Below are 57,194 nucleotides of genomic sequence, written 5' to 3'. Positions count from 1 at the left end.
GCGGACTGCGCAGCGCCCACGCCTTCATCCACGGCGACCTCGGCGCGGCGCTCGAAGCCAACGCGATCGCCACCGTCGGCTACTTCCTCTTCGCCGCGGTCTGGGGCCTCTGGCTGGTCCGGGCCTGGCGCGGACAGCCCCTGCGCATCGGTCTTGCGCCCGTCTGGTGGTGGGGCGTCGGCACCGTCCTGCTGATCTTCACCGTGGTCCGGAATCTGCCGTTCGGCTCGGCGCTCGCCCCCTGAACGACCGGGTCGGCCCACTGATTGACCAGGAAGTGGGACGCGACGTGGCCGGATGCGAGCCCCGGGGCATCCTGCGGATACCATCGGTATGGCTGATCCTGTTCACCGTCAACCGTTCGGAAGGGGGCCGCTCGCGTGAGTGTGCTCGACGAGATCATCGACGGCGTTCGCGCCGACCTCGCGGAGCGGCAGGCGCGCGTCAGCCTCGACGAGCTGAAGGAGCGCGCGGCCCGCGCTCCCCAGGCCAAGGACGGAGTCGCCGCCCTGCGCGGCGAGGGCGTGACCGTCATCTGCGAGGTCAAGCGCTCGTCCCCCTCCAAGGGGGCCCTTGCCGCCATCGCCGACCCGGCCGCGCTCGCCGCGGACTACGAGGCGGGCGGCGCGTCCGTCATCTCGGTCCTCACGGAGGAGCGCCGCTTCGGCGGATCGCTCGCCGACCTGGAGGCCGTCCGCGCCAAGGTCGACACCCCGATCCTGCGCAAGGACTTCATCGTCACCTCGTACCAGCTGTGGGAGGCCCGCGCCTACGGCGCCGACCTCGCCCTGCTGATCGTCGCCGCCCTCGACCAGGAGGCCCTGGTCTCCCTCATCGAGCGCGCCGAGTCGATCGGGCTCACCCCGCTCGTCGAGGCGCACGACGAGGAGGAGGCGGAGCGCGCCGTGGACGCCGGAGCCAAGATCATCGGCGTCAACGCGCGTAACCTGAAGGACCTCAAGGTCGACCGCTCCACCTTCGAGCGCGTCGCCCCCGAGATCCCCGACCACATCGTCAAGGTCGCCGAGTCCGGCGTCCGGGGCCCGCACGACCTGATCGCGTACGCCAACGCGGGCGCCGACGCCGTCCTGGTCGGCGAGTCGCTGGTCACCGGCCGCGACCCGCGTGCCGCCGTCGCCGACCTCGTCGCCGCGGGCGCCCACCCGGCGCTCCGCCACGGCCGCGGCTGACACGGGGCGAAGCGACCATGACCGGACGTCCCGCGCCCCGCACCCGGCCGGGCCTCGGCCCCGCCGGGGCTTCGGCCCGGGACCCGCACGCCCCGCTGGCGCGCGGCTGCCGCCCCCGCGGCTGCCGCGCCCCCGCCCGGCGTGTGCACGGTCGGCGCGTCCGGTATGTCATCGGCGACGAGCCCGGCCAGGTGAACGGCATGCGATGGCGCGCGGGGTCCGCGCTGTAGGCGAGCCCCGGCCGACGTACCGCACGACACACCGCTCTTCTCGTACGTACGACCGCACCGCCGTGACCGCATGCCGGTCGCGGCGGCGCTCGCCGCTCCGCGCATACGGTGCATCCATCCGTTGCCATGCCAAGGAGCACGTCGCATGTCGTCCGACTTCTTCATTCCGGACCCCGAGGGTCTGATCCCCAGCGCCGAGGGCTATTTCGGCGCGTACGGCGGCAAGTTCATCCCGGAGGCGCTCGTCGCCGCCGTGGACGAGGTCGCCGTCGAGTACGACAAGGCCAAGGCCGACCCCGCCTTCGCCGCCGAGCTCAACGAGCTCATGGTCGACTACACGGGGCGGCCCAGCGCCCTGACCGAGGTCCCGCGCTTCGCCGAGCACGCCGGCGGCGCCCGGATCTTCCTCAAGCGCGAGGACCTGAACCACACCGGCTCGCACAAGATCAACAACGTGCTGGGTCAGGCCCTCCTCACCAAGCGCATGGGCAAGACCCGCGTCATCGCCGAGACCGGAGCCGGCCAGCACGGTGTCGCCACCGCGACCGCCTGCGCCCTCTTCGGCCTCGAATGCACCATCTACATGGGCGAGATCGACACCGAGCGTCAGGCACTGAACGTGGCCCGGATGCGGATGCTCGGCGCCGAGGTCGTCGCCGTGAAGTCCGGCTCGCGGACGCTGAAGGACGCCATCAACGAGGCGTTCCGCGACTGGGTCGCCAACGTGGACCGCACGCACTACCTCTTCGGCACGGTCGCGGGCCCGCACCCCTTCCCGGCGATGGTCCGCGACTTCCACCGCGTCATCGGCGTCGAGGCCCGCCGCCAGATCCTGGAGCGCGCGGGACGCCTCCCGGACGCGGCGGTCGCCTGCGTCGGCGGCGGCTCCAACGCCATCGGCCTCTTCCACGCCTTCATCCCCGACGCCGACGTCCGCCTGGTGGGCTGCGAGCCCGCCGGGCACGGGGTGGAGACCGGCGAGCACGCGGCGACCCTCACCGCGGGGGAGCCCGGCATCCTGCACGGCTCGCGCTCCTACGTCCTCCAGGACGACGAGGGCCAGATCACCGAGCCGTACTCCATCTCGGCGGGACTGGACTACCCCGGCATCGGCCCGGAGCACGCGTACCTCAAGGACGTCGGGCGCGGCGAGTACCGCGCGGTCACCGATGACGCGGCCATGCAGGCCCTGCGCCTGCTGTCCCGCACGGAGGGGATCATCCCGGCGATCGAGAGCGCCCACGCGCTCGCCGGAGCCCTGGACCTCGGCAAGGAGCTCGGCAAGGACGGGCTGATCCTCATCAACCTGTCCGGCCGAGGCGACAAGGACATGGACACCGCCGCCCGCTACTTCGGGCTCTACGACACCGACGCCGCCGTCGAGGCGGACGCCGACAGCGACCGCGCCGAGATCGAGGGGGACGCCAAGTGAGCGGCAACATCGAGCTGTTGAACACCACCCTGGCCGCCACCAGGGCCGCGGACCGGGCGGCGCTCATCGCCTACCTCCCGGCGGGCTTCCCGACCGTCGACGGCGGCATCGAGGCGGTCAAGGCCGTCATCGCGGGCGGCGCGGACATCGTCGAGATCGGGCTCCCGCACAGCGACCCGGTCCTGGACGGGCCGGTCATCCAGACCGCCGACGACATCGCCCTGCGCGGCGGCGTCCGGATCGCCGACGTGATGCGCACGGTCCGCGAGGCGCACGAGGCCACCGGCGTCCCGATCCTGGTCATGACGTACTGGAACCCCATCGACCGCTACGGCGTCGAGCGCTTCACCGCCGAGCTGGCCGAGGCGGGCGGCGCCGGGTGCATCCTGCCCGACCTGCCGGTCCAGGAGTCCGCGCTGTGGCGCGAGCACGCCGACAAGCACGGCCTCGCCACCGTGTTCGTCGTCGCCCCCAGCAGCCAGGACGCCCGCCTCGCCACCATCACGGCGGCCGGGAGCGGCTTCGTCTACGCGGCGTCCCTGATGGGCGTCACCGGCACCCGCGCCTCCGTCGGCGCCCAGGCCCAGGACCTGGTGGGACGCACCCGCGCCACCACCGACCTGCCGGTCTGCGTCGGCCTCGGCGTCTCCAACGCGGCGCAGGCCGCCGAGGTCGCCGGGTTCGCGGACGGCGTGATCGTCGGTTCCGCCTTCGTCAAGGCCATGCTGGACGCCCCCGGCGAGGCCGCCGGCCTCGCCGCCGTCCGCTCCCTGGCGGGCGAACTGGCCGAGGGCGTTCGAAAGCGCTGAGCCCTTGAATCACCCGAATGGGTGGATTGTGGACCGGGGAGGCGCGGAGGCGCCTCCCCGGTTCGTTCCCCGGGTGTGAGCGACAAGATCCCTGAGGGAAACAGAAGCGCGCGTGAGCGCCTGGCCCAGCAGCGCGAGCGGGAGAAGGGGCGCGAGAAGCGCCGCCGGACGCTGATCGTCGCCTCGGCGGTGGTCGGGGTGCTCGCCCTGGCCGCCGTGGTCGGCCTGATCGCGGCCAACGCGGGCAAGGACGACGGCGGTGACACCGCCTCCGGCCCCGCGGTCGCCCCGTCCGGCGCGATCGGCGAGGACGCCCTGACGCTGCCGGTCGGCGCCGCCGACGCCCCGTCCACCCTCACGATCTGGGAGGACTTCCGCTGCCCCGTCTGCGCCCAGTTCGAGACCGCCTTCAAGGACACCATCACGGAGCTGGCGGACGACGGCCAGGTCAAGGTGGAGTACCACCTGGCCACGATCATCGACGGCAATCTCGGCGGCACCGGGTCGCTGCGCGCGGCCAACGCCGCCGCCTGCGCCCAGGACGCCGGCAAGTTCGCGGCGTACCACGACGTGCTCTTCGCCAACCAGCCGCCGGAGCCGGACGACGCCTACGGCAAGAACAGCCGGCTGATCGAGCTGGCCGGTGAGGTCGAGGGGCTCGACACACCGGGCTTCCGCAGCTGTGTGGAGGACGGCGAGCACGACAGCTGGGTGAAGAAGTCCGACACGGCGTTCCGCGAGGGCGGCTTCCAGGGCACGCCGACGGTGCTGCTCAACGGGGAGTCCGTCTTCCCGAGCAAGGGCGGCGAGCAGATCTCCCCGGAGAACCTGAAGAAGTGGGTCGCCGCGGCCAACAAGGGCAAGAAGCCGGGCACCGCCACCCCGTCCGCCCCGGCCGACGGGTCCTCCGCCCCGGCCGACCCGTCGTCGGCACCCGCCTCCTGACCGCCTCCCGGAGCCGCCCGTGACGCGGTCCTCGTTACCCAGACGTTGCCGGGTGGCTTGCCGTACCCACCGCCCGGCAAGGTAGCGTCGACCTCGCCATGAATCTTGCCTTCATTCCCAGCCCGTCGACCGGCGTGATCGAGCTCGGCCCGATCCCGCTCCGCGGCTACGCGTTCTGCATCATCATCGGTGTCTTCGTCGCCGTCTGGTTCGGCAACAAGCGCTGGGTAGCCCGGGGCGGCAAAGCCGGCACCGTGGCCGACGTCGCCGTCTGGGCCGTGCCCTTCGGCCTCGTCGGCGGCCGGCTCTACCACGTGATCACCGACTACCAGCTGTACTTCAGCGACGGTGAGAACTGGGTCGACGCCTTCAAGATCTGGGAGGGCGGCCTCGGCATCTGGGGCGCCATCGCGTTCGGCGCCGTCGGAGCCTGGATCGCCTGCCGCCGCCGGGGCATCCCGCTGCCCGCCTGGGCCGACGCACTCGCCCCGGGCATCGCCATCGCCCAGGCCATCGGCCGCTGGGGCAACTGGTTCAACCAGGAGCTGTACGGCAAGCCCACCGACCTTCCCTGGGCGCTGGAGATCAGCGAGGGCCCGAACCGGGTCGCCGGGACGTACCACCCGACCTTCCTGTACGAGTCGCTGTGGTGCATCGGCGTCGCGCTCCTGGTCATCTGGGCCGACCGCCGCTTCCGGCTCGGCCACGGACGGGCGTTCGCGCTGTACGTCGCCGCCTACTGCGCGGGTCGCGGCTGGATCGAGTACATGCGGGTCGACGAGGCCCACCACGTCCTCGGTCTCCGCCTGAACGTGTGGACCGCGATCATCGTCTTCGTCCTCGCCGTCGTCTACATCGTGATCTCCGCGAAGATCCGTCCGGGCCGCGAGGAGATCGTCGAGCCCGACCGGGACGCCGCCCCCGCGCAGAAGGACGGACCCGCCGACGAGAGCGGCTCCGACGAGAACAGCTCCGACGAGGACGGCTCCGCGAAGGCGGACGCCGCCGAGAAGGACCCGTTCACGAAGGACGAGCCGCGCGAGCCCGGCAAGGGCGCCACCGCCGAGAGCGCCGAAGCAGCCGAGAAGAGCTGACCGCCGCGCCCCCTCGGGGCACCCCCGCACTCCTCCCGCTCGCCGGGCGGGCCCGCAGTCTCAGGCCCGCCCGGCGAGCGCGATCGTCCGGCGGGCGGACGCCACCACCGCCGCGTCCACGAACCTCCCGTCCGGCAGGGCCAGCGCCCCCGCCTCCACCGCCGAGGCCGCGACGATCTCCTCGGCCGCCTCGATCTCCTCGGCCGTCGGCCGGAACGCCCGCTCGATCACCGGCAGCTGGCGCGGGTGGATCGCCGCCCGGCCCAGCATCCCGAGCGCCCGCCCCCGCCCGCACGACGTCCACAGCCCGTCCAGGTCCCGGACGTCCGGGAACACCGACTGGGCGGGCGGCGGAAGGGCCGCCGCCCTGGCCGCCACCACGACACGGCTGCGCGGCCAGTCGAGCCCGGCGTCCTCCCGTACGCCCAGGTCCGCCCGCAGGTCCGCCTCGCCCAGGGCGATGCCGCGTACGGCGTGATGGGCCGAGGCGATCGAGTACGCGTGCTCGATCGCGAGCGCCGACTCCAGCAGCGGATACAGCGCCACACCCGGGGCCACGGCCGCCACATGGTGCACCGAGACCGCATGGGTGATCTTCGGCAGCCGGAACGCGGTCAGACCCGGCAGATCCGCCAGCGCCCGGATGTCGTCCTCGCCGTGCACCCGGACATGGACCGGCACCGCGTCCGGGGCCGCCGTGACCTGGTCGCCGAGAAGTTCGGCGGTGGCGGAACGCGCGTACTCCTTACGGTCCTGGGCGACGGCGTCCTCCAGGTCGACGATCACCACGTCCGCCCCGCTGCCCAGCGCCTTGGCCACCACCTCCGGCCGGTCCCCGGGCACGTACAGCCAGGTCAGCGGCGGCCGGCCGACGGGCGGAGGCGGGCCCTCCGGCAGCGGCGGGGCCGGGATCGGGCGGCCGGTCACAGCGCCCCCTGGTCCCGCAGCGCCGCGATCCGCGTCTCCGAGAGGCCGAGCCCGGCCAGGATCTCCTCGGTGTCCGCGCCGTGCGGGCGGCCCGCCCACCGGATTCCGCCGGGGGTCTCCGAGAGCCGGAAGAGGACGTTCTGCATCCGCAGCGGTCCCAGCTCCGGGTCGTCGATCTCGGCGATGGCGCCCAGCGCCCGGTACTGCGGGTCCTCCATCACCTCCCGCACGTCGTGGATCGGCGCGACCGCCGCCTCCGCCTTCTCGAAGCCGTTGAGCACTTCCTCGCGGCTGTGGCGGGAGATCCAGTGGCCCACGGCCCCGTCCAGCTCCTCGGTGTGCTCGGCCCGGGTGGTGCCCGCGCCGAACCAGGGCTCGTCGATCAGCTCCGGGCGGCCGACCAGCCGCATCACCCGCTCGGCGACGGACTGGGCGGAGGTGGAGACCGCGACCCAGTGGCCGTCGGCGGTGCGGTAGGTGTTGCGCGGGGCGTTGTTGCGGGAGCGGTTGCCGGTGCGCGGCTGGACGTAGCCGAGCTGGTCGTACCAGAGCGGCTGCGGGCCCAGCACGGTGAGGATCGGCTCGATGATCGCCAGGTCCACCACCTGGCCCTCGCCGGTCTTCTCCCGTCCCGCGAGGGCGGCCATCACCGCGTACGCCGTGGCCAGCGCCGCGATGGAGTCGGCGAGCCCGAACGGCGGCAGCGTCGGCGGCCCGTCCGGCTCCCCGGTGATCGCCGCGAAGCCGCTCATCGCCTCGGCGAGCGTGCCGAAGCCGGGGCGGTGGGCGTACGGCCCGAACTGGCCGAAGCCGGTGACCCGGGCCAGCACCAGACGCGGGTTGACGGCGTGCAGTTCCTCGGGGCCCAGGCCCCAGCGCTCCAGGGTCCCGGGCCGGAAGTTCTCGATGATCACATCGGTCTCGGCGGCCAGCCGCAGCAGCACGTCCCGGCCGCCGGGCGCGGACAGGTCGAGGGTCAGGGTGCGCTTGTTGCGGCCGAGCAGCTTCCACCACAGGCCGACCCCGTCCTTGGCGGGTCCGTGCCCGCGTGAGGGGTCCGGCTTGCGGGGATGCTCGACCTTGATCACATCGGCGCCGAAGTCCCCGAGCATGGTGGCCGCGAGCGGTCCGGCGAAGAGGGTGGCCAGGTCGATGACCTTCAGCCCGGTCAGGGGTCCTGCTGCGGTGGTGCTCATGAGGCCTCGATCTCGCTGCGGTAGGGCATGGACGTGGAAGCGCCGGGCTTCTGGACGCAGAGCGCGGCGGCCGACGAGGCGAACGCCACGGCCTCGGCCACCGGCCGCCCCTCGCCGAGCGCCACGGCCAGCGACCCGACGAAGGTGTCCCCGGCGCCGGTGGTGTCGACGGCGTTCACCGAGGGGGCCTCGAAGAGCACCGGCTCACCGCCCCGGGCCGCGTACAGGCAGCCCTTCGCGCCGAGCGTGATGACGACCTCGGGCACCCGGCGCAGCAGGATCTGCGCGGCGGCGTGCGGCTCGGCCTGCCCGGACAGCTCGGCGGCCTCGTGCTCGTTGGGCACCAACAGGTCGATGTGATCGAGGAGTTCGTCGGGCAGGGGCTGGGCGGGGGAGGGGGTGAGGATGGTCCGTACGCCCTGGCTCCGGGCCGCCCGGGCCCCCTCGACGACGGTGGACAGGGGGAGTTCGAGCTGCATCAGCAGCAGATCGGCGGCGGCGATCGCCGCGATCTCCCCGGGGCCGAGCGCGGTGACGACGCCGTTCGCGCCGGGGATCACCACGATCGCGTTGGCCCCGGTGTCGTCCACCACGATGTGCGCGGTGCCGCTGGGGCCCTCGGCGGTGTGCAGGAGGTCGGTGTCGACCCCCGCGTGTTCGAGGCCGTCGCGCAGCAGGGTGCCGTAGGCGTCGTCGCCGACCGCGCCGATCATCGCCACCTCCCCGCCCGCGCGGGCGGCGGCGACGGCCTGGTTGGCGCCCTTGCCGCCGGGGACCGTCCGGAACTCCCGGCCGGTGACGGTCTCGCCGCGGCCGGGGGCGCGGGCCGTGTAGGCGACGAGGTCCATATTGGTGCTGCCGAGCACCGCGATGCGGGTCATGGGCGCAGAGCCTCCTGATGGGTCAGTGCGGCGAGGGTGTCGAACCCGGCCCGGTCGAAGCCGGGTACGGAGGTGGCGAGCCGGTTCTTCAGCGGAGCCGTCCAGTGCTCGGGCAGGGCGCCCGGCCCACCCGCGAGAAGACCGGCCAGCGATCCGGCGGTCGCCCCGTTGGAGTCGGTGTCCCAGCCGCCGGAGACCGCGAGGCCGATCGACCGGGTGAAGTCGCCGTCGGCGTGGGTGAGCGCGGCGGCCAGCAGCGCGGCGTTGGGCAGCACGTGCACCCAGTGGTGGGTGTCCCCGTAGACGGCGTGCAGCCGGTCCACGACGGCGTCGAACTCCCCTTCCGTACGGGCCGTTTCGATGCCGAGGCGGACCGCGCGGGCGTACCGCGAGTGCGGCGGCACCACCCGCAGCCCGGCGGCCAGACAGCCGTGCACATCGCTCTCGCCGCCGGCCGCGACGGCGAGCGCCGCGGCGGTGAACATCGCTCCGTACACCCCGTTGCCGGTGTGGGTGAGGACCGCGTCGCGGTGGGCCTGGGCGGCGGCCCCGGCCGGGTCGCCGGGGTGCGTCCAGCCGTGCACGTCGGCCCGGATCTGCGCGCCGATCCACTCCCGGAACGGGTTGCGGCGGCGGGCGGTCTCCGGGGGCTCGACGCCCGCCAGGAGGTTGCCGTACGCGATGCGCTCGGCGGTGAACGTACGGCCCGCGGGGAGTTCGTCCAGCCACAGCCGGGCCAGGTCGTCGGTGGTGAAGCAGCGGCCGTGCCGCTGGAGCAACAGCAGGGTGAGAAGCGGGTAGTTGAGGTCGTCGTCCTCCGGCATGCCGTCGATGTTCTCGGCCAGGGAGGTGGCGGCCGAGCGGCGGTTCCAGGGGTGCGCGGCCAGCAGTCCGGCGGGTACCCCGCGTGCGGTGAACCAGGTGGTCGGGGGCCAGTCGCCGGTGGCGCGGGCCAGGGCGCGGATGCCTTCCAGCGGCAGCTTCTCGACCGGCTTGCCGAGCAGGCAGCCCGCCGCCCGGCCGAGCCACGCCGCGTGCAGCCGGTCCCGGCCCACCGCGCGGCCGGAGTCCGCAGGGCCCGGCCAGTGCGGGCAGGCGGCCACGATCTCGTCCAGCCCGGTCGGCTCATCGGCCGCCAACGGGGATTCCAGCAGGGCGAGTTCGTCGAGGAGGCGGCCGGCCAGTGCGCGCAGGCGCGGCGGTGCGGGCGGCTCGGAGGCGCCCGCCCGGTCCGGCGCGGGGGCGCCCCCGGCCGCGTACCACCGCTCCTCGATCTCCCGGGCGTCCCGGCCGTCCTGCGCGGCCTGCCGCAGCTCGTGGCCGATCAGATCCTCGGGCTGCGCCCAGGTGAGGCGGACGTTCACCGCTCACCGGCCAGCGCGCGGAACGCCTGCTCATGGGCCCGGCGGCGCTCCAGGTCCCGGGCGAAGACCTCCCGGGCCACCTGCGCCAGCACCCCCGCCGGGGCGTCCAGGTCCAGCCGGCTCGCCTCCGCGACCGCGGCGGCCCAGTCGGCGGGGGTCTCGCCTCCCAGGGCGCCCACGATCGCCCCGCTCATCGTCGCGATGGAGTCGCAGTCCCGCCCGTAGTTCACCGAACCGAGCACCGTATGCCGGTAGTCACCGCCCCCGACCAGCAACATCCCCAGGGCGATGGGCAGTTCCTCAATGGCGTGCAGCCGGGAGGGGCGGCGTGCGCCGAGCGAGGGGCTCCGGTAGTCGGGCCCCACCGTGTCGAAGGGCTCCACCGCCGCCCGCAGCGGGGCGAGCGCGGACTCGAAGTCGTCGTGCCGCACGGCGACTTCGCAGACCGCCTCGATCGCGGACCGGGTGCCGTCCTTCGCCAGGGCGAGGACGGCGTCGATCACCGTGCCGGGGGTGGCGGCCGGGCGGCAGGCGGCGGCGACGGCGGCCGCGAAGACCCCGGCGGCCTCCCGCCCGTAGGAGGACTGGTGGGGAGCCGCGACCTCCAGCGCCTCGGCGTACGCGGCCTCCGGGTGGCCGGCGTTGACCAGCCCGACCGGGGCCATGTACATCGCCGCCCCGCAGTTGACGATGTTGCCCGCACCGGCCTCGCGCGGGTCCATGTGCCCGTAGTGCAGCCGGGCCACGATCCACTTCTCCGCCAGGAAGATCCGCTGGAGGGGGAGGGCCTCCGCCTCCAGCTCCGGGATCCAGCGGGGCGACAGCAGGTCCGGGACGAGGTGGTCCGCGACGGCGTAGGCGTCGAGGTGGTCGCGGACCCGGTCGTAGACCCGGATCAGCGCATGGGTCATCAGGGTGTCGTCGGTGACGTGCCCGTCGCCCTTGTGGTACGGCGCGATGGGGCGCGCGGTGCGCCAGTCCTCGCCGTACCAGGGGCCGACGATCCCGGTCACCCGGCCGCCGTGGCGCTCGGCGATCTGCTCGGGGGTCCAGCCCTCGACCGGGCCGCCGAGGGCGTCGCCGACGGCGGCTCCGACGAGGGCCCGGGTGATGCGTTCATCGAGTCCGGGCGTGGTGGGGGAGGAGTGCGGGGCCGAGGGGGCGGCTTCCATGGCCGTTGTGGGCGTCATGCCGGAATTGTCCACCCGGGACGGCCGGTTCCGTGGCTGCCAGCAGCCCGGCGAGTTCGATCAGGTCCGTGCCCGCGAGTCGGGGCAGCGCACAGCCCGCCAGTGTCCGGCACGCCTCGCGCCAGCCCGCCGGCACGGCGGTGACCGAGCCGATCGCCCCGGTCAGCGCCCCGGCCAGGGCGGGCGCGGAGTCCGCGACCCGGGACAGACAGGCGGCGGCCGGGATCGCCTGGGCGATCTCGCCCCGGGCCGCGGTGGTGAGGGCCAGGGCGACCGGCACGGTCTCGGCCGCCGCGATCCCGTAGCTGTAGACGTGGTCCACGATCTGGTGCTCCAGCACCGGGACCAGGGCGAACGCCCCGGCCGGCTCGCCCGCGAACTCCCGGGCCAGGCGGACCGCGTGCGCGGCGTTGCGGGCGATCTCGGTGCCCTCGGGGAGCTGGGCGATGGCCGCGTTCACCACCGTGTCGACGTCCGCCCCGGCCAGCGCCACGGCGATCGCGGCGGCCACGGCCCGCGCCCCGTGCACCCCGTCGCCGTCCTGGGTGTAGCGGGCGTCGAACTCGGCGAGCGCGGCGGCCTCCTCCGGGTCGCCCGGGTGGACCACGGCGAGCACGGCGGCCCGCACGCAGGCGGCGTCGTCGAAGTAGTGCGGGTTGTCGTGCCCGGTGGCGGGCGGCCGCAGCCCGGCGGCCAGGTTGCCGAGCCCGGCCCGCACCGAGATACGGGCCCGCAGCGGGAGCACCGCCGCCTCGACCTCGGGGGCCCGGGCGCTGGCGGCGGCGACGGTGGCGGCCAGCGCGTTCCAGGCCCGGTCGACCGCGTCCCGCATCCGGCGGCCGGAGGAGAGGTCCGCCGCGTCGTCGGCCGCCGCCGCCAGCACCGTACGGGCGGCGAACGCGGCCCATTCGGCGTCGTCGGACGGGCCGAGCCGCAGCGGCTCGGGCGGCTGGTTGAGGGCGATGGGCACCGGGAGCGTGGTGGTTGCGTTCTGCTCGGCGAAGGTGTCCAGCTCCCGGGTGAGCCGCCGGGTCCACTCGGGCATCCGGGCCGCCCGGTGCCGGGCGGCGGGCCAGCCGGCGGCGTCGCCCGCCGCGAGCCCGAGCAGCAGCCCTTCGATCCGGGCCCGGCGGGAGGGGGCGGGGCCGCCGGGAGAGGCCGCCGCCCCGGCCGCGTCGCGTGCCGTCTCCGCCACCGGGCCCGCTCCTGCCGCGCCGCGGGGCGTGGTCATGCCCGGCACGCCCCCGGTCGCGTCCCCTGCCGTCGTCATCGCCGGTCCTCCCGTACGGGTGCGAAGGAGGCCGCCGCGGACGCCATGTCCCGTACGGGCTCGAAGGGAGCCGCCACCGACGCCATGTCCCGTACGGCCGACGGCTCGCGACCGCCGCCCCGCTCCGGTGGGGCCTCTGCCGGTCCGGCCCCGTCCGGGTCCTCCGGGGTCAGCAGCTCCGCGATGTCCAGCACGTGGTAGCCGCGCATCGAGGGCAGGCAGCTGCCCCGGACCGGACCGATCGCGCCCGCCCAGTCCGGCGGGATGGCGCTCTCCCCGTTCAGCGCCCCGGCCAGGGCGCCCGCCACCGCCGCCGTCGTGTCCGCGTCGCGGCCCATGTTGACGGCCGTGAGCACCGCCGTCCGGAAGTCCCCGCGCGCCGCCGTGAACGCCCCGAACGCCAGGCCCACCGCCTCCGGCGCGAGGTCGGTCCACGGGTAGCCCGCGATCACCACCGCCGAACGCACCGCCCGCTCCATCGTGAGCCGGTCGGGGTGGGGCCGCTGGGCCGCCGCCACCGCCCGGCGCAGGGACCGGGCCGTCCAGGAGTCCATCGGGACCACCGAGAGCGCGGCCGCGATCACCGAGGCGAGGCCCGAGCCGACCATGGCCGCCGCCACCCCGGCCGCCACCGCCTGGCCCCCGTAGATCCCCTCGCCCTCGTGGCTGACCCGGCCGTCCACCGCGACCAGCCGGGCCGCCTCGGCGGGGCGGCCCGCCGCGAAGACCCCGAAGGGCGCCGCCCGCATCGCGAGCCCGTCGCTCCAGGCGTGCCGGTGCTGGGCCGAGATCGGCGCGGCCAGGCCCCGGCGCAGGTTCTCCAGCGTGCCGCGCTCGCTGAACCCGGCCCCCCGGAACGGGCCCTCGTCCAGGTCGGCGATCCAGTGGTGCCACGCCCGCTCCACATGGGAGACGTCGAGCGCCGAGCCGTGCCGGGCCAGCAGCAGCCCGGAGAAGATGGCGTACTCCGTGTCGTCGGTGCCCGCCGGGTCATCGCTCACGAACCCCTCGATCCGCCCCCAGCGGCGGCGGATCTCGGAGGGCCGCAGGTTCTCCGCCGGGGCGCCGAGCGCGTCCCCGACCGCCAGTCCCAGCAGCGCACCCCTGGCCCGGTCATTGCCGACGGCCGTGTCCATCGCGTCGCCCTTCGCTCGTCCGGCGGTGGGAATCCCCATCCGAGTCCGAATCCGAATCCGAGTCCGAATCCGATTCCGTTTCCGGGCCCTGTCCGCATCTGTGCCACGCGGCGGGCGAGGAGAGGCGGAAAACAGCGGGAAAGGGGCCAGGCGGATGACGGCCCGGATAGCTAAGGCTGGCCTTTCTTCGCAGGTCAGAGGGGTGGTAAGCCAGGCCTGGCTTGCTGGCGGAGGTCGCCCGGACGGCGTAGTTTGGACTCTGTCGAAAGTTGTATTCAGTGGGGAACGGCGGGGTGACGGCCCGCCGGAGCAAAGGGGAGAAGCACGCCGTGGCCATCATCGAGACCGAAGCCGTCCTGCACGAGGCGCACCGGGACAACCACACCCACCGGGATGTGAACGGCGGCTGGCTGCGCCCCGCCGTCTTCGGCGCGATGGACGGTCTGGTCTCCAACCTCGCCCTGATGACCGGGGTCGCGGGCGGCGCGGTCTCCCAGCAGACCATCGTGATCACCGGCCTGGCGGGGCTCGCGGCCGGGGCCTTCTCCATGGCGGCGGGTGAATACACCTCCGTCGCCTCGCAGCGCGAGCTGGTCGAGGCCGAGCTCGACGTCGAGCGCCGCGAGCTCCGTAAGCACCCCAAGGACGAGATGGCCGAGCTGGCCGCCCTCTACGAGTCCCGGGGGGTGGACGCCCCGCTGGCCCACGAGGTCGCCCGGCAGCTGTCGCGCGACCCGGAGCAGGCGCTGGAGATCCACGCCCGCGAGGAGCTCGGCATCGACCCGGGCGACCTGCCCTCGCCGCTGGTGGCCGCCGTCTCGTCGTTCGGCGCGTTCGCGCTCGGCGCCCTGCTGCCGGTTCTGCCCTACCTCCTCGGCGCGAGCGCCCTGTGGCCCGCGGTGCTCCTCGCGCTGATCGGGCTCTTCGCCTGCGGTGCGGTGGTGGCCCGGGTGACCGCCCGCAGCTGGTGGTTCAGCGGACTGCGCCAGCTCGCCCTGGGTGGTGCGGCGGCGGCGATGACGTACGGACTCGGCACCCTGTTCGGCGTCGCCGTCGGATGACGCGGGTGACGCGGGCGCGTGGGCGGGCGGCGTAACCGGGCCGCCCGAACGGCGCAACGACGCGGCAACCCGTGTGACGTACGTCTTGGCGCCGCCCACTGGGCGGGACGGGTCCCGCGGCCGTAAAATGAGACTCTATGCAGGGCTACACATAAGTAGCCGTTACTCGGTGGTTTCGTTTCCGTCGCCACCGGGCATGAGCCGTAGGCACCGCAGGCAACGACGCCTGCTCTCTGCGACTCCCCGGGCGCCGATCTTTCCGACAGCGACCCACCCCCTGGTCGGTCCGGTCACCTCTGGTCACCCAGTCACTTCCGGTCACCACGGTGTCCGCATGTTGGAACACGCCTTCCGCTTCTTGAGAAGCGCCCCATCATGTAACCTGCACGAAATTTCGCAGAGGGCCAACGTCGTCCCTCGGCACCGCAAATGCCACGACGACGACGGGAGAGCCGATGCGTATCGACGCCTGGTCGCCCATGGACGGTCGCCCCGCCCAGCAGGGGATGTACGACCCCCGTAACGAACACGACGCCTGTGGTGTCGGGTTCGTGGCCACTCTGACCGGTGTGGCCAGCCATGAGCTGGTCGAGCAGGCGCTGACCGTACTGCGCAACCTCGAACACCGCGGCGCCACCGGCTCCGAGCCCGACTCCGGCGACGGCGCCGGCATTCTCTGCCAGGTCCCCGACGCCTTCCTCCGCGCCGAGACCCCTTTCGAACTCCCCGAGGCCGGCTCGTATGCCGTGGGCATCGCCTTCCTCCCCTCGGACGACTCCACCGAAGCCGTCCGGACGATCGAGGAGATCGCCGCCCAGGAGGGCCTGAAGGTCCTCGGCTGGCGCGACGTCCCGGTCACCCCCGCGCTTCTCGGCAACGGCGCCCGCGCCACCATGCCCGAATTCCGCCAGGTCTTCGTCGCCGACGGCGAGAGCACCGGCATCGTCCTGGACCGCAAGGCCTTCGTCCTGCGCAAGCGTGCCGAGCGTGAGGCCGGGGTGTACTTCCCCTCGCTCTCCGCCCGCACCATCGTCTACAAGGGCATGCTCACCACCGGGCAGCTGGAGCCGTTCTTCCCGGACCTCTCCGACCGCCGCTTCGCCTCCACGGTCGCGCTGGTCCACTCCCGCTTCTCCACCAACACCTTCCCCAGCTGGCCGCTGGCCCACCCGTACCGCTTCGTCGCGCACAACGGCGAGATCAACACGGTCAAGGGCAACCGCAACTGGATGAAGGCCCGCGAGTCCCAGCTCGCCTCCGAACTCTTCGGCCAGGCGCAGCTCGACCGGATCTTCCCCGTCTGCACCCCGGACGCCTCCGACTCGGCCTCCTTCGACGAGGTCCTGGAGCTGCTCCACCTCGGCGGGCGCTCGCTGCCGCACTCGGTGCTGATGATGGTCCCCGAGGCGTGGGAGAACCACGACTCGATGGACCCGGCCCGGCGCGCGTTCTACCAGTACCACGCCACGATGATGGAGCCCTGGGACGGCCCGGCCTGCGTCACCTTCACCGACGGCGTCCAGGTCGGCGCGGTCCTCGACCGCAACGGTCTGCGCCCCGGCCGCTACTGGGTCACCGACGACGGCCTCGTCGTGCTCTCCTCCGAGGTCGGCGTCCTGGACATCGACCCGGCGAAGGTCGTCCGCAAGGGCCGCCTCCAGCCCGGCAAGATGTTCCTCGTCGACACCGCCGAGCACCGCATCATCGAGGACGACGAGATCAAGGCGTCCCTCGCCGCCGAGCAGCCCTACCAGGAGTGGCTGGAGACCGGCGAGATCGAGCTGAGCGACCTGCCCGAGCGTGAGCACATCGTGCACACCCACGCCTCGGTCACCCGCCGCCAGCAGACCTTCGGCTACACCGAGGAAGAGCTCCGCGTCATCCTCGCGCCGATGGCCCGCACCGCCGGCGAACCGCTCGGCTCCATGGGCACCGACTCGCCGATCGCCGCGCTGTCCGAGCGCCCCCGGCTGCTCTTCGACTACTTCACCCAGCTCTTCGCCCAGGTCACCAACCCGCCGCTGGACGCCATCCGCGAGGAGCTCGTCACCTCGCTGCGCTCCTCGCTGGGCCCCCAGGGCAACATCCTGGAGCCGACCGCCGCCGCGTGCCGCAGCGTCACGCTGCCCTTCCCGGTGATCGACAACGACGAGCTCGCCAAGCTGATACACATCAACGCCGACGGCGACATGCCGGGCATGAAGGCCGCCACCCTCTCCGGTCTCTACCGGGTCGGAGGCGGCGGCGAGGCGCTGGCCGCGCGGATCGAGCAGATCTGCGCCGAGGTCGACGCCGCCATAGAGGACGGCGCCCGCCTGGTCGTCCTCTCCGACCGGCACTCCGACGCCGAGCACGCGCCGATCCCCTCCCTGCTGCTCACCTCCGCCGTCCACCACCACCTCATCCGCACCAAGCAGCGCACCCAGGTGGGCCTGCTGGTCGAGGCCGGGGACGTCCGCGAGGTCCACCACGTCGCGCTGCTCATCGGCTACGGCGCCGCCGCGGTCAACCCGTACCTCGCCATGGAGTCCGTCGAGGACCTGGTCCGCGCCGGCACCTTCATCGAGAACATCGAGGCCGAGCAGGCCATCCGGAACCTGATCTACGCGCTCGGCAAGGGCGTCCTGAAGGTCATGTCCAAGATGGGCATCTCCACCGTCGCCTCCTACCGGGGCGCGCAGGTCTTCGAGGCCGTCGGCCTCGACGAGGCCTTCGTCGCGACGTACTTCAACGGCACCGCCACCAAGATCGGCGGCGCCGGTCTGGACGTCGTCGCCAAGGAGGTCGCCGCCCGGCACACCAAGGCGTACCCCGCCTCCGGCATCGCGGCCTCGCACCGCGCGCTGGAGATCGGCGGCGAGTACCAGTGGCGGCGCGAGGGCGAACCGCACCTGTTCGACCCGGAGACGGTCTTCCGCCTCCAGCACGCCACCCGCAACCGGCGCTACGACATCTTCAAGCAGTACACGGACCGGGTGAACGAGCAGTCCGAGCGCCTCATGACGCTCCGCGGCCTCTTCGGCTTCGACTCCGGCCGCGAGCCGATCTCCCTCGACGAGGTCGAGCCCGCCTCCGAGATCTTCAAGCGTTTCTCCACCGGCGCCATGTCGTACGGCTCCATCTCCCGCGAGGCGCACGAGACGCTCGCCATCGCGATGAACCAGCTCGGCGGCAAGTCCAACACCGGCGAGGGCGGCGAGGACTCCGAGCGCCTGTACGACCCGGCGCGCCGCTCCTCCATCAAGCAGGTCGCCTCCGGCCGCTTCGGTGTGACCAGCGAATACCTGGTCAACGCGGACGACATCCAGATCAAGATGGCCCAGGGCGCCAAGCCCGGCGAGGGCGGCCAGCTGCCCGGCCACAAGGTCTACCCGTGGGTCGCCAAGACGCGTCACTCGACGCCCGGCGTCGGCCTCATCTCGCCGCCGCCCCACCACGACATCTACTCCATCGAAGACCTCGCCCAGCTGATCCACGACCTGAAGAACGCGAACCCGCAGGCGCGGATCCACGTGAAGCTGGTCTCCGAGGTCGGCGTCGGCACGGTCGCCGCAGGTGTCTCCAAGGCCCACGCGGACGTCGTCCTCATCTCCGGCCACGACGGCGGAACGGGCGCCTCCCCGCTCACCTCGCTCAAGCACGCGGGCGGCCCCTGGGAGCTCGGCCTCGCCGAGACCCAGCAGACCCTGCTGCTCAACGGTCTGCGCGACCGCATCGTCGTGCAGACCGACGGCCAGCTCAAGACCGGCCGCGACGTCGTCATCGCCGCACTGCTGGGCGCCGAGGAGTTCGGTTTCGCGACCGCGCCGCTCGTCGTCTCCGGCTGCGTCATGATGCGCGTCTGCCACCTGGACACCTGCCCGGTCGGCATCGCCACCCAGAACCCGGTGCTCCGCGACCGGTTCTCCGGCAAGGCCGAATACATCGTCAACTTCTTCGAGTTCATCGCCGAAGAGGTCCGCGAGATCCTCGCCGAGCTGGGCTTCCGCACCATCGAGGAGGCCGTCGGCCACGCCGAACTCCTCGACACCGACCGGGCGATCACCCACTGGAAGGCGCAGGGCCTGGACCTGGCTCCGCTCTTCCACGTCCCCGAACTGCCCGAGGGCGCGGTCCGCCACCGCATCGTCGAGCAGGACCACGGTCTGACGAAGGCCCTCGACAACCAGCTGATCAAGCTGGCCGCCGACGCGCTCGGAGCGACGAGCCCCGAGGCCGCCCAGCCGGTCCGCGCCCAGGTCGCGATCCGCAACATCAACCGGACCGTCGGCACCATGCTCGGCCACGAGGTGACCAAGAAGTTCGGTGGTCCGGGCCTGCCCGAGAACACCATCGACATCACCTTCACCGGCTCGGCCGGCCAGTCCTTCGGCGCGTTCCTGCCGCGCGGCGTGACCCTGCGCCTGGAGGGCGACGCCAACGACTACGTCGGCAAGGGCCTCTCCGGCGGCCGGGTCGTCGTCCGCCCGGACCGGGGCGCCGACCACCTCGCCGAGTACTCCACCATCGCCGGCAACACCATCGGCTACGGCGCGACCGGCGGCGAGATCTTCCTGCGCGGCCGCACCGGCGAACGCTTCTGCGTCCGCAACTCCGGTGCGCTCGTCGTCTCCGAAGGCGTCGGCGACCACGGCTGCGAGTACATGACCGGCGGCCAGGCCGTCGTCCTCGGCGAGACCGGCCGCAACTTCGCCGCCGGTATGTCGGGCGGCGTCGCGTACGTCATCGACCTGAACCGCGACAACGTCAACGTCGGCAACCTCGGCGCGGTCGAGGAACCGGACGACACCGACAGGCAGTGGCTGCACGACGTCGTGCGCCGCCACCAGGAGGAGACCGGCTCCACCGTCGCCGAGAAGCTCCTCGCCGAGTGGGACACCGCCGTGACCCGCTTCAGCAAGATCATCCCGTCCACGTACAAGGCAGTGCTCGCCGCCAAGGACGCCGCTGAGCTCGCCGGTCTCTCCGAGCAGGAGACCACCGAGAAGATGATGGAGGCGGCGACCCATGGCTGACCCCAAGGGCTTCCTGACCACCGGACGCGAGGTCGCCCAGACCCGCCCCGTTGCCGAGCGCGTCAAGGACTGGAACGAGGTCTACGTTCCGGGCTCGCTGCTCCCGATCATCAGCAAGCAGGCCGGCCGCTGCATGGACTGCGGCATCCCGTTCTGCCACAACGGCTGCCCCCTCGGAAACCTCATCCCCGAGTGGAACGACTACGCCTACCGCGAGGACTGGACCGCCGCCTCCGAGCGGCTGCATGCCACGAACAACTTCCCGGAGTTCACCGGGCGGCTGTGCCCGGCCCCCTGCGAGTCGGCGTGCGTGCTCGGCATCAACCAGCCCGCCGTCACCATCAAGAACGTCGAAGTCTCCATCATCGACAAGGCGTGGGACAGCGGCGACGTCACCCCGCAGCCGCCGGAGCGCCTCTCCGGCAAGACCGTCGCGGTCATCGGCTCGGGCCCGGCGGGACTCGCCGCCGCCCAGCAGCTGACCCGGGCCGGCCACACCGTCGCCGTCTACGAGCGCGCGGACCGCATCGGGGGCCTCCTCCGCTACGGCATCCCCGAGTTCAAGATGGAGAAGTCGCACATCAACCGCCGCATCGAGCAGATGCGCCTGGAAGGCACCAAGTTCCGTACGGAGGTGGAGATCGGCAAGGACATCGACGCCGCGAAGCTCCGCCGCCGCTACGACGCGGTCGTCATCGCGGCCGGCGCCACCGTCTCCCGCGACCTGCCCGTCCCCGGCCGTGAGCTGGGCGGCATCCACTTCGCGATGGAGTACCTGCCGCTCGCCAACAAGGTGCAGGAGGGCGACCTGACCGTCGCCCCGATCCACGCCGGCGGCAAGCACGTCGTCGTCATCGGCGGCGGCGACACCGGAGCCGACTGCGTCGGCACCGCCCACCGCCAGGGCGCGGCCTCCGTCACCCAGCTGGAGATCATGCCGAAGCCGGGCGAGGACCGGAACGCGGGCCAGCCGTGGCCGACCTTCCCGATGCTCTACAAGGTCACCTCCGCGCACGAGGAGGGCGGCGAGCGGGTCTACTCCGTCTCCACGACCCACTTCGAGGGCGACGAGGACGGAAACGTCGCGGCCCTCCACCTGGTGGAGGTCGAGTTCAAGGACGGTAAGCTGGAGCAGAAGCCCGGCACGGAGCGGCGCATCCCCGCGCAGCTCGTCACCCTCGCCATGGGCTTCACCGGAACCGACCAGTCCAACGGTCTGGTCCAGCAGTTCGGCCTGGAGCTCGACCAGCGCGGCAACGTCGCCCGCGACGAGCACTACGCGACCAACGTCGACGGCGTCTACGTCGCCGGTGACGCGGGACGCGGCCAGTCGCTGATCGTCTGGGCGATCGCCGAGGGCCGCTCCGCCGCTCGCGGAGTGGACCGCTTCCTGACCGGGACCAGCGCCCTGCCGGCGCCGATCCGCCCGACGGACCGCTCACTGCTGGTCTGAGCACCACCCGGGTTCCCCCTGGGCCACGCGGCCCGGGGGAGCCCCCACAAGACGTCCCGTACAACGGCGTACGGAACTGAACGCGGCGCCTGCCTGTCCCCGACCGGACTCCAGCGGGCGCCGTGGCGCGTCCGGGGCCGGGTTCCTTCCGAGGCGCCCGGCCTCAGCGCCGCCCGGGCTCGGCGCCGTCCGCCTCAGCCGCCCGTCAGCGCCGAGGTCTTCAGCACCACCGCCACCGCGAACAGGCCCGCCAGCACCAGCCCGCCCGCGAGCTGGACCGGCCACACCCGCAGCTTCGCCGGCGCGAAGGCGAGCCCGTACGTCACCAGCGCCCCGGTCAGCAGCCCGCCCAGGTGCCCCTGCCACGAGGTGAACGCGGCCGAGATCAGCATCCAGAGCAGGAATCCGGCCATGAAGCGGTTGACCGCCGCCATGTCACGGCCGAGCCGCCGGTGGATGACCCAGTACGCGGCCGCCAGCCCGAAGACCGCGCCGGAGGCGCCGACCGTCGAGGTGTCCGGGGCCACCAGGTACACCAGGACCGAACCGCCCACCGCCGACAGCAGATACAGCGCCAGATAGCGGGCCCGCCCCAGCTGGCCCTCCACCGCCCGGCCGATGTTCCACAGCGCGAACATGTTGAACACCAGGTGCATCACCCCGAACGAGGCGTCCGGAGGAAGGTGCAGGAACGCCCCGGTCACCAGCCGGTACCACTCCCCGTCCGCGATGCCCGTCAGCTCGTACCCGGCGTACGTGTCACCCCGGTAGTAGTACTGCTCGCCGTCCGGCCCGGTGAGCACCGCCCCGAGCACCGCGAACCGGTCCACGATTTCCGGCCTGACCACCTCGCCGATGTAGACCAGGACGTTGAGCGCCATCAGGACGTACGTCACGATCGGCGCCGTCGCCCGGGACACCGCACCGCCGAAGACCGTACGGGCCTGGCGCACCGAGCGCTGCCCCTCCTTCACGCACTCCACGCAGTGGTGCCCGACAGCGGCCTCCCGCATGCAGTCCGGGCAGATGTAGCGGTCGCAACGGGTGCAGCGGACATACGTCTCGTAGGACGGATGGCGGTAACACGCGGTGGCGGCGGCCTCCATGGCCGGCTCCTTCACTGGGAATGTGCAACGGGGCCGGTGGGGGCGGCGGCGATCAAGATAGCGAACCGGTGTGACCGGCCCTAAGCCCGGGGCCGGTCGTGGCCTACGCTCGAGGTCCGCGGAGCACAGAACAGGGGGGCCGTCATGAACAGTGCGAACACGGCCGTGGGCACCGGCCCGGCCATCAGCCTCACCAAGGTGCGGGAGACGGCTCCGGCCCTGGTCAGCCACTACAGAAGTGCCGGGATCTCGCTGGAGAAGCATGGGCTGGGCGGTCACCGCGCGGCCGTCTACCTCGTCCTCGACCACTCCGGCTCGATGAAGCCCTACTACAACGACGGCAGCGTCCAGGCGCTGGCCGACCGGGTGCTGGGCCTGTCGGCCAACCTCGACGACGACGGCACTTTGCCGGTCGTCTTCTTCTCCACCGACGTCGACGCGGTCACCGACATCGCCCTGGACAACCACCACGGCCGGATCGACGAGATCTGGGCGGGCCTCGGGCACATGGGGAAGACCAGCTACCACCTGGCGATGGACGCGGTCATCGACCACTACCTCGACAGCGGCTCCACCGACCCCGCCCTGGTCGTCTTCCAGACGGACGGCGGGCCGATCAACAAGCTCGCCGCCGAGCGCTACCTGTGCAAGGCCGCGAAGCTGCCCCTGTTCTGGCAGTTCGTCGGCTTCGGCAACACCCGCAGCAGCCAGTTCGACTTCCTGCGCAAGCTCGACGAGCTGGCCGTCCCCGCCAAGCGGACGGTCGACAACGCCGGATACTTCCACGCCGGCGAGGACCCCCGGAAGGTCCCGGACCCCGAGCTGTACGACCGGCTCGTCGCCGAGTTCCCGCTCTGGCTGGCAGCCGCCCGGGAACAGGGGATCGTCCGATGACGGTACGGATCCTGCGCGCCGCCGACCGCGCGCCCGTCCCCTGGAAGAACGGCGGCGGGACCGTCCGCGAGATCGCCACCGGCCCCGGGGGCGCGGGGACGGACGCCTTCGACTGGCGGGTGAGCCTGGCGGACGTCACCGCCGACGGGCCGTTCTCCGCCTTCCCCGGTGTGGAGCGCGTCCTGACCGTGGTCGAGGGCGCGGGCATGGACCTCGTCGTCGGCGGCGAGCACCACATCGTCGACGAGCCGCTGTGGCCGCACGGCTTCCCCGGCGACCTGCCCACCGAGGGCTTTCTGCTGGCCGGCCCCGTCGTCAATCTCAACGTCATGTACCGCAGGGCCCGTACGCGGGCGGAGACCGCCGTCGTCTGCGGCACGGTCCGTCTGCTGCCACCGGAGGGCGGCGCGGTGCTGGCCGTCTCCCTGGACGACGGCGCGGAGCTGGAGGGCGGGGGCGTCCGACTGGACCGCTACGACGCGGTGCTGGCGGCCGGGGCGTCGCCCGGGGTCCTGCGGACGATGGGCCAGGCGGTGCTGATCACGTTCTCGGACGTGTGACCGACCGCCCCCACCGGCGGGCGGGCCCCGGCGGGCGGGAAACTCGACTGCCGATCCCACCGCCGCGGGATACGGTCGCACGCATGCCCGAAAATGTATCCGGAAGCACCGTGATCCGCCGCTATGCCGCCGCTGACGAGAACGCGGCGGTGGACGTCTGGTCCCGTGCCGGCACTGCGGCCCACCCCTTCATCCCCGGCGAGGGCGAGGGCGAGCGCGCCCGCAAGATGCGCGAGGTCTATCTCGTCCACGCGGAGAACTGGGTCGCCGAGACGGACGGCCGTGTGGTGGCCCTCCTCGGCCTCCTGGACGCCGAGATCGGCGGCCTCTTCGTGGCTCCGGAGGCACAGGGCACCGGGGTGGGCCGGCGGCTGGTCGAACACGCTGCGGCGCTGCACGGCTCCCTGACCCTGGAGGTGTACGAGAAGAACACGGGGGCCCGGGGCTTCTACGCCCGGCTGGGCTTCGTGGAGGAGAGCCGCCGTGTCGACGAGGAGTACGACGAGGTCATGCTGAGGCTCACCCGGCCGGCTCCGGGGAACCGCGCCTGAGGCGGTGACGGCGGTGCGGGGGTGACCGTGTCCGGCTCGGCGGAACTCGCCCGCCTGTCGCGCGCAAATACCGACAGGAGATGTCGGGTATCGGGTGTTCCATGGCTCCCATGACGTCTTCATCGCCTTCGCACGCGCCCGTGTCCTGGGACGGCTTCGCCACCGCCGAGCCCGCATTCGCCGACACCGTGCGAGCCCGCTTCCGCCTCTACAAGCACCACGTCCTGGCCACCCTGCGGAAGGACGGCTCGCCCCGGGTCACCGGCCTGGAGGCCGACTTCCGCTTCGGCGAGCTGCTGCTCGGCATGATGCCGAACTCCCGCAAGGCCCTGGACCTGCGGCGCGATCCGCGTTTCGCGCTCCAGGCCAACCCCGGGCCCGACGCCGAGCTGAACGACGGGGACGTCCGTGTCAGCGGCCGGGCCGTGGAGATCACGGACCCGGAGGTGATCGCCCGCTTCATCGAGGAGGCGAGCCCCCCGGAGCCCTTCCACCTCTTCCGGGCCGAGCTGACCGAGGTGGTCCGCATCGGGCTCGACGGCGAGGCGCTGGTCATCCGGTCCTGGCGCCCCGGGCAGCCGCTGCGCACCGTGCGCCGCACCGGCGACGACACCCCGCCGACCGAGGTGTCCTGAACCGGGTCCGCGCGCCCGGCTCTCAGCCCGCCAGCACCCGGGCCCGGCAGGCGGACGGCGTCCCCCAGGCGTCCCGCAGCGGCCGGGCCCGGCGCAGCCACCACGCGAGGTCCAGCTCCTCGGTGTAGCCGACCGCGCCGTGCGACTGGAGCGCGGTGCGGGCCGCCGCGTACGCCGCCTCGCCCGCCGCCGCCTTCGCCGCCGCGACCGCCGCCCCCGCCCCGGCCGTTCCCCCGGCCAGCTCCACCGCCGCCCCGTACAGCAGCGGGCGTGCGAACTCCAGCCCGATCAGGGTGTCCGCGAGCCGGTGCTTGACCGCCTGGAACGACCCGACGGGCACCCCGAACTGGGTGCGCTGCTTCACGTACGCCACGGTCGCCCGCAGCAGCTCCTCCCCGCATCCCAGCGCCAGGGCCGCCGTGGCGAACCCCGCCAGATCGCCCGCCGCCCGCGCCGCCCCGCGCACCCCGGGACCGGCCGCCGCCACCGCGCCGCCCGCCTCCGGCCGGAACAGCCGCCGCGCCGGATCCGCCGACGCCGACGGCTCCCCGGGCCCCGGCGCGATCCGCAGTTCGTCGCCGTCCACCGTGAACACCGCGTCCGCCGCGTCCGCGTCCAGGGCGTACGGCCCGTGCCCCGCCAGCCGCAGCGAGACCACCGCGCCGCCGGAGGCGATCCGGGGCAGCCACTCCTCGGCCGCCGGCCCGCCCGCCCCGCTCAGCAGCACCCCGGCCGCCAGGGTCTCCGCCACCGGTCCGGGCACCGCGTGCCGCCCCAGCTCGACGCAGGCGACGGCCAGCTCCACGGGGAGCGGCCCGAGACCCCCGTACGCCTCCGGGACCGCGAGCGCGAACACCCCCGCGTCCGCGAGCCGCCCCCACAGGGCCCGCCCCGGCCCGCGATCCCCGGCGGCCCACGCCCGCAGGACCGACGGCGTGCCGGCCGCCGTCAGCATCGCGTCCAGCGAGCGGGCGAACTCCCGCTGCTCGTCGTCGAGGAGGAAACGCATCAGTGCCGTCCCTTCGGCAGGCCGAGCAGCCGCTCGGCGATGATGTCCCGCTGGATCTCGTTCGTCCCGGCGTACACGGGGCCCGCGAGCGCGAAGACGTACCCCTCCGCCCACGCCGTGTCCGCCAGCTCCGCGTCCGGGCCCAGCAGATCGAGCGCCGTCTCGTGCAGCGCTATGTCGTAACCCGACCAGAACACCTTGTTCAGACTGGACTCGGGCCCCAGCGACGCCCCCGCCGCGAAGCGGGACGCGGAGGCGGCCGTGAACAGCTGATACGCCCGCGCCCCGATCACCGCGTCCGCCACCCGGTCCCGCAGCGCCGTGTCCGCAGGGTCGCCCGTCCTCCGCCACAGGTCCTTCAGCCGGTCGGCGGCGGCCAGGAAACGGCCGGGGGAGCGGAGGGTCAGGCCGCGCTCGTCGCCGGTGGCCGACATGGCGATGCGCCAGCCCTGCCCCGGCTCCCCGATGACGTCCCCGTCCGGTACGAAGACCTCGTCGAGGAAGATCTCGGCGAACGCGGGCTTCCCGTCCAGCCGCCCGATGGGGCGCACGGTGACCCCCGGCTCCGACAGCCCGAACATCAGATACGTGAGCCCGTGATGCGGCTTCGAAGCCCCGGGGTCCGTACGGAAGATGCCGAAGGCCCGGTCCGCGAACGCCGCCCGCGAGGACCAGGTCTTCTGCCCCGACAACAGCCAGCCGCCGTCCGTGCGCACCGCCCGCGACCGCAGCGCCGCCAGGTCCGACCCGGCCTCCGGCTCCGACCAGGCCTGCGCCCAGATCTCCTCGCCGCTCGCCATCGGGGGCAGCACCCGGGCCCGCTGCTCGGCCGTGCCGTGGGCGAGGAGGGTCGGGGCGAGGAGGCTGATCCCGTTCTGCGAGACCCGGCCCGGTGCGCCCGCCGCCCAGTACTCCTCCTCGAACGCCAGCCAGCCGAAGAGGTCCGCGCCCCGGCCCCCGTACTCCTCCGGCCAGGAGACCGCCGACCACCGGCCGGTGTGCAGCAGGGCTTCCCACTTCCGGTGCGCGGCGAACCCCTCCTCGGTCTCCAGGGAGGGCAGCGGCCGGGCCGGTACGTGCTCCCGGAGCCAGCCCCGGGCCTCGGAGCGCAGGGCTTCTGTCCGTGCCGTGTGCGCCAGATCCATGAAGCGCCCGCCTTCCGTCCGGTCGGCCCGTCGCCGAGGGCGTTCCCTAACAAGTGTTTGGTAGGTTAACGTACGACCCACAGACCGTCGAGAAGCCGGGGGACCGGGCCATGGACACACCGCCGTACGTGCCGGGACACGGACTGCTGGCCGGCCGCACCGCCGTCGTCACCGCCGCCGCCGGAGCCGGGATCGGCGGCGCGACCGCCCGCCGCTTCCTGGAGGAGGGCGCCCGCGTCGTGATCGGCGACGCCCACGCCCGCCGGCTGAAGGAGAGCGCACACGCCCTCGCCGACGCGTTCGGACCCGACCGCGTCACCCACCTGACCTGCGACGTCACCGACGAGGATCAGGTCGGGGCCCTCTTCGCACACGCCGAACGCGTCCACGGCGGCCTGGACATCGTCGTCAACAACGCGGGCCTCGGCGGCACCGCCGAACTCACCGAGATGACCGACGACCAGTGGACGAGGATCCTCGACGTCACCCTCAACGGCACCTTCCGCTGCACCCGCGCCGCCCTGCGCTCCCTCAAGGCCGCCGGAACCGGGGGAGTCCTCGTCAACAACGCCTCCGTCGTCGGCTGGCGCGCCCAGCGCGGCCAGGCCCACTACGCCGCCGCCAAGGCCGGCGTCATGGCCCTCACCCGCTGCGCCGCCGTCGAGGCCGCCGACTACGGCGTACGCGTCAACGCCGTCGCCCCCAGCCTCGCCATGCACCCGCACCTGGCCAAGGTCACCTCCGCCGAACTGCTCGCCGAACTCACCGAGAAGGAGGCCTTCGGTCGGTACGCCGAACCCTGGGAGGTCGCCAACGTGATCGTCTTCCTCGCCAGCGGCTACTCCTCGTACATGACCGGCGAGGTCGTCCCCGTCAGCAGCCAGCATGCGTGAACACACGGGCCGCGGGCGGACAATGGCCGGGTGCCTACCAAGAAGAAGCCCCAGGTGACCCCCACGCCGGAGCGACGCGGAGAACTGCTCGCCACCGCCGCCGAGGTCTTCGCCGCCCAGGGATACAACGCCACCACCGTCCGCCGGATCGCGGACGAGGCCGGGATGCTCGCGGGCAGCCTCTACTACCACTTCGATTCCAAGGAATCGATGATCGACGAGATCCTCTCCACCTTCCTCGACGAGCTCTGGCAGGGCTACGACGCGGTCCTGGAAGCCGGTCTCGGCCCCCGCGAGACCATCGAGGCCCTGGTCACCGAGTCCTTCCGGGAGATCGACCGGCACCGCCCCGCCGTCGCGATCTACCAGAAGGAGTCCAAGCACCTCGCCACCCAGCCGCGCTTCGCCTACCTCGTCGACTCGCAGACGAAGTTCGAGAAGGCCTGGCTCGGCACCCTGGAACGCGGCGTCGCCGAAGGCGTCTTCCGCGACGACCTCGACATCCGCCTCACCTACCGCTTCGTCCGCGACACCGTCTGGGTCGCGGCCTCCTGGTACCGGCCCGGCGGACACCACAGCCCCGAAGAGATCGCCCGTCAGTACCTCTCGATGGTGCTCGACGGAATCGCCCTGCGTACGTAACCGGAAACGGTCCATCCCGAGCGCACCGAGGAGCAGCAGCCATGGCCGAGGCCTACATCGTCGAAGCGGTACGCACCCCCGTCGGGCGGCGCAGGGGCGGCCTCGGGGCCGCCCACCCCGCCGACCTCGGCGCGCACGTGCTGAAAGAGCTGATCGCCCGCTCCGGCGTCGACCCGGCGGCCGTCGAGGACGTCGTCTTCGGCTGCCTCGACACCGTCGGACCGCAGGCCGGCGACATCGCCCGTACGTCATGGCTGGCCGCCGGACTCCCCGAGGAGGTTCCCGGCGTCACCATCGACCGGCAGTGCGGCTCCTCCCAGCAGGCCCTCCACTTCGCGGCCCAGGGCGTCCTCTCCGGCACCCAGGACCTCGTCGTCGCGGGCGGCACCCAGAACATGACCCAGATCCCGATCGCGTTCGCCTCCCGGCAGGCCGCCGAACCCCTCGGCCTCACCCAGGGGCCGTACGCGGGCAGCGAGGGCTGGCGCGCCCGCTACGGCGACGCCCCCGTCAACCAGTTCCACGGCGCCCAGCTGATCGCCGAGAAGTGGGACATCGGCCGCCGGGACATGGAGGAGTTCGCCCTCACCTCCCACCAGCGGGCGATCCGCGCCATCGACGAGGGCCGCTTCGCCCGCGAGACCGTCGCGTACGGGGACGTCACCGTGGACGAGGGGCCGCGCCGCGACACCACCCTGGAGAAAATGGCCGGTCTGAGCCCTGTCGTGGAGGGCGGCAGCATCACCGCGGCCTGCTCGTCCCAGGTGTCCGACGGGGCCGCCGCCCTGCTCATCGCCTCGGAGCGGGCCGTCGCCGAACACGGGCTCACCCCGCGGGCCCGCGTCCACCACCTGTCCGTACGGGGCGAGGACCCGATCCGGATGCTCTCGGCCCCGATCCCGGCCACCGCTTACGCCCTGAAGAAGACCGGCCTCACCATCGACGCCATCGACCTCGTCGAGATCAACGAGGCGTTCGCCCCGGTCGTCCTCGCCTGGCTGAAAGAGACCGGTGCGGACCCCGGGCGGGTCAACGTCAACGGCGGAGCCATCGCGCTGGGCCACCCGCTCGGCGCGACCGGGGCCCGGCTCATGACGACCCTGCTGCACGAACTGGAACGCACCGGCGGCCGCTACGGGCTCCAGACGATGTGCGAGGGCGGCGGACAGGCCAACGTCACCATCGTCGAGCGACTCTGAGAGCCGGGCCCCGGCCCGCCCCCGCCCCCGGCGGGCCCCGCCCGTACACCCTCTGGTCAGCCAAGTTTTCCCTCCGGCGGTGTGGCGTGATCCGCCGCCGGAGGAGAGGACGTGCTAGGGTGTTTCCCGTTGCAGTTTTGGTACCCATGAACTTTATGTGCGCCTGACGGGAATGCTTCCTCAGGCGCTTTATTGTTTTCCGGCTTTCTCCGGGTGGGGCTCAATGCGGCGACTTGGAATCCGTAAAGTGCGGGTTCTCGGCACTGCACCTCTTTTAGGAGAATGACATGGCTACTGGAACCGTGAAGTGGTTCAACTCGGAAAAGGGCTTCGGCTTCATCGAGCAGGACGGCGGCGGCGCCGACGTCTTCGCCCACTACTCCAACATCGCCACCTCGGGCTTCCGTGAGCTCCAGGAGGGCCAGAAGGTCTCCTTCGACGTCACGCAGGGCCAGAAGGGCCCGCAGGCGGAGAACATCGTCCCGGCCTAATTGCCGGACGCGTACCTCGCTGACCGGGGCCCGCACCGTGAAGGTGCGGGCCCCGGTTTGTGCTGTCCGAGAAAAAACCCGTTTCGTGCGCACATCCTGGGGGCGCATCACAGACGGTCGGGCCGGCACATCGCAGTAAACCCACTCGGCAGTTGCCCAGGAATCCCCCAGGAGGGCAATTCCGTATGACCAGCTCCGAACGCCAGGACCGCACCCCCCGCTCGCGACCGGCCCGTGGCCGAGGCCGCGGCCAGGGCGCCGGCACCCAGGCTCCCGCGAACGGCCGGGGCGGCGCACCCCGCTCCAGGGCCCAGGGCGGCTCCAAGCCCCCGGCCCGTCGTCGCGCCACCCCGCCGCAGGGCGAGTTCGCCCTGCCGGAGACCGTGACCCCCGCGCTGCCCGCCGTCGACGCCTTCGCCGACCTGGACATGCCCGCCGGGCTGCTGAAGACCCTCACCGCGCAGGGCGTCACCGAGCCGTTCCCGATCCAGGGCGCGACCCTGCCGAACTCGCTGGCCGGCCGCGACATCCTCGGCCGAGGACGCACCGGCTCCGGCAAGACGCTCGCCTTCGGCCTGGCGCTGCTGGCCCGCACCGCCGGACGCCGCAGCGAGCCGCGCGCCCCGCTCGCCATGGTCCTCGTGCCCACCCGCGAGCTGGCCCAGCAGGTCACCGACGCGCTGACCCCGTACGCGACCGCCGTGAACCTGCGGATGGCCACCGTCGTCGGCGGCATGTCGATCACCAAGCAGTCCGCCACCCTGCGGCGCGGCGCCGAAGTGCTCGTCGCCACCCCCGGCCGGCTCAAGGACCTCATCGAGCGCGGCGACTGCCGCCTGGACGAGGTCTCCATCACCGTCCTCGACGAGGCCGACCAGATGGCCGACATGGGCTTCATGCCGCAGGTCGTCGCCCTGCTCAAGCAGGTCGAGGCGGACGGTCAGCGGATGCTGTTCTCCGCGACCCTCGACAAGAACATCGACCGGCTCGTGAAGATGTTCCTCACCGACCCGGTCGTGCACTCCGTCGACCCGTCCGCCGGTGCGGTCACCACGATGGAGCACCACGTGCTCCACGTCCTGGACGAGACCGACAAGAAGGCCGTCGCCACGAAGATCGCCGCCCGCGAGGGCCGGGTGATCATGTTCGTCGACACCAAGCGCGCCGCCGACCGATTCGCCAAGCGGCTGCTCGCCAGCGGTGTACGGGCTGCCGCCCTGCACGGCGGGCGCTCGCAGCCGCAGCGCAACCGGACGCTCGACCAGTTCAAGAACGGTCAGGTCACCGCGCTCGTCGCGACGAACGTCGCGGCCCGAGGCATCCACGTCGACGACCTCGATCTGGTCGTCAACGTGGACCCGCCGACCGACCACAAGGACTACCTCCACCGCGGCGGGCGCACGGCGCGCGCCGGGGAGTCCGGCAGCGTCGTCACGCTGGTGCTGCCCGAGGAGAAGCGCGAGATGACCCGGCTGATGCAGGACGCCGGCATCGCGCCGCGCACCACGCGGGTCACCTCCAGCGACGCGGAACTGGGCCGGATCACCGGAGCCCGCGAGCCCTCGGGCGTCGCGATCGTGATCGAGGTGCCGCAGCCGACGCCGCCGAAGCAGCGGACCCGGTCGGGCGGTTCGGCGGGCTCCGGCTCCGGCGGGGGCACGGTGCGGTCCGGCAGCCGGGGACGTGGACGGCGCGGGGCCGGCACGGGTGCCGGTGCCGCCGGTGCCGGTGGCGGCGCGGGACGCTCCGGCGGGGCCGCGCGCTCCGGTGGCGGGGCGCGATCGGGCGGCGAGTCCCGTGGCACGGGGCGCTCCGGCGCGCCTGCGCGGGGGCGCCGGGCCGCGTAGCGCCGCGTAGGGCCCACCCCTGGCCGGCTCGGCGGCGGAGGGCCGGGCCACCTCTAGCCGTTCGGCGGCGAGGACCGGCCTACCTCTAGCCGTTCCGGCGTTTGAGGACCGGGCCACCTCTAGCCGTTCCGGCGTTTGAGGACCGGGCCACCTCTAGCCGTTCCGGCGTTTGAGGACCGGGCCACCTCTAGCCGTTCCGGCGTTTGAGGACCGGGCCACCTCAAGCCGTCCGGCGATTGAGGACCGGGGCCCGGGGCAGAGCCCCGAAAGCCCCGGGCCGGGGCTTTGTCCTCAAGCGCCGGACGGGCTGGGTGTGGCGGTCCGGTCGTCCAGCCTCGGGCCGACGTCGGCCGGGGTCTTGTCCTCAAGCGCCGGACGGGCTGGATTGGGCTGCCCGGCTGTTGGCATCGGCCCAACGCCCGGCCTCGGGCCGACGTCGGCCGGGGTCTTGTCCTCAAGCGCCGGACGGGCTGGGTGTGGCCGCCCGGTCGTCCGGCCCGGGCCGATGTGGGCTCGGGGCGGTTTTCACCTGCCGGGTGGGCCGGATTCGGCGGCCAGGGTCGTGAGCGTCGTCTCCGCCTCGGACAGGATCCGGGCCACCAGCTCCGCCACGCTCGGCAGATCCTCGATCAGGGCCGCCACCTGGCCCGAGGCCATGATGCCGAGGTCCGTGCGGCCGTCGACCATGGACGCCCTCAGCAGCATCGGGGTGTTCGCCGCCAGCAGCACCTGGCTCCAGCTCAGGTCCTTGCCGTGCCGCATCGCCAGGCCGTCGCGGACCATGGCCGGCCAGCTCAGGCCGGAGATCCGGCGGAAGCCGGACGCCCGGCGCAGCGCCCGGTACAGGGAGCGCAGCCGGCCCGCACCCTCCAGTTCCGCCACCATCTCCGTACGGAGCATCCGGTGCGGGAGTCCGTCCACCGCCCTCGTCAGGATGATGTCCTTGGCGGTCGCCGCCAGATAGCGGGCCTTCACCGCGTCCGGGACCGTCGAGTCCGAGGTCAGCAGGAACCGGGTTCCCATGGCGACGCCCGCCGCCCCGTACGCCAGCGCCGCCACCAGGCCCCGGCCGTCGTGGAAGCCGCCCGCCGCGACCACCGGGATGTCCACCGCGTCCACGACCTGCGGCAGCAGCACCGTGGTGGCGACCTCGCCGGTGTGGCCGCCGCCCTCGCCGCCCTGCACGATCACCGCGTCCGCGCCCCACGCCGCGACCTTCTCCGCGTGCCGTCGGGCCCCCACCGACGGGACGACGACGACGCCCGCGTCCTTCAGCTCCGCGATCAGCTCCTTCGACGGGGCGAGCGCGAACGACGCCACCCGCACGCCCTCCTCGACGATGATCCGGACCCGCTCCGGGGCGTCTCCCGCATCCGCCCGCAGATTCACCCCGAACGGCGCGTCCGTCCGGGACTTCACCTCCCGTACGGCGGACCGCAGTTGATCCGGCGTCATGGTCGCCGAGGCCAGGATGCCGAGCGCCCCGGCCCGCGCAGTCGCGGTGACCAGGCGGGGGCCCGCCACCCAGCCCATCCCGGTCTGCACGATCGGGTGCCGGACGCCGACGAGGTCGGTCAGAGCGGTGCGCATCAGGACCGGACCTCCCGGTCCCGGGCGCGGGCCGGGTCGACGACCTCGCGGATCAGCGCGAGTTCGGCGGGGGAGGGGTCGCGGGTGTACGGGACGTCGGCGGGGACCGTGAGCGCGAAGCCCGTCGCCTCGCGGACCTGGTCCACCGTGACGCCGGGGTGGACCGAGGCCAGGCGCATCGAACGGTCGGGCGTCGCGAAGTCGAAGACCCCGAGATCGCTGACGACCCGCGGGATGCGGTGGAAGCGGGTGGCCGACGGGCCCGCCGCCCGCGCGCTGTCGTGGCCGACCCCGCAGATCATGTCGACGCGGCTGACGAAGACCCGGGGGGAGTGCCGGGGGATCCAGTAACTCACCGGATTGTTCAGAGTGTTGACCGGCGCTCCGCGTACGCCCAGCAGTTGCCGCGAGGGCTGCTCCCAGTCGCCGATGCAGGAGATGTTCTGGTTGCCGAAGCGGTCGATCTGGCTCGCGCCCATCATCACGTGCCGCCGCCCGCCGGTCACCAGGGCCAGATGCCTGCGGTAGGGGAGCCAGCCCTCCGCCTCGCCGTCCGGGCCGACGAGCGTCGCCTCCCCGTCCGTGAGCAGCAGGTCGGGGGCGAAGGTCAGCCGGGCCAGCCGTGCACCGGCCGACGGCACCGCGCCCATCGGGCTGGCCAGGATCTCGCCGTCGCCCCGCCACGCCTCCGCGCACGCGATCACGCAGTACTCGGCACGGGTGATGCCTCCGGTCGCCGACGCGTTCATTTCTGCTCCTCGTGCCAGGTGCGGACGGCCTGCTGGTAGCCCTTCTCGTCGCCGTCCGGCGGCAGGAATCGGGCCGCGAACTCCGCCCAGGCGGCCGGGTCCGCCGCCGCGGCCGCGTACGCCTTCTGGAACGGCTCGTCGCGCGGGTGGTCGGGTACGCAGGAGGTGAAGTGCGCCCCGCCCGGCGTCTCCACGACACCGGTGACGGAGTGCCGCTGCACGAGGAGGGTCTGCGGGGCGGCGGAGTTCCCGGTCAGTTCCCGGGTCTCCACGATGCGTTCGCAGGAGACGTAGGCCGCGTCGGCCGCCTCGCAGAACAGGTCGTCGAAGTACGGGTCGGGGCCCAGGTACTGGCCGTTGCCGAGCCGGTCCGCCCGGTTGAGGTGGACCAGCGCCGCGTCCATCCGCAGGGCCGGCATCGCGACGAACTCCTCGCCGTCCTCGTACGGTGACGTCACCGTGCGCAGCTCGGGGTTGACCCGCATCACGTCCGATCCGATGCCCGCGCGAACCGGCAGGAACGGCAGCCGGTTCGCCGCCGCGTGCAGCCCCCACATGAACATCGCCTCGTCGATCTCCGTCAGTGCGAACGCCCCGCGCTGCCGGGCCGCTCGGTAGTGCGGCTCCAGCGGGATGGAGTCGAGCGTCACGAACGCGGTGACCAGGCGGCGGATCCGGCCCGCCGCGGCCAGCAGCCCCACGTCCGGGCCGCCGTAGGAGATCACCGTGAGATCGGTGACGGGCGACCTGAGCACGGCCCTGACCAGGGCCATCGGCTTGCGGCGCGACCCCCAGCCGCCGATGCCGATCGTCATGCCGCTGCTCAGCCGGTCGACGACCTCCTCGGGCGTCATCGTCTTGTCGCGCACGTGAGGGGGAGTGCTCATGGTTCAGGCCTCCTTGCCGAAGGTGTCGCGGACCCGGTCGGCGGTCCCGGCGAGGTTCGCCTCGAAGGTGAACCCCTGCTCGAAGCGGTAGCTGCGCCGGACGTCGACGGGGTCGATGCCGTTCAGGGCGGCCTTCGCGAGCCGCAGCAGATGGCCGTCCTTGGCGGCGATCTCCTCCGCCAACTCCAGCGCGGTGTGCATCAGTTCGGGGTGCGGGACCACTCGCCAGACCGATCCGTGGGCGAGCAGTTCCGCCGCGGTGACCGTGCGGGAGGTGTAGTACAGCGTGCGCATCAGGTGCTGCGGGACCAGCCGGGCCAGGTGGGTCGCGGCGCCGAGCGCGCCCCGGTCCAGCTCCGGCAGGCCGAAGACCGCGTCCTCGCTCGCGACGATCGCGTCGGCGTTCCCGACGAGTCCGACCCCGCCGCCCAGGCAGAAGCCCTGCACCGCCGCGACGACCGGGACCTCGCACGTGTACACCGCGGCGAACGCCTCGGCGCAGCCCCGGTTGGCGCCGATCAGGGCCTCGTGCCCCGTATCGCGCTGCAACTCCTTGATGTCGACGCCCGCGTTGAAGCCGCGCCCGGCGGCGGCCAGGACGACGCAGCGGACCTCGGGATCGCGGCCCGCCGTCCGGACGGCGTCCGCCAGGTCGTACCAGCCCTGTACGGGAAGCGCGTTGACGGGGGGACGGTCCACGGTGACGACGCGGACGCCGTCCGAGGGGCGGGCGGTGGAGACAGTCATCGGAGGATCAGCTACCTTTCCACCAAACATTTGTTAGGTGGACGGTAGCAGTAGCGCCCCCGGCCGCCAACCGGCCGTCAGCCGTCAGCCGGCCGTCAACAAGCCGTCGATCATGGGGAGATGAGATGACCGCACCCACCGCACGCCGCGCCGGACTCTGCGCGGACCGGGTCGTCGCCGTCACGGGCGCCGGACGGGGACTCGGCCGGGCCCACGCCCTGGCCTTCGCCGCCGAAGGGGCGCGGGTCGTCGTCAACGACCTCGGCGTCGGGCCCGACGGGGACGGGGGTTCCGCCGGCCCGGCCCGGGAGGTCGTCGACGAGATCGTGGCGGCGGGCGGCGAAGCCGTCGTCCACGGCGGCGACATCGCCACGGCCGGAGGCGCGGCCTCCCTGGTCGCCACCGCCGTGGAGGCCTTCGGCCGCCTCGACACCCTGGTCAACAACGCGGGCTTCCTGCGCGACCGGATGCTCGTCAACCTGGACGAGGACGACTGGGACGCGGTGATGCGGGTCCACCTCAGAGGCCATTTCCTGCCCCTGAAGCACGCCGCCGCCCACTGGCGGGCCGAGGCGAAGGCGGGCCGCCCGCCGGCCGCCCGGGTGATCAACACCAGCTCCGGCGCGGGACTCCTCGGCAGCGTCGGCCAGGGCAACTACGCGGCGGCCAAGGCCGGAATCGTCGCCCTGACCCTGGTCGCGGCCGCCGAGCTGGGCCGGTACGGGGTCCACGTCAACGCCCTCGCCCCGGCAGCCCGGACCCGGATGACCGAGCTGACCTTCGCCGAGACGATGGCGGCCCCGGGGGAGGGGGAGTTCGACGCCATGGCCCCCGCGAACGTCTCGCCCCTCGTCGTCTGGCTCGGCTCCGCCGCGAGCGACGGGGTGACGGGCCGCGTCTTCGAGGCCGAGGCGGGCCGCATCACCGTCATGGAGGGCTGGCGCCCCGGCCCCACCGACGACCGGGGCGCGCGCAGGTCCCCGGCCGAGGCGGGCGAAACGGTGCGCCGGCTGCTGGCGGACGCGGAGGAGCCGGGGCGGGTCTACGGGGCGCCCTAGGACTGCCGTCGAACCGCCGCCTGCCGGGCGAGGCCTGGCCTCGGGGGAGGTCTGGCCGATCCTGCCGGTCTCCCGTGCCGCGTGCCGCGTGCCCCGTGCCCCGTGCCGCGTGCCGCGTGCCGCGTGCCGCGTGCCCCGTGCCCCGTGCCGCGTGCCGCGTGCCGCGTGGCCCGTGCCTCGTGCCCTGGCCCCGTGCCCCGGCACCGCGCCCCGCCCATCCCGTACGGCGCGGGAAACCCGCTTGCGCACCCGTGCGGGCGCCCGGTATCCAGCGGAGGACACCTGAGGAGCGCACGATGACGAGGCACGGCCCGATGAACGAGTTCTGCTGGATGGACCTCAAGACCCGCGACCCGTCCGGCACCGCCGCCTTCTTCTCCTCGGTGCTGGGCTGGGACTTCGCCGTGGACGAGGAGGACTGGCGGCGGGCCGTCAAGATCTCCGCCGGGGCCGACCGGATCGGCGGGGTGAGCGACCTGGCCCAGCCGGTCTACCCGCCCGGTACGCCGCCCCACATCGCCTACTACCTCGCGGTCGACGACGTGGACCACCGTACGGATCTGGCGGTGGCGAACGGGGCGCGGGTCGTCGTCGCGCCGTTCGACGCGGGGGACCAGGGCCGGATCGCCACGCTGATCGACCCGGTGGGCGCCGTCCTCTCCCTCTGGCGGCCGCGGGGATTCGCCGGGTGGCCGGTGTCGGCCACCGCGGAGGGCACGCCCCACCACGCGGTTCTGGCCTGCGAAGACCCCGAGCGGGCCCGGGAGTTCTATGCCAGGACGACGGGGACGCCCCTCGGCCGGGCCGCCTTCCGGGAAGCCGGCCCCGCTCCGGGCGGCACAGGTGCGGGCCCCGCCGCCGGCTCCGCACCGCAGTGGGAACTGGCCCTCGCCGTGGACGATCCGGACGCCGTGATCCGCCGGGCCCGCGCCCACGGTCCGGATCTCGTCACCCTCGCCGGGGAGGGCCGTCGCCGCGTCGTGCGGCTGCGCAGCCCGGAAGGGCTGACGTTCCTGATCCAGGCCCGGGACCAGGGCTCGGGTGCGGACCGCTGACGCCCGCCCGAATCGGGTGGCGCGACCCGGCCGCCGACCGTGAGGATCACCGTATGCGCACCTTCCTGGAGACCGACCGGCTCGTCCTGCGCCCGGTCACGGACGCCGACGCCCCCGACCTGCTCGCGCTCGACAACGACCCCGCCGTCATGCGGTACATCAACGGCGGCCGGCCGACGAGCCCCGAGGACATCCGGGACCGGACCCTGCCGAGGCTCCTCCACGACCATCCGTGCACCGGAACCCGCGGCTTCTGGGCCGCGCGGGAGAAGGACACCGGGGCCTTTCTGGGCTGGTTCGAGCTCCGGCCGCTGGACGACCACGATCCCGCCGTCGCCGAGCTCGGCTACCGGCTGAACCGGGCCGCCTGGGGCCGCGGTTACGCCACCGAGGGCGCGCGGGCCCTGGTCGACAAGGGGTTCACCGACCTCGGTACCCAGCGGGTCACCGCCAACACCATGGCGGTCAACACGGGATCCCGGCGCGTGATGGAGAAGACGGGGCTGACCTTCCTGCGGGCCTACACCGAGGACTGGCCGGAGGCCATCGAGGGCTCCGAGCACGGCGAGGTCGAGTACGTACTCACCCGTGAGGCCTGGGAGCGCGACCGGCGAGGAGCCCGGTAGCGACTACGACGGCCCACCCAGCAGGACCGCGATCTCCCCGTGCCCCGTGTGCTGGTCCGTGCCCGCCGACGGCACCCCGTCCCGGAGCAGCTCCACGGCCATCGTCTCCTCGCCGTCCCTGCGGTCGTGGAGCGTCACCGTCTCGATGCCGGAGCCGTACGACTCCTCCAGCCGCCGCCGCAACTCCCGTTCCGGATCGAGGGCGGCGATGCGCCGCGCCTCGGCCAGCGCGAGGGCGACCACGGGCTCCTGCCCCGCCGCCCCCGCGCCGTGCGCGAGCAGCGCCCGTACCGTCCGCAGGGATCCGCGCTGCGCCGCCAGTACCAGCATCGCCTCGCCCTGGGGACCCGGCAGCAGCGGGTCCGCGCCATGGGCGAGGAGCGCTTCCACCGTCGGGGCCTGCCCCAGGCCGACCGCCCACCGCAGCGCGGTGAAACCGAACTCCTCGCGCAGATCCGGCCGGGCCCCGGCGGACAGCAGCGCCTCCACCACCTCGGTGTGCCCGCCGCACGCCGCCCCGCACAGCGGCAGATCGCTCGCCCCCGGGCCGCTCGCCCGGTTCGGGTCGGCCCCGGCGACGAGCAGCAGGCGCACCGCCTCCAGCCGGTCCTGCACCGACGCCAGATAGAGCGCCGTCGTGCCCTCCTCGTCGCTCGACTCGGCCAGGGCGCCCGAGCGCAGCGCCCGCACGACCGCGTTCTCGTCCTCGTACAGCGCGTCGAACAGGCGTAGTTCATCCCTGATCGGCTCGTTCGTCATGCTTCGATCCTACGGTGGCCGAAACGGTGCTCAGGTGTCGCATTCCAGGGCGGTCCGGCACAGCCCGCAGCGCGCGGTGAACCGGCCCCGTACGGGGACCCGGATGCGCTGGTGGCAGGTGGGGCAGGGGAAGGAGACGCGCAGTCCCCGATCGCCGGTCTCGAAGGCGTACGGGACGTTGGGGTCCGGGCTCGTGCCGGGGTGGTCCTGGGCGTACCGCCGGTCCTTGGCGTAGCGGCGGCGGCCCGCCCAGCCCGCTGCGGTCAGCGGGGGTCTGCGCAGATCGTGCAGCGCCCGCTCCCGCCCCTTGGTGTACGCGGTGTACGCCTGGGGGCTGGTGAACCACGGGGAGGGGTCCTCGCCGAAGGCGAACGCCCGCTTGGCCAGGACGTATCCGAACTCCTCCGGGGTGAGGTAGCCGAGCTTCTGACGGGACGTGGCGTCCTCCCGGAACGCGTCCAGCAGCAGCCAGCCCGCGCCGAGGTAGGCCGTCGTCGTGTCGGTCAGGATCTCGTTGGCGCGGGTGCCGGGGAACTCCAGGCCGAGCCGGTGCAGCAGCACATGGGTGACCTCGTGCGCGAGCGCCGCCCCGATGTCCCTGCGGTGGGTGCGGAAGCGGTCGTTGAGCTCGATGAAGTACTCGGGGCCGGCGGTCAGTTCCACGCTCGCCGCGTGCTCCATCGCCCGGAAGCCGACGATCATGCGGGCCTCGGGCAGATGGAGGTGCTGGACCAGGGAGCGCGCCACCCGCTGGGCTCCCAGGTGCAGATCGTCCTGGTCCGCGAACGCGGCGTCGGCGGGCGGGAGGCTGGTGGCATAGGCGTGGACGCCGTCCGCGGAGAGCCGCCGGTAGAGCGCGGTGATGGCGGAGCGGACCGTGTCCAGATGCGGAAAGCCGTGGACGACGGGTGCGCCCGGGGGGCCGTTCGCCACGTCGGAACCCCCCTCCGTGACGGTCGACGGACCTCCACTGTATGCCGGGCCGGGGAGGGGGTCCCGGAAGCGGCTTGATGATCTTGGCTGAAAAGTGCACCTTGTGGCAGCGGTCACTCGGCACCGATAATCGGATCGTTCTTGTCGGGTACATGACTAATTCGGCTTCGGTGCCGGCGGTCGTCACCCGGCCGGGACACGCGTGCCGGACCGCGCGACCCACAGCACTTCCGTACTTCCGTACGCCCGCACTTCCGCAGAACCCCACGCGGCGCCGCTGTGCGGGAACCACCGCCCAGCGCTTCGTACCGGGACTCCTGCACCGCAACGCAGCACGGCAACCTCCCACAGCAACCCCCCACACGAAATCCCCCCACGAAAGTAGGCCTCCGTGAAGCTTCTGAGCGCGCTGAAAAGGTGTTCCGTCGCCATAGCCGCCGTCGCCCTCGCGACCGTCAGCCTCCAGCCCGCCTCCGCGGCCCCCCAGCCGATCGTCGGCGGCGAACGCGCCGAACAGGGCGAGTTCCCCTTCATGGTCCGGCTCTCCATGGGCTGCGGCGGTGCGCTCTACGCCCAGGACATCGTCCTCACCGCCGCCCACTGCGTGGACGGTTCGGGCAACGACACCTCGATCACCGTCACCGGCGGCGTCGCCGACCTGCAGTCGCCCGACGCCGTCGAGGTCCAGTCCACCAAGGTCCTCCAGGCCCCCGGCTACAACGGCACCGGCAAGGACTGGGCGCTGATCAAGCTCGCCCAGCCGATCGACCAGCCCACCCTGAAGATCGCCACCGACAGCACCTACGACGAGGGCACCTTCACCGTCGCGGGCTGGGGCGCCGACCGTGAGGGCGGCAGCCAGCAGCGCCACCTGCTCAAGGCCGACGTCCCGTTCGTCTCCGACGCCGACTGCCAGAGCGCCTACAGCGAGCTCGTCCCCGGTGAGGAGCTGTGCGCCGGCCTCCTCGACACCGGCGGCGTCGACAGCTGCCAGGGCGACTCCGGCGGCCCGATGTTCCGCAAGGACGACGCCGACGAGTGGGTCCAGGTCGGCATCGTCAGCTGGGGCCAGGGCTGTGCCCGCCCGAACTACCCGGGCGTCTACACCGAGGTCTCGCACTTCGCGGGCGACATCGCCTCCGCGGCCGACTCGCTCTGATCCCGGCCCCCGCCCGGACCCCGGTCCGGGCGGGCCACCGGATCACCGCACGTCCGGCCGGTGATCACGGCTGAACCACCCCGGGGGCGTCCGTTTCGACGGGCGCCCCCGGACCCAGCTCCACCTGCGGCTCGCCCGCGTCCTCCAGCTCCAGCACCCACACCTCGTTGACGCCCTCGCGGAGCACCGGACCCGGTACGTACAGGGTCCGCTGCGGGCCCACCGACCAGTACCGGCCCAGGCAGAAGCCGTTCACCCAGACGAACCCGCGGGTCCAGCCCGGCAGTTCGAGCCCGGCGTGATCGACGCCGGGAACGCCGGGAGCACCGGAAGCACCGGAAGCGCTGGATGCGGCTGAAGCGCCCGTGGTCCCCTCGATGCCCTCGATGGTGAACGTCCCCCGGAACAGGCCCGTCCGCCCCGCGTCACCCGCCCCGGCGGCGGCCTCCACCGGCCCGAACGGGACGGCGGCCACCGCGCCCGCCGCGTCGAACGCCCCCAGCCGCAGCCCCCGGGCCCGTACCCCGTGCAGATACTGCCGCTCGTGCAGCACCCCGCCCGTGACGCCCTTCGGCTCGCCGAGGCGCGGCCCGTAGTTGACCCGGCCCAGCGACTCCACCCACAGCTCGACCTCCGCCGGACCCGCCACCGGCTCCGGCAGCGTCCCGGACTCCTCGGTCAGCACCCCGGCCCGGACCCCGTCCACGGACACCACCGCCCGGTCCCGCAGCCCCGAGGCCCCCAGCGGATACGCCTGGCGCGGCCCCGGCACCGCCACCCGGTAGCGCACGAGCCCCCGGTCCACACCCAGCTCCTCGAACGTCGGCGGCACCCCCGACTCCGTCTCCGGATCGCCCAGCGCCTCCAGGACATCCCCGAGCCCGGCCCACTCCGCCAGCTCCACCCGCACCGGCCCGGCCAGCCCGACCGGCTCCGGCGGCAGCGCGGGCAACGGCCCCTCGGCGTAAGCCTCCAGGACCTCCCGGAACAGCCGGAACTTCTCCGTGGCCCGCCCGTACTCGTCCACCGGCGCGTCGTAGTCGTACGACGTCACCGTCGGCTGGAACGACTCGTCCTGATGCGGGCCGGACCGGTTCGCCCCCGCCCAGCCCCCGAAGTTCGTCCCCCCGTGCGCCATGTAGATGTTCACCGACGCCCCGCACTCCAGGATCTCCCGCAGCGCCCCGGCCGCCTGCTCCGGATCCCGCAGCACCGGTGCGGCCCCCCAGTGGTCGAACCAGCCGCACCAGAACTCCATGCACATCAGCGGGCCCCTCGGCTGATGCCGGCGCAGCACCTCGAACCCCTCCCGCGCCCCCGAACCGAAGTTCGCCGTCGCGAGAAGCCCCGGCACCGAACCACCGGTCAGCATGTGGTCCTCCGGGCCGTCCGACGTGAACAGGGGAACCGTCACCCCGCACTGCCGCAGCAGCCCCGCCAGCCACTCCAGATACACCGCGTCGCTGCCGTAACTCCCGTACTCGTTCTCCGCCTGCACGAGGATCACCGGACCGCCCCGGGACACCTGCCGCTGCACCACCTGCGGCAGCAGCTCCCGGAACCACCGCTCCACCACCGCCCGGTACTCCGCGTCCCGGGTACGCACCCGCCGCCCGAACCGGCCCGTCACCCACACCGGAAGACCGCCGTTCTCCCACTCTGCGCAGATGTACGGACCCGGCCGCACGATCGCCCACAGCCCCGCCCGCCCCGCCGCGTCCAGGAACCGGCCGAGCGCCCCCACATCCCGGACCTCGCCCTCCCGGGGCTCGTGCAGATTCCACGGCACGTACGTCTCGACGCAGTTCAGCCCCATCGCGGCGAGCATCGCCAGCCGGTGCTCCCACTGCGCCTCGTGCACCCGGAAGTAGTGCAGGGCGCCCGACAGCAGGCGTACGGGCTTCCCGTCGAGCCGGAAGCAGTCGTCCCCCACGGTGAAGTCGGTCATGGTGCTCGTACGCTCCTGTACTCGGCCGCACCCGGCGGCCCCCGGGTCGATTGGTCCGACCACCTTCACCTCTGGCGTCGCACCCGGTCCATGGACAAAGATCGCTGTTGATTGGACACAGCTGTTGACCGGACGCAACGGACCAGCAGGGAGAGGAAGGACCGCGATGTATCACACCTGGATGCGCTTCTTCACCCCGAGCCCGCTCCACCACCGCCTGGGCCTCGTCTGCCTCGGCGTCGGCCTCCAGCACGGGGCGCTGCCCACCGTCGGACCCCGCACCCTCGACCACCACGTCGCGGTGATCGTCAACTCCGGCACCGGCTGGTTCAAGGGCCCCGACGGCCGCCGCACCCCCGTCACCGGCCCCAGCCTCATCTGGCTGACCCCCGGCACCCCGCACCACTACGGCGCCGACCCCGGCACCGGCTGGGACGAGAGCTTCGTCGACTTCACCGGCCCCGCCACCACCACGTACACCGAACTCGGCTACATCGAGCCCGACCGCCCCCTCGTCCCCCTCTCCGACACCGCCGCCCCCCGCGCGGCCGTCGGACGCATCGTGCGGGCCGCCCGGCGCGGCAACCCCCTTCTGGAGGTGGAGACCGGGGCCGCCGTCCATGAACTCCTGGTCACCCTGCGCCGCGCCCGCGCCGACATCGGCCCCGACGGCGACCCGGTGCTCCAGGCGCTGGCCCGCGACGCGTACCAGCCGCTCACCGTCGCCGAGCACGCCGCCCGGCACGGCATGACCCCCGCCGAACTGCGCACCGCCGTACGACGCGGCGCCGGCTGCAGCCCCAAGGACTATCTGCTGGGCATCCGCCTGGGCCGGGCCAAGGAACTCCTCGCCGCCACCGACCTCCCGGTCGCCGCCGTGGCCCGCCGCGTCGGCTACGACGACCCCGCCTACTTCTCCCGGCTCTTCGCCCGCCGCGTCGGCACCGCCCCCGTCCGCTTCCGCGAACAGCAGGGCCGCAGCGTGCCCGGCGGCTGGAGCGACCGGGTACCCGACCCCGACGACCCGCCCACGATCACCACCTGAGCGCGGCGGCCCAGGACCCACCGGCGCCGGGGGGGCGGCGTCGCCGGTGGGTCTAAGCTCGCTGACCATGAGTACGAGCGAGATCGACGCGTCCGTCCAGGCCGAGCTGAACCGGCTGCGCGAGAGCATCGACAACATCGACGCCGCCGTCGTCCACATGCTGGCCGAGCGCTTCAAGGCCACCCAGCAGGTCGGCCGCCTCAAGGCGGACCACAGGCTGCCGCCCGCCGACCCCGCCCGCGAGACCCGCCAGATCGCCCGGCTCCGGCAGCTCGCGCAGAGCGCCAACCTGGACCCGGCGTTCGCCGAGAAGCTGCTGAACTTCATCATCGCCGAGGTGATCCGCCACCACGAGCGCATCGCCGACGAAGCGGGGAACGGCGACACCGGCCGGACCGGGGGCACGGCGGGCGCCGTCACCGGAGCCTGACCGGCCGGGCGCGGGGACACGTTTCCGCGAAGCCCGCCCGGCGGGGCCCGGCCCGCGACGCCCGTGCGGAGAGACCGGCACGGCAGGCGAGGCCGGCCCGCGTCGCTCGGCCGGCGGGACCTGCTTGGCGTGGCGAGACCCGCCCCGCGTGGCCCGCCCGCTACGGGGGACCCGCCCTGCGAGACCCGCCCTGCGCGCGCCCGCCCTGCGAGACCCGCCCCGCGCGCGCCCGCCCGGACCGTCCCGTCCGCCCAGGGAGAACCCCGCTGCGCCCGCCGTCCCCCATACGGCAGCATGGGGCCATGTCCGTACTGACGCGCGACGAAGCGCAGACCCGAGCCCAGATCCTCGACGTGGAGCGGTACACGATCGCCCTCGACCTCACCACCGGCGAGGAGACCTTCGACTCCCGCACCGTCATCCGGTTCACCGCCCGCGCGGCCGGAGACACCTTCGTCGAGGTCAAGCCCGCCACCCTGCGCTCGATCAGTCTCGACGGACAACCCCTGGACCCCGCCCTCCTCGACGGCAACCGCTACCCCCTCACCGCACTCGCCGCCGGCCCCCACGAGCTGCACATCGACGCCGCGATGCGCTACTCCCGCACCGGCGAGGGCATGCACCGCTTCACCGACCCCACCGACGGCGAGACCTACGTCTACACCCAGTTGTTCATGGAGGACGTCCAGCGCGTCTTCGCCGCCTTCGACCAGCCCGACCTCAAGTCCGTCTTCTCCATCGACGTCACCGCCCCCGAAGGCTGGACCGTCCTCGGCAACGGGGTCGCCGAACACGCGGGGGAGGGGCGCTGGACCATCGCCGCCACGCCCCTCGTCTCCACCTATCTCGTCGCGGTCGCCGCAGGACCCTGGCACTCGGTCACCACCGAGCACGCCGGACTGCCCTTCGGCATCCACTGCCGCCGCTCCCTCGCCCCGTACCTGGACGCCGACGCCGACGAGATCCTCGACATCACCCGCGCCCTGTACGACCGCTACCACGAGAAGTTCGACGAGCCCTACCCGTTCGACTCCTACGACCAGGCCTTCGTCCCCGAGTTCAACGCGGGCGCCATGGAGAACCCCGGACTCGTCACCTTCCGCGACGAGTTCGTCTACCGCTCCGCCGTCACCGACACCGAGCGGCAGACCCGCGCCATGGTCATCGCCCACGAGATGGCCCACATGTGGTTCGGCGACCTCGTCACCCTGACCTGGTGGGACGACATCTGGCTCAACGAGTCCTTCGCCGAGTACATGGGCTACCAGACGCTCACCGAGGTCACACTTCCCCGAGCTCTCCACTCCGTCTCCGCGGGGGAGTCCCCGTTCCCCGACACCTGGGTCGACTTCGGCGTCGCCCGTAAGGGCTGGGGCTACGACGCCGACCAGCGCCCCTCCACCCACCCCGTCGCCCCGGACCCGGACGCCGTCCCCGACACCGCGTCCGCCCTCCTCAACTTCGACGGCATCAGCTATGCCAAGGGCGCCTCCGCACTGCGCCAACTCGTCGCCTGGCTCGGCGAGAAGGACTTCCTGGCCGGCATCAACACCCACTTCGCCCGCCACAAGTTCGCCAACGCCACCCTCGCCGACTTCATCGACAACCTGGCCTCCGCCACCGACCGCGACGTCCACGCCTGGGCCGAGCAGTGGCTGCGCACCACCGGCGTCGACACCCTCACCGCCGAGATCGCCGCCCCCGAGCCCGCCGAGCCCGCGCCGAACGGCAACGGCAACGGGCAGTCCTGGGCCCTCGCCGTCACCCGCGACGGCTCCCGCCCCCACCGCATCTCCGTCGGCACCTACGACCACGCGCTGGGCGCCCAGGGCGGCCCCGGCCACCTCGCCCTGCGCGACCGCTTCGAACTCGACGTACCCGGCGACGGGACGCCCACGATCCGCCCCGGCCGCCGCCCCGCCCTCGTCGTCCTCAACGACGGCGACCTCACCTACGCCAAGGTCCGGCTGGACACCGCCTCCTGGGACACCGTCCTGACCGGCCTCTCCGGCATCCCCGACGCCCTCACCCGGGCCGTCGTCTGGAACACCGCCCGCGACATGGTCCGCGACGCGCAGCTCCCTCCCGCCACCTATCTCGCGGCCGCCCGCACGCACCTCCCGCACGAGACCGACCTCGCGCTCGTCCAGGGCGTCCTGTCCTTCGCCGCCGGCCAGGTCGTCGACCGCTACACCATCCCCGAGGACCTGCCCGCCGCCCGCGCCATCCTCACCGACCTCTGCCGCGACCTCATCCGCCGCACCGAGGACGGTTCACGGCCGGGTCTGCGCCTCATCGCCGTACGTCACTTCATCGACGCCGCCACCCAGCCCGACACGCTCCGGACCTGGCTCGACGAAGGCACCGTCCACGGCGGACCCGAGCTCGACCCGGAGCTGCGCTGGCGCATCCTCACCCGGCTCGCCGTCCTCGGCGCCACCGACGAGGCCGCCATCGCCACGGCGCTGGCGGCGGACCCGAGCGCCACCGGCCGCGAAGGCGCCGCCCGCTGCCGAGCGGCGCTGCCCACCGCCGAGGCCAAGGCCGCCGCCTGGGACGCGCTGTTCACCGACGACACCCTGTCCAACTACCTCTTCACCGCCACCGCCCAGGGCTTCTGGCAGCCCGGACAGGAGGAGCTGACCGGCGCCTACGTGGCCCGCTTCTACCCGGACGCCATCGCGCTCGCAGCCCGCCGGGGCCCCGCCATCGCCGAGGCCGCCGGACGTTACGCCTTCCCCGCGTACGCCGTCGACCCTGTGAGTCTCGGCACCGGCACCCGCGCCCTGGAGGACCCGGACCTCATCCCGGCCCTGCGCCGCAAGCTCGTCGACCAGCTCGACGACCTCCGCCGCGCCCTCGCCGTACGGTCGGCCGTCGCCCTCGCCGACTGACCCGACGCGCACGGCCGCGGGACGGGAACCGCTTCCCGCCCCGCGGCCGTGACGGGATCACCGGACGGTACGGAGGATCAGCCGCCGCTTCCGCCGTCGTTCTTGTCCCCGGCCTCGTTTGCGGCCTAGTTCTCGGCCTAGTCCCCGGCGTCGTTCGCGGCATCGTCCGGAGCCTCGACGGAGGCGTCGTCCCCGGAGCCGCCCGCCGCCGCAGATCGGCCAGCAGCTCCGCCTGGCCCGCCAGCACCCCGGTCAGGATCGTCCGCGCCACGCGCAGCAGCTCCGCCACCCCCGGGTCGGCCAGCGTGTAGTGGACGGTCGAGCCCTCCCGCCGGGCCGTCACGAGACCGGCACGGCGCAACACGGCCAGCTGCTGCGAGAGATGGGCGGCCTCGACCCCCACCTCGTTCAGCATCTCCGATACCGCGTGGTCGCGTTCACTGAGCAGTTCGAGCACCCTGATCCGGACCGGGTGCCCCAGCGTCTTGAAGAACTCCGCCTTCAATCGGTACAGCGGTGTGCTCACCGGCGCGGCCCCGTTCCGCACGCCGGGAACCCGCCGCACCACACCTGACCAGAACTCTTCTCCATGGGTTCATCCTCGCGCCTTCGCGCCGCGAGGATGAACCCGGGGACCGGCCGGGTCAGGCCTTCTTCAGGAACCCGCTCCTCAGCGCGAGCCCCTTGACCTTCACCTCTTGACCGTCGTCACGGAGTCACCGTCCGCTCCGCCGCAGCGGAAGCGTGATCCAGATGCTCTTGCCGCCCTCGTCGGCATCGCCACGCACCACCGCGCTGCCGCCCAGACCATGGGTCAGCTCCATCACGGTGGCGAGACCCCGCCCGGGAGCCGTCCCGGCGGAGGCGAACAGGGCAGGCCGGTACGGATGTCGGTCGTGCACGCCGAACGCGAACGTGTCGGGACCGCCCGCGAACGCCACCGTCACGTTGGGCGAGAGCGCCGCCGCGTGCCGCACGCTGTTGGCCACCAGCTCACTGAGGATCAGCAGCGCCGGATCCCGGCACGGAACCCGCGGCCCCACCCCCCACTCCGTCAGCACCTGTTCGGCGGTCTCCCGGGCGATGCGTACGGCCGAACCCATCGCGGGCAGCGTCAGTACATGCCGGTACGGCAACGTGTCCGGTGGCGTGATCATCGGACGGGCAGGGGGACCGGCACGGCGGCACCTCTCCTCGGCGGTACGTCACCGCCGCGGGCCGGAGTGCCGCGCGGGGGCCGTGGCCCGCGGACGGCTGCGGAACGGCCCATACAGCATGTAGTGAATTGCAGAAATTCGCAATTCACTCATTGAGTAAGGGTAGGCGGGTCTGCTCAGGCAGTCCCGGCCCGGCCACCCCGTCCGCTCGGCCCCGGGTGCGCGCCCCGGCCCCCGCGGACACGCACACCCATCCCACAACCGAACGCCTCTACCACCCCGCCCCTCCCCGACCGGGCCACACGGACCAGCAGTACCCCTTTCGAGTTCAGATCGTTGGGCTCTTCGGCCGCGCCACCCGAAACCCGGGACAAGCTGGCACGCCCACCCCCGCGCACCCGAAGGACCACCCCACCCATGCCCACCCCGCCCCTCGCCGGAGGCCTCGCAGGCCCCGCCGCACTGCGCCCCCTCATCGACACCGTCCTCACCGCACTCCACGACGGCGCGACCCTCCGCGGCGGCCCCCTCCCCGCCGGCGGACCCGACACCGTCACCCCCCGCACCCGCACCGCCACCCACCCCCTCATCCCCGACCACGGCACCGGCCCCCACCACGCCCTGCGCAACCTCGTCACCGCCCTCGCCGCAGGCGCCGCGGACCCCGCCCACCCCCACTGCGCAGCCCACCTCCACACCCCGCCCCTCGCCCTGGCCGCCGCCGCCGACCTCGCCGCCAGCGCCCTCAACCCCTCCATGGACTCCTGGGACCAGGCCCCCGCCGCCTCCGCCCTCGAAGCCGACCTCACCACCGCACTCGCCGCCGAGATCTACCCCCACACCCCCTCACCCGACGCCGTCATCACCACCGGCGGCACCGAGGCCAACCAACTCGCCCTCCTCCTCGCCCGCGAACGCCACGGCCCCGTACAGACCATCTGCGGCGCCAACGCCCACCACAGCGTCGCCCGCGCCGCCTGGCTCCTCGGCCTCCCCGAACCCGTCGCCGTCCCCGCCCCCACCGGCACCCTCGACCTCGCCGCCCTCGACGAAGCCCTCACCGAACTCCACCGCCCCCTCCTCGTCGTCGCCACCGCCGGCACCACCGACACCGGCGAGATCGACCCCCTCGACGCCATCGCCGACCTCTGCGCCGCCCACGGCGCCGAACTCCACATCGACGCCGCCTACGGCGGGCCCCTCCTCTTCAGCCCCACCCACCGCACCCTCCTCCACGGCCTCGACCGCGCCCACAGCGTCACCCTCGACCTGCACAAACTCGGCTGGCAGCCCGCCTCCGCCGGCCTCCTCGCCGTACCCGAACGCCACCACCTCACCCCCCTCCACCACCACGCCCCCTACCTCAACGCCGACGACGACACCGAAGCCGGACTCCCCGACCTCCTCGGCCGCTCCCTCCGCACCACCCGCCGCCCCGACGCCCTCAAGATCGCCGTCACCCTCCAGGCACTCGGCCGCACCGGACTCGCCGACCTCATCGACCGCACCCTCGCCACCGCCCACCACCTCGCCGACCTCGTCACCAAGAACCCCGCCCTCGACCTCTACGACCGCCCCACCATCAGCACCGTCCTCCTCCGCCCCGCCGGCGCCGACGACCACACCGTCGCCACCGTCCGCCGCACCCTCCTCCAACGCGGCCACGCCGTCCTCGGCCGCGCCCACGCCGAAGGCCGCCTCTGGCTCAAGGCGACCCTCCTCAACCCCCACACCACCCCCCAGGACCTCCAAGCACTCCTGGACCTCATCACCGACACCACCACCGACCTCCTCACCCACCCGCCCGTCACCCCCACCGCGACCCACCCCACCGCGACCCACCCCACCCCTCACCCCACGGAAAGCGACACCCCGCGATGACCGCCCGGCCCGCCCCCGCACCCGACCAGCCACACGACCTCGTCGGCATCGGCATCGGCCCCTTCAACCTCTCCCTCGCCGCACTCGCCCACAACATCCCCGCGAGCACCGACGACCCCCGCCCCCTCGCCGCGACCTTCTACGAACAACGCCCCGCCTTCCACTGGCACCCCGGCCTCCTCCTCGACGGCGCCAGCCTCCAAGTCCCCTTCCTCGCCGACCTCGTCACCCTCGCCGACCCCGCCAGCCCCTGGAGCTTCCTCAACTACCTCCGCACCCGCGACCGGCTCTTCCCCTTCTACTTCGCCGAGCGCTTCCACATCCAACGAGCCGAATACGACGCCTACTGCCGCTGGGTCAGCGAACAACTCCCCGGCCTCCACTTCGGCCACCAGGTCGACGCCGTCCGCTGGAACACCGACCGCGCCCTCTTCGAGGTCGACTTCACCCAACTCGACCGCGACGGCGAAGCCGAAGCCCTCGGCCGCGCCTACGCCCGCCACATCGCCCTCGGCATCGGCACCGAACCCTTCGTCCCCGAACCCCTCAAACCCCTCGCCGAAGCCGAGACCGTCCCCGTACTCCACTCCGCCGACTACCTCCGCCACCGCGAGCGGCTCCTCGCAGCCGAACACATCACCGTCATCGGATCAGGACAGTCCGGCGCCGAGATCTTCCTCGACCTCCTGCGCGCCCGCCCCGAAGGCGCCGAGAAGATCCACTGGCTCGCCCGCACCCAGGCCTTCGCCCCCATGGAGTACTCCAAACTCGGCCTCGAACACTTCACCCCCGACTACAGCCGCTACTTCCACGCCCTCCCCGAATCCGCCCGCGACGAACTCGTCCCCCGCCAGTGGCAGCTCCACAAGGGCATCGACGCCGACACCATCAACGCCATCCACGACGAGCTCTACCGCCGCACCCTCCACGGCGGCTGGCCCGACGCCACCCTCACCCCCGGCGTGCACGTCCGCACCGCCGGACGCGTCGCCAACACCCGCGTCGAACTCCACCTCGAACACACCCAGCAAGGCACCCGCTCCCGCCTCACCACCGACGCCGTCATCCTCGCCACCGGCTACCGCGAACGCCCCCTCGACGCCGTCCTCGGCAGTCTCGGCCCCTACCTCAGCCGCGACGCCTCCCACCGCCCCCGCATCGACGACCAGTACCGCCTCGTCCTCGACCCCGCCGTCACCGGACACGTCTACGTACAGAACGCCGAACGCCACACCCACGGAGTCGGCGCCCCCGACCTCGGACTCGCCGCCTGGCGCAGCGCCACCATCCTCAACAACCTCACCCGCGCCAACCCCTACCCCCTCCCCGACCGCACCGCCTTCACCACCTTCGGCCTCGCCCCCCACCCCCCGAGAATCCCCGCCCAGGGACCCGCCCTCGTCCCCCTGACCCAATCCGTATAGCTCCGCACGACGAACGGCCCGGGCCCCCCACCGAAGGAGACCCGGGCCGAACGGACAACACACCTCACACAGTGCTACGGGAACACCGGCGCCCCGTCACGCGTCAGCCGCCACCCGACCGAAGCGAACACGGCCGGGTCCACCGACCCCTTCTCCCGCACCCACCCGATGATCGTGTTCCGGATCTCGTCCGAATCCGCCCACAACTGCTGCGCACCCGGCACGTGCGGGAAGTTCCCCCCACCACTCGCCCGGTAGTTGTTCACCGCGAACACGAACCGCGCCGCCGGATCGATCGCCTTCCCCTCGAAGGACAACCCGACGATCCGCGAACCCACCGGCTGCGCGATGTCGATGTCGTACGTCACCCCCGACACCGCGTCGTAGTTGTAGTCCGGAATCCCGTCCGCATTCGTCAACTTCGCCGTGTCCACCGGACCACCCGCAGCCGTCCGGACGAAGTACCGCGCCGAATACTCCAGGTACTCCTTCAGCTGCGCCCCCGTGAGCAGCCGTGCCTCCAGCGTGTTCTCGAACGGGTACAGCCCCGCCGCATCCTTGATCGTCACCTCACCGGCCGGAATCCCCGCCGTACGCGAGAAGCACGAAGCCTGCGACAACACGGGCAACGCCGCGTACTCCCCACCCGCCAGCGCCGCCTTCACCGTCTCCGCCTGCACCTGGTTGATCAGGTCGATGATCGGCTCGTCCTTCCACGGCGCGTCCGCCGTCGACATCGCCACCACCGACGTACCGATGACCTGGTTGACGTACTCCACCACCTTGCGGTGCTCCGACCGCAGCAGCGACGTCACCTTCCGGTCCTCCGGCACCGTGTTGGAGTTCAGCACCCGCGAACCGGCCTTCTCCACCGACCAGCGGCCCTTCTCCCACACCAGATCGAAGTCGAACAGCGTCAGCCGCTGACCCCACTTCGCCGGCTCCGAGAGCACGACCCGCTTCCCGGTCTCCTTGTTCGTCACGAAGTGCTCGGCGATCTCCACATGCGCGTGCCCCACCAGAATCGCGTCGATCCCCGGCACCTGCTCCGCGACCAGCGCCGCCGCGTTCTCCACGTACGGCAACTGATCACCCCACGACGATGTCCCCGACGAACCCGAGTGCGCCGAGACCAGCACCACGTCCGCACCCATGGACCGCAGCTTCGGCACCCACTTCGCCGCCTGCTCCTCCAGGCCCGGGAACACCATCTTCCCGCCCACGTTCGCCTTGTCCCAGATCGCGATACCCGGATTCGTCAGCCCCAGCACCGCCACCCGCACATCACGCCCGTACGGCGTGCGCATCCGCTTGATGACATACGGGGCGAACGCCGGCCGCAACGTCTTCGCATCCAGCGCATTCGCCCCGAGCAACGGGAAGTCGCACTGCTCCTCGAATTTCCGCAGCACCGGAATGCCGTAATTGAACTCGTGGTTCCCGAGCGCCGCCGCATCGTAACCGATCGCGTTCATCGCCTGCGCCATCGGATGCACCGGACCACGCCGCGCCGTGATCGGATCGACCTTCGCGTAGTAGTACGACAACTGCGTGCCCTGGATCGTGTCACCCGCGTCGATCAGCAACGTGTTCCGGCGGCCCTTCTCCCGGCGCACCTGGTCCACCAGCGTCGAGATCTTCGCCAGACCGACGTCGTTGTGCGCGGAGTCGTCGTACTCCTTGTCCGTGAAGTAGTCCCAGTTGAAGACGTTCCCGTGCAGGTCGGTCGTGCCCATCACCGTGAACGAGTACCGCTTCGCCGGACGCCCGTGGCCGTGACCGTGCCCCTTCGCCTCCGCGGCGCCGGCCGAGCCCACGACCGCACCGCCCGCCATCGCCACACCCGCACCGGCGGCAGCCGAACGGCCCAGAAACGTCCTACGGTTCAACGGCATCTCTTCACTCCTCGTTCAGAAGGGCAACGCGCGTAGATTCTGGCCCAGGGGTCACCACGCACAACACCCCAAGCAGGTTTCGATCTGATGACCACGCGACACACACCACGACACACCCCCCCCCGTGCCACAGTGAACGCATGACCGAAACCCCCACCCCCACGCCCGCGCCCCACCACCCCTACGGCACCCCCACCACCCCCCACGTCACCGTCCGAGGCGAAGCCCACCTCGAAGTCGACCCCGAAATCGCCCGCATCACCGTCACCCTCACCGCCCGGGGCACCGACCGCCGCACCACCCTCGACGGCCTCACCCACCGCAACAGCACCACCCTCGACCTCATCAAGACCTACGGCGACGCCATCGAGAAGCTGGAGACCGGCACCCTCACCATCAACCCCGAACTCACCCGCCACGGCCGCGCCGAACGCATCCGCGCCTACCACGGCAACATCCAACTCACCGTCACACTCGGCGACTTCACCGCCCTCGGCGAACTCGTCACCCGCCTCGCCGACCACGACCTCACCCGCATCGACGGCCCCTGGTGGGGACTGCGCCCCGCATCCCCCCACCACGCGGCCGCCCGCCGCCAGGCCGTCCAAGGGGCCCTCCAGCGCGCCCGCGAGTACGCCGAAGCCCTCGACACCCGACTCGGCGCCCTCCTCGAACTCAGCGACACCGGTGTCCACGGCGGCCCCCACATGGCTCCCGTCGGCTTCTCCGCCCAGGCCAGGTCCTACGGAGGAGCCGCGGAATCCGCTGTCGACGCCGCACCCGTCGACCTCGAACCCGTACGCCAGACCGTCGACGCCCAGGTCGAAGCGTCCTTCACGCTCATTCCGCCGAACCTCGGATAAACGCTCATCAGAGCACCCCGCTGCACAGTTAAACAGTTGTCAACAACCCTTCATATGAAGGTTGTTGAGGTGTCACTCGCAGCCAAATACCTACCCGTAGGTAAGGTTTAGTCTCGAACCATGCGCCGAGCGAAAATCGTTTGTACCCTGGGACCCGCAACCGACACATACGACCAGATCAAAGCCCTGGTCGAAGCGGGAATGGACATCGCCCGCTTCAATCTCAGCCACGGCAGCTACGCCGAACACGAAGAGCGCTACCACCACGTCCGCAAGGCATCCGAGGAAACCGGCCGCAACGTCGGCATCCTCGCCGACCTTCAAGGCCCGAAGATCCGCCTCGGACGCTTCCGCGAGGGCCCCGTACTCCTTGAACGCGGCGACACCTTCACCATCACCGTCGAACCCCTCGAAGGACTGGGCACCGGCGACATCTGCGGCACCACCTACGACGGACTCGCCGCCGACGTCACCACCGGCGAACGCATCCTCGTCGACGACGGCCGCGTCACCCTCGAAGTCACCGGCGTCGAAGGCCCCCGCGTCCACACCACCGTCATCGAGGGCGGCATGGTCTCCGACAACAAGGGGCTCAACCTCCCCGGCGTCGCCGTCTCCGTCCCCGCCCTCTCCGAAAAGGACATCGACGACCTCCGCTGGGCCCTGCGCACCGGCGCCGACATCATCGCCCTGTCCTTCGTCCGCACCGGACGCGACATCGACGACGTCCACCGCGTCATGGACGAGGAGAACCGCCGCCTCCCCGTCATCGCCAAGGTCGAGAAGCCTCAGGCCGTCGACAACATCGACGACATCGTCGCCGCCTTCGACGGCATCATGGTCGCCCGCGGCGACCTCGGCGTCGAAATGCCCCTGGAGCAGGTCCCGATCGTCCAGAAGCGCGCGATCAAGCTCGCCCGGCGCAACGCCAAACCGGTCATCGTCGCCACCCAGATGCTCGACTCGATGATCGACAACTCCCGCCCCACCCGCGCCGAGGCCTCCGACGTCGCCAACGCCATCATCGACGGCACCGACGCGGTGATGCTCTCCGGCGAGACCAGCGTCGGCAAGTACCCCATCGAGACCGTCCGCACCATGTCCCGCATCGTCGAGGCCGCCGAGGAAGACCTCCTCGCCAAGGGCCTCCCGCCCCTCACCGAGCGCAACAAGCCCCGCACCCAGGGCGGCGCCGTCGCGAGGGCCGCCGCCGAGATGGGCGACTTCCTCGGCGCGAAGTTCCTCGTCGCCTTCACCCAGAGCGGCGACACGGTCAAGCGCCTCTCCCGCTACCGCTCACCCATCCCGCTCCTCGCCTTCACCCCCGACGAGGCCACCCGCGCCCAGCTCAACCTGACGTGGGGCGTCGAGACCTTCCTCGGCCCGCACGTCGACTCCACGGACGCGATGGTCGCCCAGGTCGACGAGGAGCTGCTGCGCATCGGCCGCTGCAAGAAGGGCGACGTCGTGGTCATCACCGCCGGCTCCCCTCCCGGCGTCGCGGGCTCCACGAACCTGGTCCGCGTCCACCACATCGGTGAGGACGACAGCCCGAAGTAGGGCGGCTCGGGATCAGCTCAGTATTTCGGCCCGACGTGCGCATCCATGAGGGCTACGGATGCCCGTCGGGCTACGGAGATGTTCAGCGGCTTGTCGCCGCGAGCGAGGGTGGTCCACTCGACACCTACGGCGGTGAGGGTGTCGCTGAAGAGCTTGCGGATGTCGTCGGACCTGTTGGTGAAGAAGTACCGGGGGTACTCGTAACGCTTGCGTTCGCCGCGGACGAGGCGTGTGGTCCAGTTGATGATCCGGCACCCGTCAGAGTGGATGAGGCCGCGGATGAATGCCCAGGGGTGGGCGTCCACGATCTGCTGTTGCCACGGTTCCAGGACAATCCGACGGTCGTGCTTCTTGCCGGGGCCGTGTTGA

General features: G+C 72.6%; 50 protein-coding genes and 1 pseudogene (2 of these 51 running past the window's edge). 30 read left to right on the top strand and 21 right to left on the bottom strand.

The features are described 5' to 3' along the window. The 7 genes from IE272_RS01260 to lgt all read left to right on the top strand — a co-directional run. A protein-coding gene (locus IE272_RS01260) for a DUF2752 domain-containing protein (protein WP_190006080.1) crosses the window boundary here: on the top strand, positions 1-245 show its 3' portion. Its footprint begins 166 nt before the window's first position; the window shows 245 of its 411 coding nt (coding positions 167-411); its start codon lies beyond the left edge, outside the window; the stop codon is at positions 243-245. A 135-nt stretch (positions 246-380) separates the two neighbouring features. Then, entirely contained in the window at positions 381-1,190 is an 810-nt protein-coding gene (gene trpC, locus IE272_RS01255; RefSeq protein ID WP_010064524.1) for an indole-3-glycerol phosphate synthase TrpC, read from the top strand. 17 nt (positions 1,191-1,207) lie between these two features. Beyond that, positions 1,208-1,420, top strand: a complete 213-nt coding sequence (trpM, locus tag IE272_RS01250; protein WP_007451090.1) for a tryptophan biosynthesis modulator TrpM — start codon at positions 1,208-1,210, stop codon at positions 1,418-1,420. Positions 1,421-1,565: 145 nt separating this feature from the next. Continuing rightward, positions 1,566-2,852 (top strand): tryptophan synthase subunit beta, encoded by a 1,287-nt coding sequence (gene trpB, locus IE272_RS01245; protein WP_050358090.1) that lies wholly within the window; start codon positions 1,566-1,568, stop codon positions 2,850-2,852. Further along, positions 2,849-3,661 carry a tryptophan synthase subunit alpha gene (gene trpA / locus IE272_RS01240; protein ID WP_190006079.1) on the top strand — a complete coding sequence of 271 codons (813 nt, stop codon included), beginning with the start codon at positions 2,849-2,851 and terminating at the stop codon, positions 3,659-3,661. The genes trpB and trpA overlap by 4 nt, the downstream gene beginning before the upstream one ends. Positions 3,662-3,736: 75 nt before the next feature. Continuing rightward, entirely contained in the window at positions 3,737-4,606 is an 870-nt protein-coding gene (locus tag IE272_RS01235; RefSeq protein ID WP_056706384.1) for a DsbA family protein, read from the top strand. A gap of 98 nt (positions 4,607-4,704) precedes the next feature. Further along, positions 4,705-5,700 (top strand): prolipoprotein diacylglyceryl transferase, encoded by a 996-nt coding sequence (gene lgt, locus IE272_RS01230; protein ID WP_190006078.1) that lies wholly within the window; start codon positions 4,705-4,707, stop codon positions 5,698-5,700. A gap of 60 nt (positions 5,701-5,760) precedes the next feature. Here lgt and IE272_RS01225 read toward each other — a convergent pair whose 3' ends face one another. From IE272_RS01225 to IE272_RS01195, 7 genes are read right to left on the bottom strand one after another with little or no spacing between them, the layout of a single operon-like run. Next, positions 5,761-6,627, bottom strand: coding sequence for an HpcH/HpaI aldolase/citrate lyase family protein (locus IE272_RS01225; RefSeq protein ID WP_190006077.1), 867 nt, complete (start codon positions 6,625-6,627; stop codon positions 5,761-5,763). After that, positions 6,624-7,823, bottom strand: coding sequence for a CaiB/BaiF CoA transferase family protein (locus IE272_RS01220; RefSeq protein ID WP_050358093.1), 1,200 nt, complete (start codon positions 7,821-7,823; stop codon positions 6,624-6,626). Before IE272_RS01220 ends, IE272_RS01225 begins: the two co-directional genes overlap by 4 nt. Next, complete coding sequence (gene rbsK, locus IE272_RS01215; protein WP_190006076.1) at positions 7,820-8,704, bottom strand: ribokinase; 885 nt, start codon at positions 8,702-8,704, stop codon at positions 7,820-7,822. Before rbsK ends, IE272_RS01220 begins: the two co-directional genes overlap by 4 nt. Further along, the gene (locus IE272_RS01210; protein WP_190006075.1) at positions 8,701-10,068 is read right to left on the bottom strand and encodes an ADP-ribosylglycohydrolase family protein; all 1,368 of its coding nucleotides are present in this window, start codon (positions 10,066-10,068) and stop codon (positions 8,701-8,703) included. Before IE272_RS01210 ends, rbsK begins: the two co-directional genes overlap by 4 nt. Then, positions 10,065-11,258, bottom strand: a complete 1,194-nt coding sequence (locus tag IE272_RS01205; RefSeq protein ID WP_190006074.1) for an ADP-ribosylglycohydrolase family protein — start codon at positions 11,256-11,258, stop codon at positions 10,065-10,067. Before IE272_RS01205 ends, IE272_RS01210 begins: the two co-directional genes overlap by 4 nt. Then, positions 11,185-12,528: an ADP-ribosylglycohydrolase family protein gene (locus IE272_RS01200; RefSeq protein WP_190006073.1), complete on the bottom strand. Its 1,344-nt coding sequence runs from the start codon at positions 12,526-12,528 to the stop codon at positions 11,185-11,187. Before IE272_RS01200 ends, IE272_RS01205 begins: the two co-directional genes overlap by 74 nt. Further along, on the bottom strand, positions 12,525-13,703 hold the full coding sequence (locus IE272_RS01195) for an ADP-ribosylglycohydrolase family protein (protein WP_190006072.1): 1,179 nt from the start codon (positions 13,701-13,703) through the stop codon (positions 12,525-12,527). The genes IE272_RS01200 and IE272_RS01195 overlap by 4 nt, the downstream gene beginning before the upstream one ends. A gap of 290 nt (positions 13,704-13,993) precedes the next feature. Between IE272_RS01195 and IE272_RS01190 the strand changes: the two genes are divergently transcribed. The 3 genes from IE272_RS01190 (at position 13,994) to IE272_RS01180 (ending at position 21,193) form a co-directional block, all read left to right on the top strand. Beyond that, positions 13,994-14,725 (top strand): VIT1/CCC1 transporter family protein, encoded by a 732-nt coding sequence (locus IE272_RS01190; RefSeq protein WP_050358293.1) that lies wholly within the window; start codon positions 13,994-13,996, stop codon positions 14,723-14,725. 455 nt (positions 14,726-15,180) lie between these two features. Then, on the top strand, positions 15,181-19,740 hold the full coding sequence (gltB, locus tag IE272_RS01185; protein ID WP_190006071.1) for a glutamate synthase large subunit: 4,560 nt from the start codon (positions 15,181-15,183) through the stop codon (positions 19,738-19,740). Beyond that, positions 19,733-21,193, top strand: coding sequence for a glutamate synthase subunit beta (locus tag IE272_RS01180; RefSeq protein WP_056706373.1), 1,461 nt, complete (start codon positions 19,733-19,735; stop codon positions 21,191-21,193). Before gltB ends, IE272_RS01180 begins: the two co-directional genes overlap by 8 nt. Before the next feature lie 194 nt (positions 21,194-21,387). Here the strand turns inward: IE272_RS01180 and IE272_RS01175 are convergent, their stop codons facing one another. Continuing rightward, complete coding sequence (locus tag IE272_RS01175; protein ID WP_056706371.1) at positions 21,388-22,299, bottom strand: rhomboid family intramembrane serine protease; 912 nt, start codon at positions 22,297-22,299, stop codon at positions 21,388-21,390. A gap of 144 nt (positions 22,300-22,443) precedes the next feature. Here IE272_RS01175 and IE272_RS01170 point away from each other — a divergent pair, with 144 nt between their 5' ends. From IE272_RS01170 to IE272_RS01155, 4 genes are all read left to right on the top strand, one after another. Next, positions 22,444-23,193, top strand: coding sequence for a vWA domain-containing protein (locus tag IE272_RS01170; protein WP_190006070.1), 750 nt, complete (start codon positions 22,444-22,446; stop codon positions 23,191-23,193). After that, complete coding sequence (locus IE272_RS01165) at positions 23,190-23,753, top strand: HutD/Ves family protein (protein WP_057662077.1); 564 nt, start codon at positions 23,190-23,192, stop codon at positions 23,751-23,753. The genes IE272_RS01170 and IE272_RS01165 overlap by 4 nt, the downstream gene beginning before the upstream one ends. An 83-nt stretch (positions 23,754-23,836) precedes the next feature. Further along, complete coding sequence (locus IE272_RS01160) at positions 23,837-24,304, top strand: GNAT family N-acetyltransferase (RefSeq protein ID WP_073958957.1); 468 nt, start codon at positions 23,837-23,839, stop codon at positions 24,302-24,304. 101 nt (positions 24,305-24,405) lie between these two features. Beyond that, positions 24,406-24,939 (top strand): pyridoxamine 5'-phosphate oxidase family protein, encoded by a 534-nt coding sequence (locus tag IE272_RS01155; protein ID WP_373304136.1) that lies wholly within the window; start codon positions 24,406-24,408, stop codon positions 24,937-24,939. Between the two features lie 22 nt (positions 24,940-24,961). Here IE272_RS01155 and IE272_RS01150 read toward each other — a convergent pair whose 3' ends face one another. Together IE272_RS01150 and IE272_RS01145 are read right to left on the bottom strand one after the other, a co-directional pair. After that, complete coding sequence (locus tag IE272_RS01150; protein ID WP_056706366.1) at positions 24,962-25,948, bottom strand: acyl-CoA dehydrogenase family protein; 987 nt, start codon at positions 25,946-25,948, stop codon at positions 24,962-24,964. Next, a complete protein-coding gene (locus IE272_RS01145; RefSeq protein WP_190006069.1) occupies positions 25,948-27,093 on the bottom strand; it encodes an acyl-CoA dehydrogenase family protein in 1,146 nt (381 codons plus the stop codon). The genes IE272_RS01150 and IE272_RS01145 overlap by 1 nt, the downstream gene beginning before the upstream one ends. A 110-nt stretch (positions 27,094-27,203) precedes the next feature. Here IE272_RS01145 and IE272_RS01140 point away from each other — a divergent pair, with 110 nt between their 5' ends. From IE272_RS01140 to IE272_RS01120, 5 genes are all read left to right on the top strand, one after another. Continuing rightward, the gene (locus IE272_RS01140; protein ID WP_056706362.1) at positions 27,204-27,986 is read left to right on the top strand and encodes an SDR family oxidoreductase; all 783 of its coding nucleotides are present in this window, start codon (positions 27,204-27,206) and stop codon (positions 27,984-27,986) included. A gap of 30 nt (positions 27,987-28,016) precedes the next feature. Next, the gene (locus IE272_RS01135; RefSeq protein ID WP_073958960.1) at positions 28,017-28,628 is read left to right on the top strand and encodes a TetR/AcrR family transcriptional regulator; all 612 of its coding nucleotides are present in this window, start codon (positions 28,017-28,019) and stop codon (positions 28,626-28,628) included. A 41-nt stretch (positions 28,629-28,669) separates the two neighbouring features. Then, complete coding sequence (locus tag IE272_RS01130; protein WP_190006068.1) at positions 28,670-29,827, top strand: acetyl-CoA C-acetyltransferase; 1,158 nt, start codon at positions 28,670-28,672, stop codon at positions 29,825-29,827. A gap of 287 nt (positions 29,828-30,114) precedes the next feature. Then, positions 30,115-30,318 carry a cold-shock protein gene (locus IE272_RS01125; protein ID WP_003969786.1) on the top strand — a complete coding sequence of 68 codons (204 nt, stop codon included), beginning with the start codon at positions 30,115-30,117 and terminating at the stop codon, positions 30,316-30,318. A 185-nt stretch (positions 30,319-30,503) separates the two neighbouring features. Next, the gene (locus IE272_RS01120; protein WP_190006067.1) at positions 30,504-32,165 is read left to right on the top strand and encodes a DEAD/DEAH box helicase; all 1,662 of its coding nucleotides are present in this window, start codon (positions 30,504-30,506) and stop codon (positions 32,163-32,165) included. Between the two features lie 525 nt (positions 32,166-32,690). Here the strand turns inward: IE272_RS01120 and IE272_RS01115 are convergent. The 4 genes from IE272_RS01115 to IE272_RS01100 are packed head-to-tail and all read right to left on the bottom strand — an operon-like array spanning position 32,691 to position 36,138. After that, positions 32,691-33,755 carry an NAD(P)H-dependent flavin oxidoreductase gene (locus IE272_RS01115; RefSeq protein ID WP_190006066.1) on the bottom strand — a complete coding sequence of 355 codons (1,065 nt, stop codon included), beginning with the start codon at positions 33,753-33,755 and terminating at the stop codon, positions 32,691-32,693. Then, positions 33,755-34,504 carry a CoA-transferase subunit beta gene (locus tag IE272_RS01110; RefSeq protein ID WP_050358110.1) on the bottom strand — a complete coding sequence of 250 codons (750 nt, stop codon included), beginning with the start codon at positions 34,502-34,504 and terminating at the stop codon, positions 33,755-33,757. The genes IE272_RS01115 and IE272_RS01110 overlap by 1 nt, the downstream gene beginning before the upstream one ends. Then, complete coding sequence (locus IE272_RS01105) at positions 34,501-35,391, bottom strand: CoA transferase subunit A (RefSeq protein ID WP_056706351.1); 891 nt, start codon at positions 35,389-35,391, stop codon at positions 34,501-34,503. The genes IE272_RS01110 and IE272_RS01105 overlap by 4 nt, the downstream gene beginning before the upstream one ends. Before the next feature lie 3 nt (positions 35,392-35,394). Further along, the gene (locus IE272_RS01100; RefSeq protein ID WP_050358112.1) at positions 35,395-36,138 is read right to left on the bottom strand and encodes an enoyl-CoA hydratase family protein; all 744 of its coding nucleotides are present in this window, start codon (positions 36,136-36,138) and stop codon (positions 35,395-35,397) included. Between the two features lie 125 nt (positions 36,139-36,263). On the opposite strand from IE272_RS01100, the gene IE272_RS01095 reads away from it, so the two are divergent. The 3 genes from IE272_RS01095 to IE272_RS01085 all read left to right on the top strand — a co-directional run bounded on the left by IE272_RS01095 (position 36,264) and on the right by IE272_RS01085 (position 38,877). After that, positions 36,264-37,196, top strand: a complete 933-nt coding sequence (locus IE272_RS01095; RefSeq protein ID WP_190006065.1) for an SDR family oxidoreductase — start codon at positions 36,264-36,266, stop codon at positions 37,194-37,196. 296 nt (positions 37,197-37,492) lie between these two features. Further along, positions 37,493-38,251 carry a VOC family protein gene (locus IE272_RS01090; protein WP_190006064.1) on the top strand — a complete coding sequence of 253 codons (759 nt, stop codon included), beginning with the start codon at positions 37,493-37,495 and terminating at the stop codon, positions 38,249-38,251. 53 nt (positions 38,252-38,304) lie between these two features. Continuing rightward, the gene (locus tag IE272_RS01085) at positions 38,305-38,877 is read left to right on the top strand and encodes a GNAT family N-acetyltransferase (protein ID WP_190006063.1); all 573 of its coding nucleotides are present in this window, start codon (positions 38,305-38,307) and stop codon (positions 38,875-38,877) included. Positions 38,878-38,880: 3 nt separating this feature from the next. Here IE272_RS01085 and IE272_RS01080 read toward each other — a convergent pair whose 3' ends face one another. Next, the gene (locus tag IE272_RS01080; RefSeq protein WP_050358116.1) at positions 38,881-39,636 is read right to left on the bottom strand and encodes an ankyrin repeat domain-containing protein; all 756 of its coding nucleotides are present in this window, start codon (positions 39,634-39,636) and stop codon (positions 38,881-38,883) included. A gap of 30 nt (positions 39,637-39,666) precedes the next feature. Beyond that, complete coding sequence (locus IE272_RS01075; protein ID WP_056706344.1) at positions 39,667-40,569, bottom strand: hypothetical protein; 903 nt, start codon at positions 40,567-40,569, stop codon at positions 39,667-39,669. A gap of 391 nt (positions 40,570-40,960) precedes the next feature. Here IE272_RS01075 and IE272_RS01070 point away from each other — a divergent pair, with 391 nt between their 5' ends. Further along, positions 40,961-41,728 (top strand): S1 family peptidase, encoded by a 768-nt coding sequence (locus IE272_RS01070; protein ID WP_190006062.1) that lies wholly within the window; start codon positions 40,961-40,963, stop codon positions 41,726-41,728. A gap of 64 nt (positions 41,729-41,792) precedes the next feature. Here the strand turns inward: IE272_RS01070 and IE272_RS01065 are convergent, their stop codons facing one another. After that, positions 41,793-43,676: a glycoside hydrolase family 35 protein gene (locus IE272_RS01065; protein ID WP_190006061.1), complete on the bottom strand. Its 1,884-nt coding sequence runs from the start codon at positions 43,674-43,676 to the stop codon at positions 41,793-41,795. 166 nt (positions 43,677-43,842) lie between these two features. Here IE272_RS01065 and IE272_RS01060 point away from each other — a divergent pair, with 166 nt between their 5' ends. The 3 genes from IE272_RS01060 (at position 43,843) to pepN (ending at position 48,045) form a co-directional block, all read left to right on the top strand. Continuing rightward, positions 43,843-44,721: an AraC family transcriptional regulator gene (locus IE272_RS01060; protein ID WP_032789769.1), complete on the top strand. Its 879-nt coding sequence runs from the start codon at positions 43,843-43,845 to the stop codon at positions 44,719-44,721. A gap of 67 nt (positions 44,722-44,788) precedes the next feature. Continuing rightward, on the top strand, positions 44,789-45,151 hold the full coding sequence (locus tag IE272_RS01055; protein WP_050358120.1) for a chorismate mutase: 363 nt from the start codon (positions 44,789-44,791) through the stop codon (positions 45,149-45,151). A 302-nt stretch (positions 45,152-45,453) separates the two neighbouring features. Next, positions 45,454-48,045, top strand: coding sequence for an aminopeptidase N (gene pepN, locus IE272_RS01050; RefSeq protein WP_190006060.1), 2,592 nt, complete (start codon positions 45,454-45,456; stop codon positions 48,043-48,045). Between the two features lie 181 nt (positions 48,046-48,226). Here pepN and IE272_RS01045 read toward each other — a convergent pair. Beyond that, positions 48,227-48,571 (bottom strand): annotated as a pseudogene (locus tag IE272_RS01045) (ArsR/SmtB family transcription factor); the annotation flags it as partial. Between the two features lie 190 nt (positions 48,572-48,761). Beyond that, on the bottom strand, positions 48,762-49,202 hold the full coding sequence (locus IE272_RS01040) for an ATP-binding protein (RefSeq protein WP_190006059.1): 441 nt from the start codon (positions 49,200-49,202) through the stop codon (positions 48,762-48,764). Positions 49,203-49,619: 417 nt separating this feature from the next. On the opposite strand from IE272_RS01040, the gene IE272_RS01035 reads away from it, so the two are divergent. Then, positions 49,620-51,083, top strand: a complete 1,464-nt coding sequence (locus IE272_RS01035) for a pyridoxal phosphate-dependent decarboxylase family protein (RefSeq protein ID WP_190006058.1) — start codon at positions 49,620-49,622, stop codon at positions 51,081-51,083. Then, a complete protein-coding gene (locus IE272_RS01030) occupies positions 51,080-52,507 on the top strand; it encodes a lysine N(6)-hydroxylase/L-ornithine N(5)-oxygenase family protein (RefSeq protein ID WP_050358124.1) in 1,428 nt (475 codons plus the stop codon). The genes IE272_RS01035 and IE272_RS01030 overlap by 4 nt, the downstream gene beginning before the upstream one ends. Before the next feature lie 74 nt (positions 52,508-52,581). On the opposite strand, the gene IE272_RS01025 is transcribed toward IE272_RS01030, so the two are convergent. Then, positions 52,582-54,402, bottom strand: a complete 1,821-nt coding sequence (locus IE272_RS01025; protein WP_073958968.1) for a bifunctional metallophosphatase/5'-nucleotidase — start codon at positions 54,400-54,402, stop codon at positions 52,582-52,584. 140 nt (positions 54,403-54,542) lie between these two features. Between IE272_RS01025 and IE272_RS01020 the strand changes: the two genes are divergently transcribed. Next, entirely contained in the window at positions 54,543-55,265 is a 723-nt protein-coding gene (locus IE272_RS01020) for an SIMPL domain-containing protein (RefSeq protein ID WP_050358126.1), read from the top strand. A gap of 120 nt (positions 55,266-55,385) precedes the next feature. Beyond that, positions 55,386-56,825: a pyruvate kinase gene (gene pyk, locus IE272_RS01015; protein ID WP_050358127.1), complete on the top strand. Its 1,440-nt coding sequence runs from the start codon at positions 55,386-55,388 to the stop codon at positions 56,823-56,825. A 17-nt stretch (positions 56,826-56,842) separates the two neighbouring features. Here pyk and IE272_RS01010 read toward each other — a convergent pair whose 3' ends face one another. After that, on the bottom strand, positions 56,843-57,194 hold the final stretch of the coding sequence (locus tag IE272_RS01010; protein WP_050358128.1) for a hypothetical protein. Its footprint extends 419 nt past the window's final position; only the last 352 of its 771 coding nucleotides appear in the window; the start codon falls outside the window, past its right edge — the gene reads right to left on this strand; its stop codon occupies positions 56,843-56,845.

This window comes from Streptomyces anulatus (genome assembly GCF_014650675.1).
Classification (GTDB): Bacteria; Actinomycetota; Actinomycetes; order Streptomycetales; family Streptomycetaceae; genus Streptomyces; species Streptomyces anulatus.
The sequence above is the reverse complement of the archived record's forward strand: the minus strand, read 5'-3'. Positions and strand labels throughout refer to the sequence as shown.

Coding starts and splice junctions, on each gene's coding strand:
- trpM (WP_007451090.1), top strand. CDS start 1,208: ATGACCGGACGTCCCGCGCCCCGCACCCGGCCGGGCCTCGGCCCCGCC.
- trpB (WP_050358090.1), top strand. CDS start 1,566: ATGTCGTCCGACTTCTTCATTCCGGACCCCGAGGGTCTGATCCCCAGC.
- lgt (WP_190006078.1), top strand. CDS start 4,705: ATGAATCTTGCCTTCATTCCCAGCCCGTCGACCGGCGTGATCGAGCTC.
- IE272_RS01220 (WP_050358093.1), bottom strand. CDS start 7,823: ATGAGCACCACCGCAGCAGGACCCCTGACCGGGCTGAAGGTCATCGAC.
- rbsK (WP_190006076.1), bottom strand. CDS start 8,704: ATGACCCGCATCGCGGTGCTCGGCAGCACCAATATGGACCTCGTCGCC.
- IE272_RS01205 (WP_190006074.1), bottom strand. CDS start 11,258: ATGACGCCCACAACGGCCATGGAAGCCGCCCCCTCGGCCCCGCACTCC.
- IE272_RS01200 (WP_190006073.1), bottom strand. CDS start 12,528: ATGACGACGGCAGGGGACGCGACCGGGGGCGTGCCGGGCATGACCACG.
- IE272_RS01195 (WP_190006072.1), bottom strand. CDS start 13,703: ATGGGGATTCCCACCGCCGGACGAGCGAAGGGCGACGCGATGGACACG.
- gltB (WP_190006071.1), top strand. CDS start 15,181: ATGCGTATCGACGCCTGGTCGCCCATGGACGGTCGCCCCGCCCAGCAG.
- IE272_RS01180 (WP_056706373.1), top strand. CDS start 19,733: ATGGCTGACCCCAAGGGCTTCCTGACCACCGGACGCGAGGTCGCCCAG.
- IE272_RS01175 (WP_056706371.1), bottom strand. CDS start 22,299: ATGGAGGCCGCCGCCACCGCGTGTTACCGCCATCCGTCCTACGAGACG.
- IE272_RS01170 (WP_190006070.1), top strand. CDS start 22,444: ATGAACAGTGCGAACACGGCCGTGGGCACCGGCCCGGCCATCAGCCTC.
- IE272_RS01165 (WP_057662077.1), top strand. CDS start 23,190: ATGACGGTACGGATCCTGCGCGCCGCCGACCGCGCGCCCGTCCCCTGG.
- IE272_RS01160 (WP_073958957.1), top strand. CDS start 23,837: ATGCCCGAAAATGTATCCGGAAGCACCGTGATCCGCCGCTATGCCGCC.
- IE272_RS01155 (WP_373304136.1), top strand. CDS start 24,406: ATGGCTCCCATGACGTCTTCATCGCCTTCGCACGCGCCCGTGTCCTGG.
- IE272_RS01150 (WP_056706366.1), bottom strand. CDS start 25,948: ATGCGTTTCCTCCTCGACGACGAGCAGCGGGAGTTCGCCCGCTCGCTG.
- IE272_RS01145 (WP_190006069.1), bottom strand. CDS start 27,093: ATGGATCTGGCGCACACGGCACGGACAGAAGCCCTGCGCTCCGAGGCC.
- IE272_RS01140 (WP_056706362.1), top strand. CDS start 27,204: ATGGACACACCGCCGTACGTGCCGGGACACGGACTGCTGGCCGGCCGC.
- IE272_RS01130 (WP_190006068.1), top strand. CDS start 28,670: ATGGCCGAGGCCTACATCGTCGAAGCGGTACGCACCCCCGTCGGGCGG.
- IE272_RS01125 (WP_003969786.1), top strand. CDS start 30,115: ATGGCTACTGGAACCGTGAAGTGGTTCAACTCGGAAAAGGGCTTCGGC.
- IE272_RS01120 (WP_190006067.1), top strand. CDS start 30,504: ATGACCAGCTCCGAACGCCAGGACCGCACCCCCCGCTCGCGACCGGCC.
- IE272_RS01115 (WP_190006066.1), bottom strand. CDS start 33,755: ATGCGCACCGCTCTGACCGACCTCGTCGGCGTCCGGCACCCGATCGTG.
- IE272_RS01110 (WP_050358110.1), bottom strand. CDS start 34,504: ATGAACGCGTCGGCGACCGGAGGCATCACCCGTGCCGAGTACTGCGTG.
- IE272_RS01105 (WP_056706351.1), bottom strand. CDS start 35,391: ATGAGCACTCCCCCTCACGTGCGCGACAAGACGATGACGCCCGAGGAG.
- IE272_RS01100 (WP_050358112.1), bottom strand. CDS start 36,138: ATGACTGTCTCCACCGCCCGCCCCTCGGACGGCGTCCGCGTCGTCACC.
- IE272_RS01095 (WP_190006065.1), top strand. CDS start 36,264: ATGACCGCACCCACCGCACGCCGCGCCGGACTCTGCGCGGACCGGGTC.
- IE272_RS01090 (WP_190006064.1), top strand. CDS start 37,493: ATGACGAGGCACGGCCCGATGAACGAGTTCTGCTGGATGGACCTCAAG.
- IE272_RS01085 (WP_190006063.1), top strand. CDS start 38,305: ATGCGCACCTTCCTGGAGACCGACCGGCTCGTCCTGCGCCCGGTCACG.
- IE272_RS01080 (WP_050358116.1), bottom strand. CDS start 39,636: ATGACGAACGAGCCGATCAGGGATGAACTACGCCTGTTCGACGCGCTG.
- IE272_RS01065 (WP_190006061.1), bottom strand. CDS start 43,676: ATGACCGACTTCACCGTGGGGGACGACTGCTTCCGGCTCGACGGGAAG.
- IE272_RS01060 (WP_032789769.1), top strand. CDS start 43,843: ATGTATCACACCTGGATGCGCTTCTTCACCCCGAGCCCGCTCCACCAC.
- IE272_RS01055 (WP_050358120.1), top strand. CDS start 44,789: ATGAGTACGAGCGAGATCGACGCGTCCGTCCAGGCCGAGCTGAACCGG.
- pepN (WP_190006060.1), top strand. CDS start 45,454: ATGTCCGTACTGACGCGCGACGAAGCGCAGACCCGAGCCCAGATCCTC.
- IE272_RS01040 (WP_190006059.1), bottom strand. CDS start 49,202: ATGATCACGCCACCGGACACGTTGCCGTACCGGCATGTACTGACGCTG.
- IE272_RS01035 (WP_190006058.1), top strand. CDS start 49,620: ATGCCCACCCCGCCCCTCGCCGGAGGCCTCGCAGGCCCCGCCGCACTG.
- IE272_RS01030 (WP_050358124.1), top strand. CDS start 51,080: ATGACCGCCCGGCCCGCCCCCGCACCCGACCAGCCACACGACCTCGTC.
- IE272_RS01025 (WP_073958968.1), bottom strand. CDS start 54,402: ATGCCGTTGAACCGTAGGACGTTTCTGGGCCGTTCGGCTGCCGCCGGT.
- IE272_RS01020 (WP_050358126.1), top strand. CDS start 54,543: ATGACCGAAACCCCCACCCCCACGCCCGCGCCCCACCACCCCTACGGC.
- pyk (WP_050358127.1), top strand. CDS start 55,386: ATGCGCCGAGCGAAAATCGTTTGTACCCTGGGACCCGCAACCGACACA.